Below are 57,671 nucleotides of genomic sequence, written 5' to 3'. Positions count from 1 at the left end.
TCTACTATATGAGGGTAAAAAAAAAACAAAAACTAGATAATTTGTAAATTATACATTAACAATTTATACATTATTAATTCGAAAAAAAAGTTGTAATTATCTGATTATAAGAAGTTTATTTTAAATCAAATTCAACCACAGGATACGAAGAGCCCACATCTGGGATACGGTTTCGATAATGAGCTAAGTTTGTTCAAAACGATAAAACGATGAAAAATTTAAGCTCAAAATTGAACAATTTCAGACAACATGAATTAACAAAAAATCAATTAGCAAAGATTTCCGGTGGAGATACTACACCTCCAGGTCCGGATGATGAAACAGATCCGATTAAAGGTGCAACGACTTCAGGCACAACCAATGGTTCTGGAAAAATGATCATTATTACCCCTCCTCCAGTTGTCGTTGGAACAACCGAACCTATTGTTGTTATTGTACCATAAAAAATCAATCATTAAATCTTTTAGCAAACTGAGTTGGAGTTACACCCGTTCTTTTGCTAAAAGATTTTGTAAACGATATAGCGCTCTTAAAGCCAACGCTTTCGGCAATTGCCTGAGTAGAGTATTTTCGATAGAGTGAATTATTAATCATTTCACTGATGACATAATTAATCTTAAGTTCATTCGAATAATCACTGAACGTTTTTCCAAATCGTTTATTCACAATGTACGACAAATACGTCGTATTGGTTTTTATTTTCTTTGCTACATTAGGTAGCGTAAAATCTTTACTTAAAAAGAACTGTTTTTCCTCCAATTTTCTTAAATCATGTAATATCTTAAGTTCTTTTTCTTCATCAATATTGAGAACAAACTTATCCGATGGAATTTCAATCATATCCATTCGATCATTCTTTTCCTGACTAAATTCATCAATCAGTTTTTTGATTTTCTCTTCAGCGCTTTTCTTTTGCCTGATATTCACGACCAGCCAAGACAATATCGAAATGAAGATCAACAAAGCCAAACCAAATGCGCCCCTACTAATAATGAACGATTGGTAATTTTCTACCTTGATTCTGTTCATTTCCTTCTTAAAGCTTTCAAATCCAATTTTGGATTTCACTTCCAACATTTCCGAATTAAGTTGCGCTTCATACTTGCTCAAAGTATCCAAATAAACGGTCGAACATTTGTATGCCTGTTCCGATTTCCCGTTTGAATTGAATATTTTAGCTTGCCAATATTTCGAATTGATAAATTCACTCGAACGTACTGGGTGAACTGCGTATAACGAATCTACCTTTTTAAAACAAACCAACGCTTTTTCCTCTCTTTTGGTTTTATAATATAAATAACCAAGATTATAATAAATGATATAGCGTTCTTTAGGATGATTAGCTGTCAACTGCAGTAATTCATGGTACATTTTTTCGGCTTTCAAATCCAAACCTTTGATTTGGTATATCCCAGCCAAACTCAACTCCGAGTTCAGTTTATTCAAAAACAAATCATCTGAAAAACTAACCGCTTCCTTGAAGTAAAACTCCGCAGAATCCAAATAAATTCGTCGCTGTACTTTTCGATTGTACAAATTGAAATAATGGTTGGCAATATTAAAACTCGTATTACTCTTATTCAGATAAAATTGATCTTTATCAAACAAGTACCCATATTTTCGCAGAAGAAGATAGGTTTCTTTGGACGTTTTAATTGCCGAATCGAATTCTTTTACATCAGAATAAATTAGCGAAATATTATTATTGAACTTAACAATTTGTTCGATATCATTGATTTGATTCGAAAGCGCTTTCCCTTCGGAATAATATTTTAACGCTTTACCCAGATTATTTTTCTTCCATTCAATGAGTCCGGCATAATTTAATAGGTACGAATGCAACTGAATTTTTGATTTTGAATGGGGCAACTGATTCAGCAACTGAAATGCTTTTTTTAATGTTTTTTTTGATTCTACAGTGTCCCCTTTCAATTGAAAAAGGTACGATTTGATCCCGTAAGCAAAGGTTTTATGGGAAGTTTTTTCTGACAATTCAATTTTTTTTGCAAAATAAAATGAACTATCTATATTGGAGTTGATATTCAACCTGGCTCTATGCTGAAGCTCTGTAAATTCGGCATCTGACAAAAAATCTTTCTTTTGTGCAAGCAGAACTGACGATAAAAAAAGCGTAAAAAGCCAGAAATTAAACTTCATTTAAAAATTAATTTCCCCAAAAATAAACTTAATGAAGTTATAAACAAAGTCATTAATGAAAACTTAGAAAAATAATCGCTTTAAAAATTATAACAATCCGTAATTGATTTGTTAAAAATCTTTACTTACTTTTGTGCCCTGAATGAATATATTGCATGGCTTGCAATAATTTAATTGTGAAATGAGTATAATGTGAATTATGCGAATTACATCTGACTAATTAAAAACTATAAAAAAAACACAGATGAAACCAGATTTATTTCAATCTCCGGATTATTACCTGTTAGACGATTTATTAACAGATGAACATAAATTAGTACGTGATGCAGCACGTGCATGGGTGAAACGTGATGTTTCTCCTATCATTGAGGAATATGCTCAAAAAGCTGAATTCCCAAAACAATTGATCAAAGGATTAGCAGAAATTGGTGGTTTCGGACCTTACATCCCGGTAGAATATGGCGGTGCAGGTTTGGATCAAATTTCGTACGGATTAATCATGCAGGAAATCGAGCGTGGTGACTCTGGTGTTCGTTCTACATCTTCTGTTCAATCTTCATTGGTGATGTATCCAATCTGGAAATATGGAAATGAGGAACAACGCATGAAATATTTACCAAAATTAGCTTCAGGTGAATTCATCGGTTGTTTTGGTTTAACAGAACCAGATCACGGTTCTAATCCAGGTGGAATGGTAACTAACTTCAAAGATATGGGCGACCACTACCTATTGAATGGTGCTAAGATGTGGATTTCCAATGCTCCTTTTGCTGACATTGCTGTAGTTTGGGCTAAAAATGAAGAAGGAAGAATCCATGGTTTAATTGTAGAGCGTGGAATGGAAGGTTTCACAACTCCTGAAACACACAACAAATGGTCTTTACGTGCTTCTGCTACTGGAGAATTAATTTTTGACAACGTAAAAGTTCCGAAAGAAAACTTATTACCTAACAAATCTGGTTTAGGCGCTCCTCTTGGATGTTTAGACTCAGCTCGTTACGGTATTGCTTGGGGTGCTATTGGTGCCGCTATGGACTGTTACGATACGGCTTTACGTTATTCAAAAGAAAGAATTCAATTTGACAAACCAATTGGTGCCACTCAATTACAACAAAAAAAATTAGCCGAAATGATCACTGAAATCACCAAAGCACAATTATTAACTTGGAGATTGGGTGTATTGAGAAACGAAGGAAGAGCAACTTCTGCACAAATCTCGATGGCTAAAAGAAACAACGTTAACATGGCTGTTGAAATCGCTCGCGAGGCACGCCAAATGTTAGGCGGAATGGGTATCACAGGTGAATATTCAATCATGAGACATATGATGAACTTAGAATCTGTTATTACTTACGAAGGAACTCACGACATCCACTTATTAATTACAGGTATGGATGTAACTGGTTTCTCTGCTTTCAAATAATAGTTTCAAAACCAATGCATAAAGAGCCTTTTTAAGGCTCTTTTTTTGTTTTAGGCCTGTGCATAAAAAAACACTAGAAGAACAAACTCCATAAATTTTCTAATTTCTTAGTTCTGCGCAAATCGACACAACATAAAGCTACCGTACAAATGTTGACTAACAATTTCGAATAAAATAGTATCCTAATACAGCCAAAATACCGCAATTTATAACAACATAAACAAAATCAATATGAAAAGCTTCGCTATTACAGGAAGCTTTTTTATTTTTGTAGCGAGAAAAACAAAAACCAATACCTACTGTTTTTCGTATATCATTTAAAATTTGCCCCATGAATATAGCCGCTGTAAATCAATCCATTGAACAACAAAAACAACAATTGTTGCACCATTCGTTGTACTCAAAAATAAAATCCATAGAAGACTTGCATTTCTTCTTGGAAAGCCATGTTTATGCCGTTTGGGATTTCATGTCACTTTTAAAAGCTTTACAGCAAAAGCTAACCTGCACGACTACTCCATGGTTTGCTACCGAAAACACCGAAACACGCTATTTAATCAACGAAATAGTGTTGGCAGAAGAATCGGATTTGACTATAGACGGCAAAAGACAAAGCCATTTCGAAATGTATCTTGAAGCAATGAAGGATTGTGGCGCGCCAACCTATGAAATCGAAGCGTTTTTGGAACATGTTCTGGAAACTAAAAATATATTTATTTCCATCAGAAATAGCAACCTACATCCTAATGTAAAAGCTTTTCTGGATTTTACGTTCCGAGTGATTGAAGAAGGGAAATCGCATAAAATTGCAGCCGCTTTTACCTTCGGAAGAGAAGATCTAATTCCAAATATGTTCACCGAAATCTTGCACAACTTCAGAACCAACTTCCCTGAAACCGATTTGTCCAAACTGATTTACTATTTCGAAAGACACATCGAATTGGACGCTGATGAACACGGACCGATGGCCATGCAGATGATTACCGAATTATGTGGTAACGATGCTCAAAAATGGAACGAAGTGGAAGAAGTTTCTATTGCCGCACTTGAAAAAAGAATCGGCTTATGGAATGCTATCGAAGAAGCCATTAATAAAAAAGAGGTATCTTTAGCATAAATTTTCCCTATGCTTTCATCGCAAGACAGATTAGATAGAGCCTATAAAAATGCCAAACGCATTTGGTTCAATAGCGACTCGAAGTTTATTCTGTTTAGTGACTGTCACCGTGGTGATGCGAGTTTTGCCGATGATTTTGCTAACAATCGCAACATCTACTATCACGCACTAACACATTATTACAATCATCATTTTACGTATATTGAATTAGGTGATGGTGATGAATTGTGGGAAAATTTATTTTTCAAAGACATCTTTGAGGCCAACAAAAATGTTTACCTACTCTTACAACGTTTTTTTAATGAAAACCGTTTGCACATGATTTTTGGAAATCATGATTTTGTGTTCCGAAATCCTAACGTAGTAAAACGCAATTTGTTCGACTATTTTGAACCGAAAACAGGAAAGAAACTACCACTTTTCCCCAATATCAAATACGAAGAAGCCATTGTCCTACAACATTGCGAAACCCAACAGGAATTATTTTTAACTCATGGACATCAGGCCGATTTTATGAATTATGTTGGATGGAAAATCAATCGATTTCTGGTTCGCGTTTTATGGAAACCTTTACAAGTTTGGGGAATCAAAGATCCTACAAGTCCTGCAAAAAACTACGTCGAACTCATTAAAGTAGAACGCCGTATCAAAAAATGGATCGCCAACAATCATAACAAAATTACCCTAACCGGCCATACCCACCGCCCTCGATTCCCAAAACCGGAGGACAACGCCCTGCATTATTTTAACGACGGAAGTTGCGTGCATCCCCGAAGCATAACCGGCATTGAAATCGAAAACAATAATATTGCGTTAATCAAATGGTTCATTGACACCAAAGAAGACGGCACTTTACAAATCAAAAAGGAATACTTAGAAGGTCCTGAAAAACTGGAAAATTACAGATAAGCCAAAATTTTAACGACTGTATACATCTTCCGACACGGCATATTGATTAATTTTACAACATGTATGCTTTAGTGGATTGCAATAATTTTTACGCGTCTTGTGAACGTGTTTTTCAACCCAAATTAATGGGCAAACCCATTGTGGTTTTATCCAACAACGACGGATGTATCATTTCCCGAAGCGATGAAGCCAAAGCACTAGGTATTCCTATGGGAGCACCCGAATTTAAAGTCCGCGAACTGCTAAAAGAGAAAAACATCACTGTTTTCTCATCCAACTACCCGCTCTATGGCGATTTAAGTAGCCGAGTTATGCAAATTTTAGGGCAATTCACGCCCAATATAGAAATTTACAGTATTGACGAAGCGTTTATGAACTTTGACGGCATGAACATTGTTGATTACCATACTTACGGATTACAGATAAAATCAAGAATCCAGCAATGGTTGGGCATACCTGTTTCGATTGGCTTTGCAGAAACCAAAGCATTATCCAAAGTGGCCAATAAAATTGCGCGCAAATTCCCGGAACGAACCAAAGGCTCCTACATCATCAATACAGAAGAAAGTCGCATCAAAGCATTAAAATGGACTAAAGTTAAAGACGTTTGGGGAATCGGATATCGCACAACAAAGAAAGCACAGCTTCGCAATATCAAAACCGCTTATGATTTTACGTTACCCGAACACGAAGGCTGGATTCGAAAAGAAATGGGCGTTATTGGGCTTCGCTTGAAACAAGAACTCGAAGGCAAGTCGGTTTTACCATTAGAACCCGTTTCGGAACAGAAAAAAAGCATTGCGGTTACTCGAAGTTTTCCAAAACAAATTGCCGATTTTGATTTACTCAAAGAGCGTGTATCGACCTTTGCAACAGTCTGTGCCGAAAAATTACGCAAACAGAAATCCTGTTGCCACACCATCATTGTCATGTTAGTGATTGACAAACATAAATATCCTTCGGACAAGTATTATTTTAACCAAGCGGTAACCTTACCATTTGCAACGAATTCGACATTAACAATTGCCAACGCAGCTATTGCCTTGTTACAACAAATGCTCGGTGGAAACAAAAGCATCCCTTTCAAAAAAGCCGGCGTAATAGTAACCAGTCTAATACCCGAAGACAGCAAACAATTCCATATGTTTGAAGATGAAAATCCGAAACATTTACAATTGATGGAAACCATCGACCATCTCAATGCGAAAATTGGCGGGCGTAAAATCAAATTAGGCAATCAGAACCTTGAAAAGACATGGGATATGAATCAAAACCATTTGTCCCAACGTTACACCACCAATTTTAAAGAAATTCTTGAAATCCAATGCCAATAAACAATTCCAACAAACTGACTTTTTTTACTCCTGATTTCGACAGCAACCAGCAGGTTCCTTATGAATCGGGCGGAGTTTCGGCAGGATTTCCTTCGCCTGCGGCAGACTTTGCCGAAACCAACATCGACTTAAACAAAGAGTTATCCAAAAACCAATTGGCCACTTTTTACATCAAAGTCAATGGAAACTCGATGATTGATGCCGGAATCAACGACAAAGATATTTTAGTCGTGGACCGGAGCATCGAACCGAAAGACAATAAAATAGCGGTGTGCCTGGTAGATGGAGAGTTTACCGTCAAACGCATCAAACTCGAAAAAGACTGCCTGTATTTACTTCCCGAAAACAAAGACTACCAACCTATAAAACTTACAGCAGAAAACCAAATTAGCATCTGGGGCATCGTAACGTATGTGATTAAGGCGGTTTGATTGCTGACTCCTTAGACTTCTTAGATCTTTAGACTATTAGATTTTCAGATTGTTCGATTGTTCGATTGTTCGATTGTACAACTGCGGAAAATTTTGTAGCAAATCCATTTTCAAAAACGAAATTGCCACAAAATAAAACCCCAATAACACAATCGCCAATTAAATTAAAAGAATGACTAAATGCATTTTAGTCAAAGGCATAAAAAAACCACAACTTCTTACGGTTGTGGTTTGTACTATTTACAATTATTATAAACTTTAATGATTATTGACAAGGCATTTCAATCATATAAGATCATTTTTTTTAAAATAGTTATTTTGTCACCTTCAACATAAATCAAAAATTGCCAATAAATCGAATCTGGAATAAAAAAAACTGATTTATCGAGATTAGCATTATTATTCCCAGAATACAAATAAGCATCAAAATTTAAATGTCTTATTTTTTTGCTGTATTGCTTTGGCTTATATTCATCCAAGACCACATCAACTATGTAGTAGTTTTCACTTAATTTCTTAAACTTAAAATGGAATTTATCTTCTTTATGACCGCGTTTGGTAATCTTGTCATTTTTTAAAATCTTACCAATTATTTCTTTTGCATAATTTTCAAATACATTATCTGATGCAAATAATGATTTTGCTGATTTAAAAGAAATCAGAGTGAACATTAGAAATAATATTACTATGTTTTTTTTCATATATCTTATTTTTTCTTTTCAGTCATTTGTTGAAAAGTTCTGATAGCACAGGTTTACAACCCGTGCACATCCCATCACAAATCTAATTCCAAAACTTTTAACACAATTTGGTTGTTAATAAAAAAACCACAACTGTAAAAAGCTGTGATTTTGTTTTCCTCTCTTTGCGGGCACGATTACACCTGGGCATAGCGAACTGACGAAATAAATCCGCGCTATCGGGTTATATCAAAAATAATAAATCAGAATTCTTTTCTAATAAAAAAGCTACAACATTTCTGCTATAGCTTTTTGTTTGTATATTTCTCCAAGACAGGAAATCGAAGATTCGACGTAATCAGACTTAGCGGAGCTTGGTTTTACAGCTAAAATAAAAATTTAAAAGTTTACATTTTTATAATATATTAATGTGCAAACGACCCCATCGGCTGCTTAATAGCTCCTTCCGACAATATAAATATCAAAGCTGCTTTTACTGTCTTCGAAGGAGTATAATATACATCACTACCTACTTTGGTATTTACTCCAACTTCTGAATGTATACCAAGTCCTTTTGACCCAATACTAATACCTGTTGCATAAGCACTTCCACCTACACCTGCAGCATTCATAAATTTTAGTTCTGTATTAGCACTGGAATATGTTATTCCTGCATTTGGTCCTAAATTCAAGCTGTATTCAATATCTTCAAGGTATCCTTCACTATCGTATTTCGCGTTAATATCAAATAATTTTTGAGTACCGGTAACTTGCTCTGCAAAATTTGTAACATCAACCCTTCCAAGACCAAAAGGAGAAAAAGCAATCTCACTTTCACCAATGTTATTAGTTTGAGTAAGTGATCTATAATCCGACCATTTAAAATCAAAAAAATTACTTTTACTACTAACACCAGATACAGCTACAGCCTCCGTGTAATTCTTACCAGCTTCCCAAGTAAATTCTCCGGTTGAATAACTATAAGAAGTAATACTCCCATACAAACTAGATCCATAACCCACTCCCGGGTAATTATATTCAGCACCTAACCATTCAAAACCATCTAATTTACCAGTCATATCTAACCACATTACTTCTCCGGTTGGTTTTCCATTTGCATCTAAACGTCTATAAAAATCACTTGTATGACCCCCATCAGGATCAATAAGGCTGATTGGATTATTTCCCATTCCTAAGTAAGGCGAAAAGAACTCTCCTTTTGGATCCGGATTCAACCAACGACCAATACGTCCATCCCATAGACGAAGTTGGAAAGCTTCCATACCGGTTTCGCCGTCCAGTTCCTGACCTTGGTAAGCATAACGGTACACTCCGCTAACGTTGTCCTTTGACGGTAATTTTTCCCCAAAAGGATAGTAATCGGCGGTAAAAATTGCTACTATCGGGCTTCCTACCGGTTTTTTCACAATCGCCCTTACATTTCCTAAATGATCAGTTATCTGATAGTTCATATAATCTGTACCTGCAGTTGTCGATCTTGTATACACTCCTAAACGCGATAAACCATAAATAGGCATTTCATTTTGAACGATTGGGTTTGCTCCCACTTTGGTATAAACCGCCATAGTATTACCACTGAAATCCAATGCGTAATAGGTGGTACTTTGTAAAGTACCCGCCAATGAGTAACTTTCCTTTTTAACTCTTTGTCCACGTTCGTTGTAAAAGAATTTAACTTTGGTTTGGCCACTTTGTTTAACTTCAGTGATCAGACCCTGTGTATTGTATAGGTAATCTATGTTCTCACTGTTGTTTTTTATTAATTGACCTACACTGTTGTACACATAATTACCCGGACTTTGCATATCAATGTCGTAGTTTACTCCCGGGTTCACACCATCAGTAACATGATTTAATTGGTTATTGTTATTATACTTATAAGCCAAATCATCGATAACAGTTCCCGCTTCGTTTGTACGCTGCAGTTTTTCAATGTTACCATTGGCGTCATAAGTCAGATTTTTTTCTGCAAATTTATTGTTCGGTGTAATCGCACCAGCGGTATTAAAACTTCCATACGTGGCACTTTCCATCCAACCGTTGCGGTTATAATTATACATGTAAGCTGCTTTGTCAACGGTTCCTGTCAAATTATTATTGCCCCAGCGTGCCGCTTTAATGTTACCGGTAAAATCCTGATTAGGACCCGTTATTGTTGGTGAAGATGCAATATTTGTATTGGCTCTCTGATAATCACCGTTGTGGTAATCCAAGATCAGACCAAAAACATCATTTGGATCATGTCCCGGGTCATCTGCCTGTGTCAGGTTGGGATGGTTAATACTTTTCAACTGGCCTCCTAGGGTATAAACATAATCGATTCCCTGTGCTCCCTGTGCAATATTCGTACGCTTTAACGCTCCAGTTGCATAATAACTGTACTCGGCATGGGTGACAGGCGCATCTGTTCCTTTGACTGTTTCCACCTTAATCAAAGCATTGTCGATGGTATTATAGGTATAAAGATGCATAAATTTTTCTCCCACCACATCCTTCTGGAAGATTACCTTGATTGGATTCCCTTTGTAATCATATTCATAATGAATGGTTTTGGTTCCTAGTCCGTCATTGTACTGCACCAACCATACAACACGTCCGTAAACATCATAATTGTACCAGGTTATGGCATTAAACAACGAACCTGATTTACTATAAGTCACCGCTACATTACCCGCCAGGTTTTCCTGTTTGTACGTTGATCCCACTAGCGTACCTAACTGCAAACTTGTAGGTATTTGATCTCCAGAGGTAATAGAGACATCGTAATTCAATGGATGATCATAAATTGTAAATATCTGCTCTGATTTTGAAAAGCCTATCACTAATGGTCCGTCTGTATCTGCTGAGGCTGCCGCCCAAATACCAAAGTTTCCTTTTATGATACCACTTTCAACAGGGCGTGCATACTCATCGTAATTCGTATAGGATACTTTTGAATCTGTTTGAAGGGCATTTTGTGAGTAGCGTATTTGCCCGTCACTACGATACGCAAATTTCGAAACTCCTTCATCCGGACTGCTTATTTCTTTGATTTGTCCCTGATTATTGTAGCTATACGTTGTAATATATGATATGGCTGCAGGTTGCATATGAAGTGGCACATCTTTTATGACCATATTAAACTCATATCCTTTTGGCTGCACCTTTTTAATTAATTGTCCTGTTTCGGTATATATGTTCAAGGTATAGTGATAATAGTTTACACTATAAGAAACTCCTAAAGCTCCTGCGTCATAAGTAATTGCTCCTCCACTTGGCGTTTGGTCGATATATATTTTAGGATCTGTAGTAGGAATAACATTAGATTCTATACGATATCCTTCTCCTGAAGGCAGACTGGAAGGAGTTGGAACAATTTGCATACCTGTCTTTAAGTTGAAAACTTTGTAATCGGAAACATTTCCAAGGAGTACTCCCGGAGGTGCATTCACAGGAATATGTACATCTATAAAACCTTGTGTACCAATAAGTGAATACACAGGGTAATTATTACTTTCTCCCGATCGAGCCGCTGCTAAGACTTTACCTTCCCCATCAGTAAAAACAACATTTTCCACACCGTTAGCATCTACACTTACCGATTTAAAAAATTTTGTTATGACTTCTTCCTTTCCACCAGTTATTGCCCCATTATAATAATTATAACCAAAAGCATAATACATTTCCTGAGCGGCTGGTACCGTATAACTGTACCCAGTTTTCCATTTTGGCTGACCTGAACCATCATCAATTTTGTTACCCCCTACTATATTGATCACATTCCCAGGATTCAGATCATCATCATAATTAATCTCAGAATAGGGTTGTTCAGCTGTAGCTTGATAGGCCTCAAGCATATTGTTGTTACTATAGAAAGGTTCCAAATATTGTGAACGTATTGCACTATCCGATAAATATTTTACATTATTAAGCCCCTTACAGGTAGTTGTTGGAAAAGATTGCTTCCAATTACGTCCAAAATTATCATAAACCGTTTCACTTCCCCAAGTCAGGTTGTTTTGAAAATCCTTGTTTATTGAAACATGGGGTTTACCCAAATCATCAAAGTAGGTCTTGGATTGCCCTATAACTGATCCTGTCTTAATATCATAGACAACGCTTTCGGTCTGATTGTCATCATTAGGAGTATAAGTTGCGGTCATGTAAGGATCAATGGGTGCTAATGTAACACTCACCTGAGGTGAAGAAGCAGGTGATGCAGTAGCTATTGCAAACTGAAATGATTTATTAGCATAATATCCTTCTACGTTTGAACGGTAAATAGCCTGTTTGAATTCGTCATGTTGTTCTTTGATAGGATCCCCGTTACCATCAACTACTACAATGCCATTCAAATCCAATTGATTCACTAAACCGATTGGCCCGTTAAAAATATGTCCATCACCATTATCGATATTTATCGAAGATATTTTTGTTAAGTCAGTAGTTTGCGGGCCAACTGACAAGCCACCGTCTATTTGTGAATATACTACCTGATCGACCACTGTTCCAGTTGGTGCTACTAAAGTAACTTTATCACCTTCATTACACAACACCATTCGGTCCTGTATGATAATATCATTAACAGTAAAATTAGGCAAACTGTTTAATTCAGGAAACATCTCTATGAATTTAGCAGTCATCCCGATATAACTCGATGCCCCTTGATCGAGATAACCCTGAACCGGAAGTGGCATCCTGAAAGCATAAAACCCACTATAGATAATTAACTTATACCCTCCAGGTGCAATAATCATATCTGAATTATTAAAATTCTGGTGTAAAGTAAATTGTGTATGATTATCTTTAATGACCCAACCTGTTAAATCAATCGGGGTATTCGATGAATTGTATAATTCAATATATTCACCATAATGATGGTACCTTCCTTCAATGTTTTCAGAATATCGAGTATCAAAATAAATTTCTGAAATAACCACTTTACCAAATTCCTCACATGATGTACCACTCGAAACAGAACTTGTTAATACTGTTTTCGCTTCAAACTCTATACCTGTTGTTGAATTGGCTTCAAAACCTTGCTTCAAAAATACAGAATTAGGGTCCTGCACCGATCGGGAAATTCTGACCGGGGTATTTAAAATTGTCTGGGAAGTTGCCGTGAAACTTACCAATACTAATGCAAAGGTGATTAACTTGTTTAATTTATCTATCATACTCAGATGAAAACTTTATGCAGTCTTTCAAAAAAGACACAAATGATGACTATTCTTTATCGTTGATATCTTCCCTGTATTTTTAAAACAGGCTTATTTTTGTTTTTCTTCCAATTTTGCTTCTAACTCTTTGATACGCTTGTTCTGATCGATAACGTACAAGGTTAATTCTTCAATTTTCTGTAACAGCTTAATCTGGAACTCCCCTACATCTACTCCTTCTTTTTCCATTTCTTTAGCAGAAGCGATTTCAGGTAAATGTTTTTTTGCTTTAATATGTTTTTCAACTTCCTCCAATTTCGGAAGACCATAATCTTCTTCAAAAACGAAATCGGCGGTTGGAGTTGCTGTAACTTTAACTATTTTGGCTTCTATTTTCGCATTTACTACCATATTGTCACTAAATGACGATTTCCCTCGTACATCTAATTTAGCCTGTGGTGCATTTGTTCCAACTCCAATATCGCCATTTCCAGCAATCCTGAATCGTTCCGAAATACTCGCCCCATCATTTGTATAAAATCGAACCGAATTATTAGCAATACTTGTCCTAGGTGAAACAATTAAATCTCCAGCTAATCCCATTGAGGAATCACCCCAAGCAATTTGCCCTGGGATTTGTGAACTAACTCCCGATATTCTATTTGAAAAAAGTATTCCGGCACCTGTGTTATCACCTACATGCAAGAGCCCAAGAGGTGATTCTGTACCAATACCGATGTTACCGCTGTTCTTTACGACTAACTTTGGAGATTGAAAATCCCCTTTAGAAACCATCCATTTGTCATCATTATAATTTCCAAAAAACCAGTTATCGGTTCCATTATTGAGTTTACTTTGAATACCTTGTATGTATCCTCCATCTGGTCTATCTCTCTTTAAAGTTAATACTGGAGAATAATCCTGAACGGTTGGTTTGATCATCTGGACTCCACCTACACCGGGACTGAAAGCCGGTAATACACTACATACAATCCACCACTGCGTTCCGGTACTTTTATAGATATCAAATTGCTCCTGACTTGTAACTACTGAACTATATGCCGTAAAGTTTGTGGTATCAAACCCCTGATTAAAGTAATTCCCTTTTATGGCACATTGTGCATGCCAGGAAGGATTGATCTGATTGGTTGCATTTTGCTCAAGAGTGTTTGTGCCATCCCATGGAATAACCATAACACTAAAATCAATGCCTGGATTTTTAGCTGCAATAATTGCATAACCGGTAGCTCTTGCATTTTGTTTCTGTATATCCGATACTGTTTGCGAATTTGCGTAAAAGCCCAAAAAAACACTAATTATTACTATTATCTTTTTCATCTTTATTTTTATATTTTCCTTTTTGTAACAAATTTATCCGAAGGATTAAACTGTCTGATTTCCCTTAAAATACGTGAAGACTCCTCGGTTTCCCCCAATTCATTGTGAATTTCGTAGAGTAAATGGTACAACGGCTTTTTCTGGTTGAAACCCTCTTTTTCTTTTCTTGAAGCCAATTGGTAAACTTTACTCAATGAAGGATCCTGATTCACTATTTTATGAATCCCGATGTTCAACACCTCTTTTGCTTTTTGGATTTGGCCGGCCGATTTTAAAGCCGAAGCATAGCGGTACAACAGCATATTGACTAAACATACAGAATTGTTTTCAAATTGGTTTATCAAAGCTTCCAACATCGTTATGGCATCTGCTGATTTACCCTGAAGAATATAAATCTTGGTCAGTTTATCAATTACTTCTACTGTTGTTTTTTCAGTCAGGCTGAAGTTGGACAGTACTAGACCGCAAATCGAAATGGCATTACTTAGGGCTTCAGGATTTGTTTGTCCTTTTTCATGCGCTGTTTCAATTGCATCCACCACACCTAAGTAAGCGTAAACTGAATCTTTCTTTTGCGCAAACTTTTGTCTTTGGCTTATCAAGTCAAAATAGTTTCCATTTGCATATAACGCTCTTTTCAGATGAAACAAAGACAATGAGTCGGTTGGATCCAGATCAAATATTTGCTGCGATCTCTTTAATACAGCTATCTTATTCGTTTTGTCTTTTTCATTTAATAACCGTAGTAACTTTTTCTTTTGTTTGGTGATATGAAATTGTTGTTGTTGTTTTTCTCTTCCAACAAACAAAACAGTTCTTGGTTTAGCGTCTATCTTTTTAACCATTCCTTCCAGATCCTGATTGGATTTGGCCAATAGTTCTTTTTTAATCTTCTTACGATTTTGCGTCTTACGTTCAATGATAAGTTTTTTCGACTCTTTTGCAGACATTTTTACTGCAGCTCCTCTTTTTTGCTTTGATTTTTCTAATCCGGAAAGACCTTCCTGCAAATACTTTTTATTCCCTTCCAGAGCAATTCCTTTTTTCCAAAGTTTTTCCGCTTCCTCAAGTAATGATTGGGATATCTTGTGGTTCTTTTTGTACTCCTTTGCTTGTTTTTTATTGCCTTTTTCCAAACGCACTAAAGCTTTAGCCAAGCGATCACAGAATACCGCCTTAGCTACGTTTTTCTTCATCCCGGCTTTAAAAAGTTCTACGCTTGCTAAATGATTACATCGTACACCATATACATTACTAAGTGAATCGTAAAACTGTATATAAGCAGGCGCCAGCTTAACACACTGTAAGTAAAGCTCTTCTGCTTTTGCAAATTCTTTTTTATAAAAATGCTCTTTTGCATTTTTAGCGATTAGTTGTGCCTTTTGCAAATCATTAGCTCCCTCAGGAATATTCAGGTTGAATAATCCATTTACGGCTTCTACCTGATGTACAGGTAAAACCGTCGCTAAAAATCCTAATGATGTTAATTTAATAAAATCTTTCCTTGTGAAGTGACTCATATAAGATTTAAAGATAAAGGAAAGAAAAGGAGAAGAGCTGTATATTTAAAAACAACCACAACAACATCCACTGTTACGCTTCACCATTCGGTTTGAAATCTCCTCCTTACGCTTCCAAAATTACTATTTCTTTTTATTTTTCAAAAACTATTTTACGTTTTATAAATATTTATATTTCATTTTATTTTCTTTGGTTAACTTAAAGCCACCCGTTAACATGTTTGCTGGATCATCGAACACTTCCATGTACGTTTTAACCAGGCGTCCTGCTGCATCGTATTCAAAGCGTGTTGCCAAACCATTGTTCCCTACTATATGGGACAGTTCATCCCACTGGTTATAAACATAACCTGCAATACTGGTAGCCAAAGGACGTAACATTACATCATCGTAAACTACCGTTGCACTAGACGCGGAAAGTAAATGAACTTTAATGTCAGCTACAGTAAGATCAAGATAATGTGTTTTTAAAATCCAATCACCTGCCTGTTTGGTCTCTCCGTTAAAATTATACGTTACCCCATCATAATTTATACGGGCTTCCTGTGCATTATTCTTATGAACCCAAACATTCAATTTATACTTACCCGCTTTATGCTGGTTCGCTTTTAAATATATAGTAAGCGCTGTTGCATCAGTTACACTCGCGCTGTATGACCCTGTGTGTGCCAAAACATTGGAACGCAAAGCTCCATTTGACTTGATTCCCGGGTCCAGCCACTGACTTCCGCTTTTCAAATTCTCCATACCGGAATAAAACAACTCATTGTACTTGGCATTACCTACAGTAGTGATTTTTGTATCGTTGTCACCCATTTTTGTTGCCGCATGGTTCTTGTTGATATCTTTCGCTTCTAACATCATAGAGTAATGATCATATTTGGTAACTTCTGATATTTGTTTCCATTTGGAAGACTGCGAGCCTACTCCAACTGTCCAATCAAAACCATCATCGGTAGCGCTATCAAAGTGCTGAAAAATCCCCCTGTCTCTTACACCATTCCAAACAAAAGTTTTGTGTTTACGCCATACTTTTTCTTTGTCTAACGTTGGCGTGTTTAAATTGCCCTCGATATCCTGATACGTCCATTCGTTGTTCCATGTCGTGATACCCACACCCGTTTCTTTCCAGGGTTTACTTGCATCTGCCGGATCATAAATATAAGAATACTCAGCAGCCTTTTGAGACAACATATTGCGATTATTAGGATTATCGACCTTGGATCTCATTGGACTATACTTCGAATATGCAGGAACAAACCTTTTCTTAAACACCTTTCCATCACTTGCCATTATTCTGGTTTCTGCCACTTCTCCTGTCAAGAAATCATATTTATCATAATAAACTGTATTAGTCGATCCAGGTAATGTCGTTGTAGAAGAAACTAGTCTACTCGGAAACTTTACTTTACTGATTGATGAAAACAGATACATTGGTCTCACTCGAACATATGAATATTGACCAGATACTAATTGATCTGTATCTTCCCGTATAATAGTTTTAAAAGTCTCTTGAGATATTCCATTATCAATTTCATTATTGGTAAATTCTTTATAATTATTCACGACACTTTTTAAAAGCTGATTTTTGTTATTATATGAATGTACCGAGATTAGATTTCCAATATTCGATAATCTGTCATACAAGGTAATCTTGTCATAACTGATTTGTCTACCATACTGTCCCGAAGTTGGAGGGATTCTATTTGAATCTTCATGAACTATTGCATAAGAATCACCTAAATAACTACTCAAATTTACGCTATAGTCTCGTAAATATAATCCATCTAAAGTTTTAAATTTGTAAATCGTTTTATTCAAAACTTCTGAACGATTTTTAACAGAAACCGAAACATATCCGTAAATAACGTTGGGTGACGGAATTTCTTCAATACCAAATATTTTCACTGACTCATAAGATGCATCAAAAGGTTCATAAGAAGTTATTCCTGATATTCGATTATTTTTAGGATTACGATAATCATATTCTGTCGTAATAATTTCCCCGATTTCATTAGTTGAAACAATTACTTTTTTCACTCTTATACCCCCTCCTTTTTTACCATTTAAACCAAAATTTTCCAAATGTGGTTTCCTTCTTTTGAAAATAGTAAAAGCCTTAACAACTTCGTTTGGTCCTCCATCAGGTATTACTATTGCACTACTACCCGACATCATCGACAATGTATATTGGGGACCATAAAAAGCTCTATTGTGGATACTTTGATCTGTTTTTGTATTAATTTTAAAAACAACTTTCTTATTTACATTATCAACTTCCTCTACGGTATAAGAATTATATTCGCTAAGTGGTTTAGCATAATAATATGGTGTTTTTTGAAAAAACCTAAATCCAAAAAAAGTTTCATCTCCAACTTCAAATATGTTATCTAAATTAGGTGTATATTCTTGATTATGTGCTGACCCGATTTTCACCGTTATATAATCACCGCTGATCGAAAATTGCGTATACTGTGGATATAAATTATTTCGGGCAAAATCACAACCAATAGTATACATAGAAGGTTGACGCAATGCTGCTTCTTCTATAAATGAATCAGCTTCATATTCAATATTTATTTTACCTCCTGTCGGTGTGATAATTTCACCAAGACTCCATGCATCAGGATTATCTTTTACATGACCCCAGACATCATAATTATTTGCATTATAAGGAGTAGTACTTTTTAAATAATTAAACTTATATGGAGGCAAAATTTTAATATTATTCTTGCCGTTTAATTCAACACTTCTCAATGCTAATCTCCCTGCACTTCCATTTGGAAGATTACTACCCAAACTATAGTCATAATTAAAATTAATCACTTTAGATGCTTTACCGGCTAAATCATATCCATTAGATTGATTTAACCTGGAAATATCCGCACTTTCTAGAACGTTCTGATCAGTATTTATGTTGGATTTCCTAACATCAAAAGGGTCTTTTCTCCATATTGAATAAGCAAATTGGGATGCACCGTCTTTAAATCCATAATCAAAATAGGTATACCCTGTTTTTTTACTCATCCCTTGATATAGATTTTTTTGAACTCCGTTTACATCCGTATTTTTTAATAATAAAATCCTATCTAGTTTTAATGAGTAATTTTCAGGCAAATTAACATATCTATAACTTTCATGCCTATAATCACCTTGCTCATTAAAACTTCTCCAATGTCCATTTACATCATTATCACCATTCACTCCATAATAAGAACCTATCTCATTTTTCTTGTATAGTTTATCCGCATATTTTTCTGTTATACTTCTAGGTATCGGTCCTGAACTATAACTCCCATTTCCCTTTTGAATAATAGAACTTTTATCATCATTTCTTATAGACTTTAAAAACAAAGCCGAATGGGTTCTCGTTTTAATTTTATCCAGATAATAAACTTCTTTACGCCCCCAATAATAAAAATAACCTATAGGAGCACTACCCAAATATTTAATATCAGCTTTACCTCCTACTTTGGGTGAACGCCAACCGTAACCATCAGACCATTTCCCATAATCAAACTGAACCCAATAACCATAATCACTTTCATCTACAGCATTATTATTATTAACATCAACATAATCAGGTCCGGTTATTGCGGTTAACAACCAATGAGTAGCGTAGGGATTTTTTTTAACTGCTTCAAAGAACTTTTCATTTTCGTCATTCGCATTTTTATAATTTTTCTGAACTTCTTCCATACTATAAACCGGTAGCGAATAATGATAAACTTTACCATCTAATCCCGTTACCCTATAAGCCCCTATACCATCAGGAGACATATTTTTATACGAATTCCTATCATATCCTTGAACTTCTAGAAAGTAACCATTAGTATTGCCATTTACTATTTCAGTATTTGTAAAAGCCTCAATAAAGTTGCCATCTCTTTTTCTCTCGTTTGTTTTTTTTAGATTTCCATCGTTATCATAAAGGGAAGAAAAATTAGTATCATTATCTGTTATAATTTTGCTAATTAAATTAGCCTCATTTCCAATAGGCATATAAATATTTGTGTCTACAGGGGCGCCATTATAAAAAGCATGCAAATCAATTGCACTATCTAGAGATTTAAAAGTTCCTTTTTGTGTTCTTAAGAAAGAGGAATTTACATTATCAAAATAAAAGAAGATTTTATTATTTAATTTATAATTGGAATCACTAGGGCTGGAAGGAGTTGTAAGGAAGCAAGAACGTCTATATTCATTTTCTCCGGATGAACTATACAACAAAATCTCATCAAATATCTTAGGAGAAAATACCCCACCTATTCCTTGTCCTGAAATTGAATAATTATCATAATTAGGCAAAGTCAAAGCTCTCTCTATAAAAGTTGGACTACCCATGTTCTCAGATTGACTTCCATCGAAAATGAATCTTTTAACATCCATATAATGTCTTCCATCTTGTGTATATCCATTTTCTTTTTTTGAATCAAACAAATTAAGTGTTCCTGAAACATATTCGTTATTAAGTTTAAACAATGAATATGTTACATTTGTGTGTTGGTAACTTACCCAAAAAAGACCTGCATTTAAGTTAAAACCATCGTTTGACACTTTGTAATAAAAATCTCCTTTCGAAAGATTCATCTGAGAGCTATTAATACTAGCAGGACCAACTCCTACACTGTTATTCTTTGAATCAAAAGATACACCCAAAGCGGAGAACTTATTTGCTTTTCCTGTTTCAGGATCGAAATCCATTGAGAAACCACCATAACTAGCCCCAATACTTTTTCCAGATTCAGTTTCTGTATATTTTAAACCAAACACAGTAAATCCTCCATTGCCCTCGGTATCCATATACATAGAAGCTCCGCCGGCACCTATACCAATTCCTACATAACCATCGGTATCAGCAGTCATAGTCATTCCCATATATCCAACTGTACCACCCCACGCCTGATGAGCTCCCCAAGACCTACTAATCCCTATAGTTATACCATTTGGCAAAGTACCTCCAATCCCAAAATTGTAGTAATCTAAAGTTTCTCCCCTGTCATATGCCAACTTACTTACTCTCGATTTACTCCAATCATCCGGAACTCCATTAACTGAACGATTTATCGCTCCTGGATTTAAAGACCATCCCAATCCAACCCATGAAGCCTCCTGATCCATAGCAATCCCAGCATGATACGACAACGCTAACGGATAACCACCTTCCGGACTTGGAACATTGATTAATGGCAACACGTAAGACATATCACCTGTTGCCAAATTAACCATATCCGTAGCGTCTACAGGCTCAAAACTAGTTGCCTCAGGTGCCGCTGGCCCATTATTATTTGCATACAAACTCTGCGGCACTAACGTGGGAAAGAATATCAATAAAAAGAACGTAGCTATGGCCCGTTGAAATCTTGAATTTGGTTTCATTTTATGGTATAATCGTAATGAGGTTCTTTATAATTTTGCTTATAGATAATTCAAATTAGCTCCAGTATTAAGACACAAAACCCAAATAGACAGTTTCAAACTATCTTTATTAGATAATTTACTTCTACTATTGGCATTGTAATAGAGTTACTAATATTAAATTTATTTTGTGGCGAAAATAACTGTTAAAGTTTTTTTTAACAAATTCTTTTGAAAATAATTTCAAAAAAAAACGACTTTCAATTTGCAGGAAATACTAATTATCATATTCCGTCAGAAATTTCATTATTACCCTTACTAATTCACATACTCCATGACACTAAAACTAAAATTGCTGAAGAGTTTAACTTTGTACCAATAAAATTTTCGCTGAAATTTTGCGACACTTGTATGATAAAACTATTTCCAGAAAATAACATTGGTAAGAAAATTACTGTTTTAAAATCAGCGTGAGGGATGGAAATGGCATCCTGTAGTAAGTACGACAGTACTTACTACAGATACAATGGACAGCCCGACCGATTGAGGAACGAATGAGGACACGCCCAAAAACAAAAAAACCTCTCATTCCTGAGAGGTTTAGTACCCGGAGTGGGAATCGAACCCACACACCTAAGTACACGAGTTTGAGTCGTGCGCGTCTACCAATTCCGCCATCCGGGCAAGGATGAAACTAAAACGAATTGTTGTTTCAGTATTGTGGGTGCAAATGTAAAAAAAAATTCTACAAATCATAAAAAAAATAGTTATAAATTATCTTTCCTAGTCCGATTTTATTCCTAAATTTGCACCGCGTATGACGCACACGACACATAACTAACTACACCCGAGGCGCTTATAACTTTAAACTTTTACCAACATAAAAGTTAAATTTTATACGTTTTGGGACATAAAAACAACATTTTAATGCCACACCTAGAACCCGAAGCAAAAATATTTGCCTGTTCACAAAGTGTTTACCTAGCTGAGAAAATCGCCGAAAAATACGGTGTACCACTAGGAAAAGTAACGTTCTCGCAATACAGTGATGGTGAATTTCAGCCGTCTTATGAAGAATCCATCCGCGGATTAAGAGTATTTATTGTTTGTTCAACATTCCCAAGTTCTGATAACTTGATGGAATTGTTACTAATGATAGATGCTGCCAAAAGAGCTTCTGCAAGACATATTACCGCTGTAATTCCTTATTTCGGATGGGCTCGTCAAGACAGAAAAGACAAGCCAAGAGTTCCGATTGGAGCCAAACTGGTTGCAAAATTATTGGAAAGCGCTGGTGCCACTCGCATCATGACGATGGATTTACACGCCGATCAAATCCAAGGGTTTTTCGAAAAACCGGTAGATCATTTGTTTGCATCAACTATTTTCCTTCCTTATGTTAAAAGTTTAGGTTTGGAAAACTTAACGATTGCATCTCCGGATATGGGTGGTTCTAAAAGAGCGTATGCCTATTCTAAATTCCTAGAATCTGACGTGGTGATTTGTTACAAACAGCGAAAAGCGGCCAACATTATCGAATCGATGGAATTAATCGGTGAAGTAACAGGAAAACATGTCATTCTGGTTGACGATATGATTGACACCGGAGGCACATTAGCCAAAGCTGCCGATTTGATGATTCAAAAAGGCGCATTGAGCGTACGTGCAATTTGTACTCATGCTATTTTATCGGGTAGTGCTTACGAAAAAATTGAAAACTCGCAATTGAGCGAATTGATTGTTACCGATTCTATTCCATTAAAGAAAGAATCCCACAAAATAAAAGTAGTGAGCTGTGCCCCATTATTTGCAGAGGTAATGCACATGGTTCACCATAATAATTCCATTAGTGGAAAATTTTTAATGTAAAGGCACTCAACTTAATAATAAGTTCGTACATTTGCCGGCTCATTACGCATAAAGTAAATAACTTCATGCGAAAACGAGTAAAATATTTAATAACTATATTTTTTTAAAATGAAATCGATTACAATTAAAGGATCAGAAAGAGAAAGCGTGGGCAAAGTTGCTACTAAAGCCTTACGTAATGCTGGAGCGGTTCCTTGCGTGTTATACGGAGGAGATCAACCAGTGCATTTCTCAGCAGAAGACAAAGCATTCAAAAACTTGGTTTACACTCCAAACGCACACACAGTTGTGATTGAGTTAGAGAACGGTAAATCTTTCAATGCTGTTTTACAAGACATTCAAGTACACCCTGTAACTGACAAAATTTTACACATTGACTTCTACCAATTGTTTGACAACAAAGAAGTTACTATGGAAATTCCAGTTAGAGTTGTAGGTACTTCTCCAGGTGTATTATTAGGAGGTGTTTTACGTTTAAACCAACGTAAATTGAAAGTTAAAGCTTTACCTGCTAACTTACCTGACTATATCGATGCTGACATTTCTTCTTTAGAAATGGGTAATAAATTATACATTACTAAATTAGTATCTGATAAATACAAATTTTTACACCCAGACAACACTGTAGTGTGTCAAGTGAGAATTTCACGTGCTGCGATGAAAGCTGCTCAAGAAGCTGCAAAAGCAGAAAAAGGTGGAAAAAAGAAAAAATAATTTTCTTACACTCTATACAAAAGCACCTCAAACGAGGTGCTTTTTTTATTTGATATAATTGGATTATTTTTGCCCGATGATGAATTGGTTTAAAAAGCTGTTCACAACACCAACAGCAGTAACAGACACAGACATGAAGAAATTTCTAATAGTAGGCTTAGGCAATATTGGTGCTGAATATGCCAACACAAGACACAATATCGGTTTTAAAGTTTTGGATTTTTTAGCCAAAAAAGAAGCATTAGACTTCCAAACAGTAAAATTAGGCGCATTGGCTGAATACAAAGTCAAAGGAAGAACACTCTTTCTTCTTAAACCCAATACCTATATGAATTTAAGCGGCAAAGCAGTTCAGTACTGGATGGAAAAGGAGAAAATTGCCAAAGAGAATATTTTAGTCATTACCGATGATCTCAATTTACCTTTTGGCACCATTCGAATTAAACCGAAAGGATCAGACGGTGGACATAACGGATTAAAAAGCATTCAGCAATTATTAAATTCTGCCGATTACCCCCGTTTCCGATTCGGTATCAGTGATGATTTCAAGAAAGGAAAACAGGTAGATTATGTTTTAGGAGAATGGGATGAGGAAGAAAAAACAAAACTTACCGAAAGACTAGAAGTTTCAACTCAAGTCATTGAATCATTTGCGTTGGCCGGATTAGGAAATACCATGAACACGTTCAACGGAAAATAAAAAAGGGAAGCATTAAGCTTCCCTTTTTTTATATCATTATTTTATATTATTCAATAACAATACGTTTTACTGTTCTCTTATCACCATTAGCAATAGTAATTAGATACACACCAGTCTGTGCTTTATCCAAGTTGATTTCCTGATTGAATGCTCCGTTGTTCACGTACGCTTTTTCAAAAATCTGTCTTCCTCTTAAATCATACACATTGATATTCACTTTATCATTAGTTTCAGGATTGAAACGTACCGTAAAGTTTCCTTTGTTTGGATTTGGATACAATGCAAAATTATCAAATTCAAAATCAGATGTATCTAACGTATTTTGAACACCGAAGTAGTAAACTCCTCCGATACCATTAGCTACATTTGCAGTTAAAGTAGTATTAGTACCAAAAGTTCCTGCAGTAGTTGACAATGCAGAAGCATCACCTTGTTTAATTACTCTTAATGCTGTTCTTGAATTCCCAGTAGCACTTTCCCAAGCTGCAATTTCTGCTTCAGAGAAATAGAATTTCAAAGTAGCATTACCAGTAGCATTATTCGTTGTTGGCGTAATCGTAAACGTTTTAGCCATTACTTTCAAATTGTTTGCTGTATTTGTACCATAGTTAACTGCAGCAGCACCTGCCGTAGCCTGATCTCTTGATACAAAAACATTAGTACAACCGTAGTTGAAATTTGAAGTATTATTAATATCAACCATCATTCTAGAGGTTGAACTGTCTTTCGCATAAGCAGTACCTGTTGATGACAAATTAGACTGGTATTGCGTTGCAGAGTTCACCGCTGTTTGAACGCTAGCTGAAGTAAAATTATTGATAGCAACATCATCTAAAACCAATACGTACATATCTGTCGTTGCATGATGTCTGAAGCTTAAATAGACTGTTTGACCTGCAAAAGAACTAACATTTACAGTTCTCACCGCAGTTACCCCACCTACAGTAAGTCTTTCATTAAAAATAGCCGGCTGTGCCACAATTGTATTAGGTACATTTGAAGTGGTCAAATAAACCGAATAGTTTTCCGCGAAGTAATCAGGATCAGCAGCACCAACTCTAAATGACAACTCAGTAGTTCCAGAAGGAATTACAATTGGAGTAGTGAATGTCATTAAATTATCTGGACTTAATGGTGTTCCATTTGGACTTGGTAAATTATCCCAAGACCTAGATCCTTGGAAGTTACCCGTAAGACCTATAGCAGCTGTATTAGCATTACCTGCAAATGAAAGCCATCTACGACCATCACCATCCCTATCTGTATTTGTGATAGAAGGAGGTGTTTCAAAATTTTGTGAAAATATATTTACAGCTTGAGTCGCCAAAGGCGCAGTATCATCATTCAAAATCGTAAGTGTCAATTTATTTCCTTCTGCATTAGCAAAAGCATCTCCACCATTTGCATTCACTGTGAAGTTAATGACAAGATTCTCATTAGGCTCAACTACTCCATCATTTAAAACTCTAAACACTAAATTTTTATCAGCAATTGAACCAGAATTAAATGTAACCGTAGGAGTCATTATAGTAATATCACTAGCGTTAGCCACTGAAGAACCATCAACAGCAAAAGTCACAACCGCATTAGCAGTAGGCGCTTTATTAATACTTAACGGCACAGTATATTCTGTGAAGCTACATCCGTTTCCTTCTGTAACATCCGCATTAATCAATCTTGTCTCACAAGCTGTTCTCTTGAACTGGATAGACGCTTGAGGAGCTGAACAAACTGTAGACACTAATAAATCATCTCTACGAGGAGAGTTCATTAATACCGCTAACATTCTGTCCTTTTGGTTTTGAGTAAAAATACTCATACATGCATCATCAGTATAATCCATATAGTTTTGTACCATTTCATTTCCTGTCGAATCACAATTTAGCACAGTAGGACAACCATAGTTTGCAGTATGAGCAGTCGGAGTATCAGCACAGTAGTCAGTACCACAATTAGTATCACCCCAGATATGTCGTAATCCGAACATGTGTCCAATTTCATGAGTAGCAGTTCTTCCTTTATCATAGCTGGTATCCATGTAATTACCCCCAGGATAAATAGCTCTTGATCCAAAAACATTATAAGCCATGATCAAACCATCTGTAGACGCTTCACCAGCAATACAATCTTCAGTTGGCATACCAGCCAGACCTGAACCTGTTGGGAATTGCGCATACCCCAATGTGCCATCTAAATCTCCACCGAAATTGGCCGTCCACATATTAAAATATTTGGTAGGATCCCAAATTGTATTTGGTTTCATATTCGTTTCAACCGCAGCTTCATTGAAGGAAGCCACTCCCAAATTCACTCTATGAATACCATTGGTTGGGTTACCGTTTGGATCTACTTGTGCCAAACAGAACTCAATAGAAGTATCTACCCCAGCACCAAAACCAGGCGTTCCCGATAATCTTCTAAAATCTTGATTTAAAACTGTAATTTGAGACAATACCTGAGCATCAGCAATATTTTCATTAGTTCCTACTGCATCACCGTTATGAATAACGTGAACAACTACAGGAATTCTAATTACTGACGGTAAAGCTCTGCCACTTTCGCGACGTTTTCTGATTTCTTCAACTTTTGGAGCAATCCATTGTTCAAATTGTTCATCAGATAAGATTTGCCCTTTCACTTGTCTTGCTTTGTGATGTTCTACAGAAGCACATCTTACAATTCCGTTAGGCGCTTGTCTTTTTGACTCTTCAATTGTACTTTGAAAAGTTTTGTTATTTCCAGTCTTTACCCTTAGCTCTTGAGAATGAGCTTGATAAAAACCAAAAAAACAGGTTAATAGTAATATTTTTTTCATAGTTTATAGATTAAGTCGGCAAATATATAACAATTGATTAATAATTTGTTAAAGAATATATGTTAAAATTAACACTTTAATTGCACTTATTGTAAAAATAAAAAAAGCGCAGGCTAAACCTGCGCTTCCATTTCAAATAAAAACACTACGTTATTCAACAACTATTCTTTTCGTAATTTTTTTATCACCATCCGTAATATTAACAAGGTAAATTCCAGATTGAACATCTTCCAAATTAACCTCTTGACTAAATGCGCCGTTAGCTACATAAGATGAATCGAAAATCTGTCTTCCTCTCACATCATAAACCTTCACCTCAACATTTTTTCCAGAAAGAGACGGGAATTCGATAGTAAATCTTCCCTTATTTGGATTCGGATAAATTTTCAATGAAGCCAACTCATTCTCTGAATTAGACAATGCAGCTTGAATATTACAAATATTCAAAGACCAACTATTCAATGAACCTCCATCACCACTATCATTATCTTTTACTGTTAATGTCCAAGTGCCTGTAGAAGATGTATTATTAAAAACAGAAAGTGCATTCAACGGAATCACAGCTCCACTAATTGCTGGATTTGAACCACACGCCAAAGCATTTCCAGAATCATCAAAAGTTGCATTAAGATTTGTACCACCTAAACACGATTGATCCAATACTCTAGAAGAAGCTCCTGTTGGCCCTGTTAACGTAATTATCAGATCACTCACATCAGAATGTGTACAGTTAACAGTTAAATTTAAATCATTAATTGTTACTCCAGATGGAATTGCAATAGTTGATGTTACTGTTGGCTTTCCGTTAGCAGCAATTGCCTGCACTGTATTATTACTCACAGTACTACAATTTATAATACCTGTGGTAAACTTGAATGACGAAGTAAACGCACCATTACAACTAGCATTTCTCGGTAAAACTCTCCAAAAATAATCTGTTGCCTGATTTAAACCGGTTACAATATAATTGGTAGATGCAGTTGTTCCCGAAGCAACAATAGAAGTAAAACCAGAATCACTTGCCACTTGTACATCATACAATGTTGCACTTGTTGCCGCAGACCATGTTAAATTTAAAGTGGTGTTTTGAGCAGTTGCGTTATTAGTTGGTCCAGACAAATTAGACACCCCAAATGTAGAATTCAGAATTTCTAAATAGAAAGGCACCGTTTTAGTCGTTGCACCCGAAGTCGCATTTACTATAACATTATGAAGACCAACCGGAGTAGACCCAGAAGTCGTAAGCGTCATAACCACATCACCATCTGTTGATCTTGAAACAGGAGAAAAACTTGCTGTAACTCCAGCAGGCAAACCAGTTGCACTGAATGTAGTAGTCGCATTGAATGACCCCATTGCGTCGTATCTAAATGTATAGGTTAAATTTGTTGAAGCATTTTGACATTTGCTTTTGTTTTGTTCTCCTGCCACACCATTAAAACTTGCTGCAAACGTATTTCCTCCAACAGTAGTTGTAATATTCGCATTTGAGATATCAAAGAAGATGTTGTTATTTGCTTTCACCATAATTCTACCTAAAGAATTGGCTCTTCCACTATCCACAGAAACAGGAATAGTTACCACTTCACTACCATCATTAGGCACTCTGCTTGCTAATAAAATAGGATAAGTAAATCCTCCATCATTCGAATAATAAATATCAACATAGCTCTCATTAATTCCATTCGCATTAGTTCCAGCCACATTCCAAGTCACAGTTTGATTAGAACCTTCTAGTAACGAAACTGCAGTATTAGGCGAAGTTATTACGAAAGGAGCTCCAGTATTTACTACAGTCACTCTCATATCATCGTAGTTCGTTTGTCCCACACTTGGTGTTGCAAGAGAAAAAGGAATATTATCTCTGACAGTAAGTCTAAAATTCAAAGTTCTAGCCACAGAGCTCAACGCCTCTATATTAATTATTTCATTTCCTGTCCCAGCTGTAGTTGCAGAATTTGCCACAACAGAATTAATGTTTGGCATAAATCTAAACGGAACTGTTACTGGCGAATAACTTACCCAGTTTGGCCCAGAAGTTTTACCAGCACTTGCCGGACTGCTGGCACCGGTTTGACCGGCACCTTCATCCATTTGCTCCCAGCAATATGTCAATGGATTCCCATTAGGGTCGGTTGCAGATCCGTTCAACAAGAATGGCGTACTTGTTGGTATCGTATAATCTGAACCAGCTGAAACTACAGGAGCCTGATTAGCAATAGCAATTTTAACCGGACAACTTTTACCTTCCAAATTGGTTTGGATTTGCTCGATAGAAGCTGCATGAAAAATATCGATAGAATGTCTAGCAACATCATAAGAAGTAATTCCCGCGTAACCCATAACGGTGATACCCGAACCTACTTCCATGTTTACACCCGTATTTTCGTTACTCATTGAAAAGGTATGATTCCCTCCCAATTGATGTCCCACCTCGTGAGCCACATAATCTATATCAAAATTATCTCCTGATGGAACTGCGTCGGCTGGAGATGTATAACCACTACCTTTTCCGTTATTACATACACAACCAATACAACCTGCATTTCCACCACCTCCTGTAGCGCCAAACAAGTGCCCAATATCATAATTGGCATCTCCTATAACACTAGTTAAGGTATTTTGCAATTCATTATTCCAGTTATTCATTTGACCCGCCGGCGAATAAGGATCCGTAGTTGCGTTATAATAAATAACACTGTCAGTATTTGCAATTAAATTCAAATGTAAAGCAAGGTCTTTTTCGTACACACCATTACATCTAGTTAACGTGTTATTAAAAGCTGCCAATACTAAATTCACTTGTGCAGAAGAAGTAGCTCCAAAATAATTAGAATATTCTGCAGTACAAGATTGAGCTAATCGCATAGTTCTCAAAAACTGCCCACTTGAACGCAATTGTTTTCTTTCGATTTGACCACTCAAATCCTCCATTACATTCTTATCTTCAGTAGTACAACTCCATGCTAACTTCCCTTTATTTCTTTGAGAATTGTAAACAGCATATACTTTACCATCTTCAGAATAAGGCTCCATGAATTCATTTTCTTTATCGGATCTAAAAACCATCGTTTGCACTCCAAGTGGAGAAACACTCAATTTAAGTGTAGCGGTCTTATCTGTAATTCCAACTCCAGAAAAAGCTCTGATTTCTGGAAATCTAGCTTGTAATTCTGGATCAAAATTAGACGCTTCATAAATAGCAAATTCTTCTAGTTTACCACTTGAATTGGGCAAAGTGATAATATTCGTCTTTCGGCTTTTTGAAGAAACCGAGGCGTACAGCATTTGTTTAAATGCATCCGAATTCAGATTGAACAATTTAAACTCTTCGGGGAAAGACTGCCTTTTCACAGTTTTGTTCGCAGACAACTCCATTTTGCCTGCTGGATTTTGCGACCAATACTTATCCTCTTGGGAGTGTGCCCCAACAGAAATTAATACGGCAAACGCAATAATTTGTAGTTTTTTTCTCATAAACAAACTTTTTGGTTAATTTATATGGTATTTTAACAAATATATAGTAAAATTTAAAACGTAAATGTTAAAAAACAAAAAAAACAAAAAGACGAACAAAGGTTCGTCTTTTTTGTAAATATATACCTATTTACTCTACAACAATTCGTTTTACCGTTTTTTTTCCACTATCTAAAACAGACAACAAATAAACACCAGCCTGAGCGTTTTCCAAACCAATATCCTGGCTAAAAACACCTGTATTCCGATAGGTTTTATCAAAAATTTGTCTTCCCCGCAAATCAAAAACATTAACCTTAATGTCGTTACCAGTATTCGAAACAAACTTCAAAGTAAAACTTCCATTACTTGGATTGGGAAATAACTCAAAAGCTTCCAATTCAAAATCATCATTTGCTAAAGTATACTGTTTAGAACAAATTGTCAACGTATAACTATTGATTGTTCCTACATCTAAAGCCTCCTCATCGATAACACCAAAAAGCCATGAACCATTAGGATTTTGATCATTTAAAACAAAAAGAGATTGTGCAGGCACAATATTTCCAGTAATAGTTGTTGCACAAACAATAGCCGAACCTTGATCATCAAAAGTTGCATTAATATTATCATTGCTCGTACAGGAACCACTAAACAAAGTAAGTTGAGTCCCTTGAGGACTTAACATAGCCAATGTGATATCAGAAATATAAGTATGTGTCAGATTCACCCCAAGATTTACATCAGAAATAGGTGCTGTCGTTGGCACATTTACTGAATGCACCAAAAAATCTGTTCCATTATCAGGAATTGCTGCATTAGGATTGATCGTGTAATTATTACAAACCGAAGCTACCGAATAACCTATTGCGATATCTTTGGAATTCACAGCAAAAAAAACATTAGCCGTTGGCTTCACCATCACCCTACATCGTTGTCCCGAAACATTTGGCACAGTAATCAACTGATTACCATCATTAGCGGTATTAGCAACAAGCACAGTTGGATAAGTCAATCCACCATCAGTAGACAATAAAATATTAACATTAGTAGCCCCAGTAATCGTATTGGTATTATTCACAGCCCACGTAATGGTTTGACTACTGCCGGGCAACCATGATTGATTTTCCACATTTTGAGAAGAAACAATCAACGGTCCTTTGGTTCCATCGACAGAAATGATCGCATTTGCAAAACCCGTTTGACCAACTTTCACCGGCACCGAAGAACTATAAGGTACATTATCTCTTACAGTTAACCTAAAATTAAGTGTTCTTGTAACCGAACTCAAGGCTTCAACCACTATTTCAGACCCCGAAGTAGTAGTCGCCCCATTGAGAAAAGTTTCCAGTCTTGGAAAATACCGAGAAGGCGAACTACTCGCATCATATGATCTCCAATTCGGCCCTGAAGCTTTGGTAGCGCTCGCCGAACTACTTGCACCACTCTGACCTGCAGAAGCATTGTCCACCTGCTCCCATTGATAAGTCAATACATCTCCCGAATTTGCATCTGTTGCAGATCCAGTCAAAATGAATGGTGTATTGATTGGTATCGTAAAATTTCCACCAGCATTTACAACCGGCGCCACATTGTTGGTAGTAATACTCGTTGTAACAGGACAGGATTTTGTTCCTAGATTTGTTTGAATCTGATTTATAGAAACCGCATGAAATTTATCTATCGAATGTGGAGCAACATCATAATCTGTGATACCTGCATATCCCATAATACTAACACCCGAACCAGGCTCAACATTAACCCCATTACCCTCAAGACTCATAGAAAATGTATGATTCGCCCCCAATTGATGGCCCACTTCATGAACCACAAAATCGATATCAAAATTATCACCAACCGGCGCGGTACTAGTAGTAAATCCGCTTCCTTTATTCAAATCACAAACACATCCAATACACCCTGCATTCCCATTATTTCCGATTGCCGAAAATAAATGTCCAATATCATAATTAGCAGATCCCACTCCACCAACGGCATCTAAAGCAGTTTGCAATTCCGAATTGTAATTATCATCAGTATCACTGTAAGGATCGGTTACCGAATTGGTATAAATAACATTGGTTGAGCTAGCTACCAAATTGAGATGAAGTCCTAAATCCTTTTCATACACTCCATTACAACGTGTTAATGTCGCATTGATTGCAGCTAATGATATAGCCACTGTTGGGGTTGTCCCCACCGCAATAGCATTGGCATGAAAAAACGAATACTCCCCCGTACAGGATTGCGCCAAACGCATTGTCTTCAATTCACCGGTATTAGAGCGCTGAACCGATCTAATTTTTCCCGACAAATCATCCATCATCTTTTCATCTTGAGTAGTACAATGAATACTGAATTTCCCTTTTCCTGCTTCAGAACGATATACCGCATAGGTTTTTCTATCCTGTGAATACGGTTCCATAAACTCGGTATTACTTCCAACTCTAGAAACCATGGTTTGCACACCTTGTGGAGCAATACTCATTTTCAAAGTAGCATATTTATCTGTAATCCCTTTACCCGAAAAAGCTCTGATATCGGGATATCTAGCCTGTAATTCATCATCAAAATTTGAAGCTTCGAACAACTCAAATTGTTCAATTTTTCCATCTGCATTCGGTAATTCAATCAAAATTGAACCCGTCCTCTTAGCAACTACCCCTTCTAATTTCTGCTTCAGCAACTGAAAATTCAAATCAAACAATACAAATTCTTTAGGAAAATTTCCTCTAGCTGCAGCTTTATTAACTGCCAGCTCAGCTTTAGATCCATTATGAGATGACCAATACCCACCAGTTTGTGCAGTGGCAAGACTCAAAGAAAATAAAACGAATAACGTTAGTAATTGTGTTTTCATGTTTTAATTTATTTGATTTTTAACAAATTTATGAAATAATTTTAAAAATATTTATTAAAAAAGTGAAGTATTGAAAATGTAACTCCCTCATACTAAGCAAAACAAATCCTATATTTACCAAAATTTTTATAGTGAAAGTATTCCACTCAATTTTTGACTTTAGTACACCCGTCAAAACAATTGTAACGTTAGGAACTTTTGACGGGGTTCATTTAGGGCATAAAAAAATCATTGCCAAACTTTTGAAGAGCGCCAAAATGGACAATTTGGAAACCGTTGTTGTTACTTTTGCACAGCATCCACGCAACGTTTTACACAAAAAAGAAACAATCGGTCTCCTAAATACAACCCCAGAAAAAACCATCTTGTTAGAAAATTCAGGAATCAACAATTTGATCATTTTGAATTTTGACAGCAATCTATCGGAATTAACCGGAGAGGAGTTTGTGAAAACCATTTTAGTAGAAAAATTAAACCTCCAAAAAATAATCATAGGTTACGACCACCGATTTGGAAAAAACAGAGGATCAGACATTCATGATTTAATCAATTTTGGCAAGAAATACCATTTTGATGTAGAACAGATTTCAGCAGAAGAAATTGATGAAATCACCATTAGCTCAACTAAAATTCGAAATGCAATTACGCAGGGAGAGATCAACTTGGCCAATCAATATCTAGGCTACAATTATTTTTTCACAGGTAAAGTGGTAAAAGGAAAACAATTAGGACGCACCATAGATTTCCCAACTGCCAATATACAAGTTGAAGATCAACAAAAAATTATCCCAAAAAAAGGAGTTTATATTGTTACCGGTACATGGGAAGGAAAAACGCATCAGGGTATGATGAACATTGGTACACGACCAACCGTTAATGGAGAGAATCTTTCTATCGAAGTTCATTTCTTTGATCTTAATGAAGATTTGTACGAAAAACAGATTACAATATCAGTACTAGAACACTTAAGAGAAGAGCAGAAATTCGAATCTGTAGATGCATTAAAAAAACAGCTCCAAATGGACAAAAATGAATCTTTAACCTATTTCTCCTAGACATTGAAGCTATTTATTTGTTAAACATTTGGAAATCAATATTATAATCAATAACTTTGAGAACAAGTCCTAATCAATTACTGATTGTTTAACTAAAAAAATAAGCCATGAACATTTCAAGAGAAGTACATAACGGCATTATGATTTTCATAGCTATTGGTATTTATTTCCTAACTATGGAGTTATTAGGTTTATCAGACATTTTCCTTCTACGATTGCTAAACATTTTCATTGTAGTGTATTTTATTAACAAAACAATAAAATCAAATTACGCCGAAGGAAAAACAGCCTATCTAGACAATATCATTTCCGGCAGTTTGACTTCACTTACCGGTGTAGCCTTAAGTGTTGCAGCTCTGCTTGCTTACATCTCAATGAAAGGGGGCGACGCATATCTTGCCAAACTGTCTCAAAATTTCCTCTTTGGAGGCGGAGAACCTTCTATGTACCAATACTGTATTGGATTATTATTTGAAGGCATCGCCTCTTCTATCATTATTACTTTCACGTTAATGCAATATTGGAAAGACAGAAGAGTTAAAAGTTTTTAGAATCAATTATATTGAGAGAAAATGTTTCCAACGCAATTGTTGGGAACATTTTTTTGTTTACTAAGGTTTTTCAAGCTGAAATCCTTATTTTTGACGCATACAAAAAAGGAGTTATGAGTATAACAAGAAACAATTGGACTAGAGAAGAAATCATTGCAATATACAACAAACCTCTAATGGACTTGCTTTATGAAGCTGCAAGCATACATAGAGAACACCATAATCCCAATGTAGTTCAAGTATCTACATTACTATCTATTAAGACCGGAGGGTGCCCTGAAGATTGTGGTTACTGCCCTCAGGCAGCAAGATACCACACAGACGTTGAAGGAAACGACCTAATGGGCGTACAACAAGTAAAGGCACAAGCACTAAGAGCTAAAGCCTCAGGCTCTTCAAGAGTATGTATGGGCGCAGCATGGAGAAACGTTAAAGACGGACCAGAATTTGACCAAGTTTTAGAAATGGTACGTACTATAAACAAACTGGACATGGAAGTTTGTTGTACATTAGGAATGTTAACTGAAAATCAAGCGCAACGTTTAGCTGAAGCCGGACTATATGCCTACAATCATAACTTAGACACTTCCGAAGAATATTATAAAGAAGTGATTTCAACACGTGGTTTTGAAGACCGTATCGAAACTATTCAAAATGTACGCAAGACCAATGTTACTGTATGTAGTGGTGGAATAATCGGTATGGGAGAAAGCATTGAAGATAGAGCAGGTATGCTAGTTGCCTTATCCACTTTAAACCCTCAACCAGAATCAGTGCCAATTAATGCATTAGTAGCTGTTGAAGGTACTCCAATGGAAGATGAAAAACCAGTAGAAATTTGGGAAATGATACGAATGGTGGCTACAACAAGAATTGTAATGCCAGAAACCCAAGTGCGTTTATCAGCAGGAAGAACCAATATGTCCCGTGAGGGTCAAGCGATGTGTTTCTTTGCAGGAGCAAATTCAATTTTTGCTGGAGACAAATTATTGACAACACCAAATCCTGATGTGAATGAAGATATGAAAATGTTTGAAATGTTGGGCCTACAACCCCAAAAACCATTCATTAAGAAAATGCAACCTGAAACTGTAGAAGCATGCAATTCTAAGTTCGAATCATTGGGAGAAAAACCAAAATGGACTAGACCAGGACATACTATTGAAAGAAATCTTGAAGCTTCTGGCAAAGGGAAATAAGTAGTAAAAAAAATAAAAAAGCTCCAAATAGGAGCTTTTTTTTATTGTATCAACTTTCTGGAGCCAACTCAACAGCCAATCCATCGAGTTCTTCTGTAATATGAATTTGACAGCCTAAGCGACTATTTTCCTTAACATTAAAAGCTTCCCACAGCATCGCTTCTTCATCTTGTCCCATTTCAGGTAAAGCCACATCATTCAACACATAACATTGACAGGAAGCACACATTGCCATACCACCGCAAATACCAATTGTACCTTCCGGTGCTAATTCATACGCTCGTATTAACTCCATAATATTCATATTCATGTCAGTTGGAGCTTTAACTTCGTGGGTAACACCTTCTCGGTCGGTAATTTTAATGGTAACGTCCATACTATTTTTTTAGCAAAAGTACCAATTATTGTGCAAAAAGAGTATATTTGGAAAACTTTTTGGGGGATTAGCTCATTTGGCTAGAGCGCTACGCTGGCAGCGTAGAGGCGACCGGTTCGAATCCGGTATTCTCCACTAAAGCCACACTACCTTTTAAAAGCAAAAAGCAACAAAAACACCTTAATTTGTTAATTTCATTGCTGATTCATTGAATTTTGAATAAAAATGGTATATTTGGCTTCAATCAGGGGGATTAGCTCAGCTGGCTAGAGCGCCTGCCTTGCACGCAGGAGGTCATCGGTTCGACTCCGATATTCTCCACAGATTAACCAAAAACCAAAAACCAAGAAAAACGCCTCTCGCATTGCAGAGGCGTTTTTTAATAGCCCAAATTAAAGATTTCAATGAAACCGAAAGTTATTTTCCCAGTTGTACTTCTGGCATTTACTACACTTACTTCACTAGCTCAAGACAAAATAACAACGAAGCTACCCGATTCCACTACCTATTGGAAAAAACACAATAAAGTAGGTTTTGACATTAGCGAAACTGCATTCATGAACTGGAATGCAGGAGGTAACAATTCAATTTCCGGCTTACTTAAATTAAACTTCATCAGAAAATACGAATATGAGAATTTAAAATGGCATAACGAGTTAATTGTTCGGTATGGCGTAAACAAACAAGACGGAACTAGTCTAAGAAAAACTGATGACGCTTTGCAATTCAATTCGACCTTTGGATTCAGAAGAGACACTATTTCGAATTGGTTTTATTCTGCCAAATTAAACTTCAACACTCAATTTACCAATGGCTATTCTTACCCAGATACTGAGACAGCCATTTCACGATTTTTCGCACCAGCCTATATATTTCTGGGAGTAGGTACCGAATACATCAGCAAAGAAGACCATTTAAAATTATACCTTTCTCCATTAACGCAGAAAACGACTTTAGTTTTGAATCAACGTCTGGCTAATGAGGGAGCATTCGGTGTAAAAAAAGCAGTATATGATGAATTTGGCAATTTAGTCTCAGAAGGTCACAAATCGAGAACGGAAGTTGGTGTATTGCTTACGGGACAACACAAAGATGAAATTTTTAAAAATATATATTTAGAAAACCGAGTTGCATTGTATTCGGACTATCTCAATAATTTTGGCAATATTGATGTCAATTGGCAATTACAATTGGACCTAATTGTAAACGAATACGTAAGCGCAAATATTGGCACTCATTTAATTTACGATGATGACATCAAAGCAAAAGAAGAAGAAAATGGCGAACAAATAACTGTTGGTCCAAAGATTCAGTTGAAACAAGTATTAGGTATTGGCTTAACCTATACCTTTTAAAATGAAAACGCCCCAAATTGGGGCGTTTCTTCTATTCTGCATTAGCCGCTTTACGCGCTAAACTTTTTTCTCGTAGTTTATATTTGGTGCGTTTTACCAAATAGAACATCACAGGCACAATAACCAAGGTCAACACGGTCGCATAGGTCAATCCAAAAATAATTGTCCATGCCAATGGTCCCCAGAAGATCACATTATCACCTCCCATATACAAGTGCGGGTTGAAATCTGTAATCAATCCAAAGAAGTCGAAATTCAAACCAATTGCCAATGGAATTAATCCCAATACCGCAGTCAAGGCCGTTAACAATACCGGACGCAAACGTGATTTTCCAGATTCGATAATTACTTCTTTAATTTGGTCTAACGTTAAATCGTCATGACTTTTCAAACCATTATCGGCTACTTTCTTATCCATTAGCAACACGAAGAAGTCCATCAATACGATACCGTTTTTCACCACAACCCCGGCTAATGAGATAATTCCCATCATAGTCATTAAGACAATAAAGTCCATTTGTGCAATTACGTAGCCATAGAAAACACCACTAAAACTCAACAACACCGTAAACATAATTACAATTGTTTTCGAAACTGAGTTGAACTGCAACACAATAATTGTTGTAATACCTGCCAACGCCAAGAACAAAGCGAAGAATAAGAAACTTTGGTTTTTTCCTTGCTCTTCTTGAACTCCTGAAAAACCATAGGTAATATCACCAGCAAGCTTATAATTTTCCAACTCTTTTGCAATACTCTTTGTGATCTCATCCCCGTTATATCCCGTTAAAATATTGGAATACACTGTCATGATACGTTTGTAATTTTTACGTTTAATCTGATTGTAAGTAGTCGTTTTTTCTGTATTAGACACAGCCGAAATTGGCACCTGCATAATTTGACCATTATTCGGATTACGGTACGTTAAAGGCTGATTGAACAAAACGCTTTCATTTTTACGCTGATCGTCTTGTAAACGCATTACAATATTATAATCGTCATCTCCTTCTTTATATGTAGATATTTCCTGACCATACACAGCGCGTCGTAATGTAAAACCAGTCATTCCTGTAGAAGCACCTAAGCTACCTGCATTTACACGATCGATTTTCACTGACAACTCGGGACTTTCTTTATTGATGTCTACTTTCAGTTTTTCAATTCCTGGAATATTTTTCGAATTCAAGAAAGCAATCATTTTATCTGCTTCTTTCAACATCAAATCATAATTGGTACCTGTTAATTCGATACTGATTGGATAACCTGCCGGTGGACCAGCCGCATCTTTTTCTACCGTTACCGAAGCACCCGGAATTGCTTTAATTTTAGCACGAACTTCTTCCATAACATCGGCAGTATTTACACCACGACGGAATTTGAATTCGGCAAAATTTACCGTTACCTTACCTTTATGAGGTGTTTCCGATTGTGAACCCAAATCAACTTGTGGATTAGTCGCACCCACTCCCACTTGAGCAACAATAGACTCTGCTAAAAAGTTCTCAGTGGTTTTAGGATCAACATATTTACTTAAGACATTAATAACTTGTTTTTCAACAAACTCAGTAGCTTTGTTCGTTTTTGAAATGTCTGTTCCTTGAGGATATTCAATGTAAGCAATTACTTGATTTGGAATATTATCTGGGAAAAACAATACTTTTCTTGGGAAAATTCCAAGCAAAATAAAAGAGAAAAACAACATTGCTACAATCAATCCAAAAGCTCTCCAGGCCGCTTTTCCTTCCAAAATTCGAGCCAACACAGCTTTATACTTGTCTTCCATACGTGGAAAAAAGCTATGTTGAAAATCTTGCGTCCATTGGTATAGTTTTTTGTAGTACAACCACATTAATGCTACCGAAATTAAAGACAAATGCCCTACAGCTCTACCTAATTTGGAATCGATTACGTTGCCCAAAATCACAAACACTATTCCAACAGCCAAGAAAATGATTGTATTTCTTTTTAAAACTCTTGGAGAAATATTTCTATCCTCAATATCCATCGAACCACCAGTCATGGCTGCATTAACAACCATAGCTACAAACAATGAAGCTCCCAGTGTTACAGATAAAGTTAACGGGAAATACATCATAAATTTACCCATAGTACCTGGCCATAATGCAAATGGTAAAAACGCCATTAATGTAGTTGCCGTTGAGGAAATAACGGGCCATGCTATTTCTCCAATACCAATTTTAGAAGCCTCGATACGCGGCATCCCTTTTTTCATATTGGCAAAAACATTATCAACGACCACAATACCATCATCCACCAACATACCAAGTCCCATTACCAATCCGAATAATACCATAGTATTCATAGTAACTCCGATAGCTTGTAACAAAGTAAAAGCAATAAATATGGACAAAGGAATAGCAGCTCCAACGAATAACGAGTTGCGCAATCCCATAGTAAACATCAATACAATCATTACCAGAACCACACCGAAAATGATATGATTCGACAATTCATCCACTTGATGCTCTACTCGCGAAGATTGGTCGTTTGTTAATGTTACTTCTAAATTTTTAGGTAAAACTGTTTCCTGTGCTTTTTTCACAACTTCTTTCACCTGATCAATAGCTGAAATCATATTTTGACCCGAACGTTTTTTTACGTTCAACATCACTACTTCTTCATTTTTCTCACGTGCGAATGTCGTACGTTCTTTCTCCTTAAAAGAAATCTTTGCAATATCCTTAAGATAAACAGAACCTCCATACGATTTAACAATCACATTTTCCAATTCGGCAGGATCTTCTATTTCTCCAATAATTCTAATATTATTTCTTGCGCCTTGAGAAATTAAATTACCTCCTGACAACGTCATATTTTCATACTTCACAGCACTTGCAATGTCATCGAAGCTTACTTTTGCAGCGTTCATTTTGTAAACATCAATTGCAATTTCAACTTCTTTTTCATCGACACCTAAAATATCAACTGCTTTTACTTCTGAGATATCTTCAATTTCATCTTCAAGATATTCGCCGTATTTTTTCAATTGCTGTGCCGTATAATCTCCTTTCAAGTTGATATTAAGAATTGGCACCTCTTCAGCAATGTTGATACTAAAAACACTAGGTTCCACTTTACTACCGTTATCAAGAGTCGGCCAGTCGGTGTCAGCTTTAGAAACATCCACTTTGTCTTTAATCAAAATTTTGGCCTGATCCACTGTGATATCATCATCAAATTCGGCCACAATCATACCGTAATCTTGGAACGAACTTGAAGTTACTTTGTTAACACCACTGATGTTTTTAATATTATCCTCTAGAGGTTTGGTTACTAATTTCTCTACATCTTCAGCCGAGTTCCCGGGAAAAATGGAAGAAACGTAAATTTTGTTTTCAATGATTTCTGGGAAATCTTCACGCGGCATTGTTATATAGGCATAAACACCTGTTATCACCACGATAAATGTAAGTATGTATACCGTCACGCGATTATCAACCGCCCAACTGGATATCCCGAATTCTTTACTTTGATGGCTCATATTTGTTTGATTTAGTTGATAAAGAAAAAGGTTAGTCTTTTATATGTTCAAGATTTGGGACCAACAAAATTCTTAGAAACAAGAACTAACCCTTTCTTTTCTTTCTCCTTAAAATGTTAATTTCATTCCTTCAGAAACTGTGTTTGCTCCTTCCGAAACAATTACATCTCCTTTATTCAATCCTGATTTAATTTCTGTAGTGTTATTAGACGATTGACCGACTTTCACTATTGCTTTCTTCGCAGTTCCTGATTTATCCGTAGCATTATTCACCACGTATACAAATTTATTCCCTTGTGCATCTTGTTGGATTACATCTGCAGGCACAACAATAGCCGATCTGTTAGTGTAATCGATGATTTTTAGTTTTGCTACCTGATTCGGTCGTAATAAACCTTCTGGATTTGGCACACTTACTTCGATTCCGAAACTTCTGTTGGCTGGGTTAATACTCTTACCTACTTGTCTAACTTTGCCTTGGTACGTTTTTCCAACGGAAGTAATATCTGCCTCAACTACAGTTCCTACCTGAAGTTTTCCAACATAGGTTTCCGGAACCTGAGTGCTCACATACATATTACTTAAGTTCACGATACGCATTAAACCTTGTGGATTAGCTGAAACGATTTCGCCTCTTTCGACAAATACTTCATCAATCACACCCGTAAATGGCGCTTTTATTACTGTTTTCTCCAATTGCGCTTTCATTTGCGCAACTGATTTTTGCAAGCTAACCATTTGAGTTTTGGCTTGTAAATATTGTATTTCAGAACCAATTTTTTGATCCCATAATCTTTTTTGACGTTCGAAAGTGGTTTTGGCCAATTCGTATTGTGTTTGAATACTCGCTAATTGCTGACTCATACCCGAATCATCCACTCGTCCTAAAACTTGACCTTTTCCAACTCTTTGACCCGCTTTAACATTCAAAGCGATTAAAGCACCTGGCATTTCAGGCTGAATCAGGATATTTTCTTTCGTATCTACATTTCCTTGAATTTCAAGATAATGATTGAATACAGTATCTTTCACCGTGATTACCTCAACCAACGCCTCTTCCGATTTCTTTTCCAAATTGGCTAATGCTTGATCGATTTTAGTCAAATCCGCTTGTAAAACGGTTCTTTTGTTCTTTAATTCTTGTACGTTTTTAGTTTCGATAAGTTGATCTATCGAGGTTCCATTATCTTTGCTCCCACAAGCAAAAAGGAATATAGCAACTAAAGAAAGTAGGATTACTTTTTTCATTTTTAATATGTTAAGTTAGTTTTTATTGATAATTTTTTCCAAAGCAGCTCTTTTGTTGATGATATCCACCATGGCCTGAAGATAACTTTGTTGTGCCGTATACAATTGACGTTGCGCTTCTGTAAATTCAAAACTGGTTGATAAACCTTCTTTAAATTTAATTTGTTGCTTATTTTCAATTCGCTCTGATAAATTCAACGTGCTTTTTGCTGAATTGTATTGTGCCACACTGTACTCATAATCACTTCTTGCTTTTTGATACTGTAGTTGTAATGTTTGTTCTGTTTCTAAAACTTTAGTCTTAGCCTGTTCAAAAGCAATTTTAGCTTGTTCTGTTCTTGAATTACGACCAAAAGAACTAAATATCGGCACATTCAAACCAACACCAAAGTTTGAAAAATTATACCATTTTTGGTCGCTATTAAACATTGTAAAACTATCATTGAAAGTATTATATCCGAAATTCACCTGCGCTCCCAAAGAAGGCAGAGCTTTACTTCTTTCCAATTTCAGCAATAGTCTTTTCGATTCTTCCACATTTTTCTCAATTTGGTAATCGATATTATTTTCCACTTTAAACGTTTCGCTTAACAATGCCATATCGATATTTTGGGTGGTCAGAATATCTAGTTTATCTGTCAAAACAATATCTTCATTCAATTCGATTCCCATCATCAATTTCAACATATTGGAAGCAATCACTTTCATACGAGTAGCATAATCCAATGTACTGTTAACCGAAGCCAACGTGATCTGAATACGCTCTACCGCTTCTTCTTCAAGAAAACCATTCTTATACGTTTCGCTCGTTTCTTTCAATGTTTTCTCCAATATGGCTTTGTTCCGTTCTACAATTTTGATGCTTTCCTCAGCCAACAATACATTCCCATAGGCATTCGTTGTTAGCTCGGTAACTTCCTGATTGGTTTTCTTTTGTGCATTTTGTGAAATTTTCAAATAGGTTTTAGCTGATTCTAAGCCAACCAAATAAGAACCATCAAAAATCAACTGGTTTAAAGTAAGTGTACCTACCATATTATGTTTCAATCCGAAACCAACAGGTATAATCAAACCAGCAGGCGCATTAGCATCAAAATTATTGGCATAAACCCCTTGTTTTTGTGCCTCAAAAATGCTCTGATAACTAACGTTACCTGTTATTTGCGGTAGTCCCATTGTTGTGGTTTCCCATTTTTTTTGTTTTGCAGCTTCAATTTCCCTGCTGGCATTGATCGAATTGTAGTTGTTTTTAACTGCATGATCAATGGCCTCACGCAATGAAAAAGAAAGCTTCTTACTGTCCTGTGCAAAAAGTTGCACCTGTATTATCATGACTAAGAACAAAATGCTTTTTCTCATGGTTTGGTTTTTATAATTTGTGTATTAATAATTGTTTTTCAAGTTCTTCAATTCCTTTTGCTGTGGCGATTGCGCGGGTATGGTATTCCAACGCTTTTAGCTCCAAAGCCTGACTGTCTTTTTCCAGTGCTGTGGTTTCATTAATATTCAATATGAGTGTATAATAAAAACGAATGCTTGATTCCACATCCAATTCTGCTCTATAATACCCTTCTTTAATCCCTTTTTCAATATTCATACGGAATAAGTGATCACAAGATTCATTTTCCTTGCAGATTACTTTTTCATAAATCTCCGGGTAATGCTTTTTCAATTGAAAAAGTGGTGTAGAATCTGCTGAACTAAAAAGTTCATCAAACATTCTTCGTATTGCAAAATTTTCTTCAACGGCATTCAAATTTTTCTCTATAATACCTTCAATAACCTCATGTATTTTATTATGAGTCAAACCAGTAGCTTCCTCAACAAGCATTTCCTTGTTGGCATAATACTTATAGATTGTTTTTTTGGAAATGCCCATTTGGTTTGCAATGTCATCCATAGTAATGCTTTTAAAACCATATTTTAAAAACATTTCAGTTGCCTTTTCGATTATCTTACATTTCATATTCAACTATTTTTGGAAACTATGAGTTCAAAGTCCAAATTCGATGCAAATATAGAATGGAAACTTTTAACACCAAAATAGTTTCCTTGGTTTTTACAATTATTTAACATTTAAACAAAAGCGTTTTACTTCTCATTTGAGTAGTTGCCATAAAAAGAGTATTTTTGTGCTATCAACTTATAAGTTTCTACAAGCAAAATGCATTCTATATCACACTATCAGGAAGTTATTTCCAATCACTTTTCAGCCTTGGCCATTGATAAAGAACCCAACAATTTATATGAACCTATACGCTATATTTTATCATTAGGAGGGAAAAGAATGCGTCCGGTTTTAACTTTGATGGCAGCAGAGATTTTCAATGTAGATTGTAAAGATGCCTTACCAGCAGCAACGGCAGTGGAAGTGTTTCATAATTTTTCATTGATTCATGATGATATTATGGATGATGCACCATTACGAAGAGGAAACGAAACGGTTCACGAGAAGTGGAACATTAACACCGGAATTTTATCAGGAGATGCCATGTTAATCTTGGCCTATCAATATTTCGAGCAATACGAACCAGAAATCTTTAGGGATTTGGCCAGATTGTTTAGCAAAACTGCTTTGGAAGTGTGTGAAGGACAACAATATGATGTCGACTTTGAAACCCGAGATGATGTTACTATTCCGGAATATTTGAAAATGATTGAATATAAAACAGCTGTATTGGTTGGAGCTGCAATGAAAATGGGTGCGATTGTAGCTAAAACTTCGGAAGAAAATGCGAATTGTATTTATGATTTTGGACTGAACTTAGGCATCGCTTTTCAGTTGCAAGATGATTACTTGGATGCTTTTGGTGATCCGGAAACTTTTGGCAAGCAAGTGGGTGGTGATATCATAGAAAACAAAAAAACCTATTTGTATCTTAAGGCCAATGAATTCGCTGAAACTAACAGTAGAGCACAATTATTACATTTGTTTTCAATACAACCTGCAGATAATACTGACAAAATTAATTCAGTAAAAGAAATTTTCAACTCAACTGGCGCTAGCGAAGCAACGCAGGAAGCCATCAAAAATTATACTTTCAAGGCATTTGAAACTTTAGAAAGAATGGATATTGAGCAAAACAAAAAAGAGCTATTGAAAGCTTTTGGTGAAAATTTAATGCGTCGAAAAGTATAACCAATATGTTTGTTGCACCTTTAAATACCGATTTATTACTTTCTGAAGCACAGAAAGAACAATTGTACATTAAATTGATTGAACAACTTAATAAAGATTTTACGTTTGCTAACGAAAGTCTTGATTTTCCAACCACTTTATCTCCAATAGATTTAAAGATTCAATTGCACGAAAAAATATACAAGTTAATCCAACATAAATTTGCCGAATACCTTAATCTTCTTTACATCATCGATGTACCGGAAGATCAGGTAAAAAAATTGGACGGTTCCGACCTACTTGAACTTGCCGAACAAGTTTCCTATTTAATTTTAAGAAGAGAATGGCAAAAAGTTTGGTTTAGAAACCGCTTTTAATTCTTTTTTGCGACGTCTTTACTTGCCAACACTAGAGCTGATTTGAATCTTAAATCTGGTGTTTTCTTCAAATCACTTTCGATAAAGAGCGAGAACGGATCCAATTCATTTTTTTCCAAAAAGAATTCTTCTCTGTTATAATTTTCAACAACCGCTGCAGTTGCATAAGAGTTTTCGCTTATAAAATTGGTTCCACATTTATTAAAAAGGACATTCTCAAATTTATACGGTTGTAATTGCACGATGTTGCCTTTAATTTGCCCATCGAATAAAACGCCCTGTTTAAATCCAGAGATCACACTATTCTTGAAAGTCAGATTCGCTCTTTCTTTCACATAAATCGCTTCATTAGTAACCCCTTCCACTTCATTATTATCATTTATCAAAGTCAAGTAATTCGATTCAACATTGGTTAGTTTTTTACTAAAATCTGCATTGGAAGCTACATCATACGATTCAACTTCAAGACTTCTCGAGCCTTCCGGACTGGAAACAAATGAATTACGTACTGCAACACTATTCTCTATAACACATTGCACGCCTTCCGTAAAATCAAAGTCATCATCTAGCGCTCTAAAAGACACCAACTTATCTACAAAAACATTTCCACCGTAAAACTCAAAAGAATCATCACCGGAAAAACTGACTTGAATATTGCTTAACAAAGTATTTCTTCCAACACCTGCCAAAGACAATCCGTTAGGACATTTTTTATGTTTCCCTTTTTTTCCTGCAAATTCGATTCGTACATATTTCATGACACCCGAATCACTAGTTAAATTCTCTCCTCCATAGCTATTATAATTAGCTTCCATTGTGAAATCAAGTTGTTTTGAAAACTTATTTGTAGGCGCATCTCCCATGACAATTATACCTCCCCAATCACCTGCTTTTCTTTCAGATTGTGGCTTATTCGAAGTAAAAACTATGGGATTAGCCTCATCTCCTATAGCAACAATTTTAGATCCTTTGGTAATAACTAACAATCCATCGGTTTCGAAATCACCACGAATCACAGTCCCAGGTTCGATAAACAATGTTGCTCCTTTGGTAACATACACCACGCCGGTCAAAAGATAAATCTGATTGTTTTGTAGGACCGTATTTTGAGAAATTATACCTGTGAGCAATGTTGTGGTCTCTCTATATTCTGAGGTTTTGGGTTTAAAATTTGTCCAAGTTCTCAACCAATTTGATTCACCATAAATTCCTTTCAGGTCTTGAGCCGAAAGTGCGGCTCCTGTTAATAAAAGCAGAAGTAGAATAGTTTTTCTCATATGTTTCGAAGTTTATGTATTTAGGGCAGTAATAATTCTCGAAATCTGTATATAAAGATACTTTAACACGTAAGAAAAATTTTATGGTTAAACCATAAAAAAAGTTAAACTTATGAAAACCAGCATATAACAAACACAAAAGGGGGTAACCACACCCCCTTTTAACCAAAAAACTACCAAATTATGTATATTAATATTGGAATACTACTTTACCGAATTTATCATTCGAAAGATTATATGATTTCGAGATAAAATCTGCAATTTTATCTTCTTCAGTAAACACGGAATCAATACAAGCCTTATTTACCTTGTAATTCTGTAGACCGTTTACTAAATCTTCTGTTGATCCGAGACAATTTCCAATAAAACTCACATTACGCATCATCATATTTGCAATGAGTAATGACAGGTTTGCGGGTTTAACCCCTTTCATTTTTCCTGAAGACTGATTGAAAATTCCACAGGTCAAGTATCTTGAATTAACATTCATTTTATTCACCAAATACTCCAAATAAGTATCCGAAAAGGCATCAAAAACTACATCAAAGAAAAGTTCTTGAGGAATATTGTTCTCTTTAATGGAATAAATTTCTTTAATAAAAGGAAAATGATTTTTTATCTTTTCCGTATTTTTCCCGGAGAAAGAAAGTCCGTACACATTACATCCTTTTTCCCAAAGTGCATTTAAAATAAAGAACGAAGTATTCGACGTAACAGATGTAACTAAGACATTATCCCCCTTTTTTATATCGGCTTTACGAATCATTGAATTCGATGTTTGCACACCGATACTCAAACCACCCGCTTCTGTTTCCGAAATAAATTCGGGTACTTTAACCAATTTCGCATAATGGTATATTTCATATTCTTTACTTGCGTGATTGGATGGAATACCTGGTACAGCTCCATTTTCGAAATTGGGATAAAATCCATTCCCGATAACCAAATCCCCTTTCGAGAAATTGGTAATGTTTTTCCCAACCGCTTCAACATACCCTGCAAAATCGGAACCAATTGGATAAAAAGAGTCCCCTTCAACTGACTCTAACTTACGCCATGCATTTTCAATGATTCCTAAATCCCTATAATTTAGTGAAAAGCTACTTTTACGTACCAATACCAAATTTGCATATTCGTCACTTTCGGGATCGAATTCAGGCTTAACACCTTCAATTAAAGCTAATGGAATTCTAAGATCGTCAATTTCAATTAGGTGTCTCTTATTCTCTTCTACTTTCTCAAAAAGCGAGTGAGTTACTACAGATAATGCTCTCATAATTAATTGATCAGTTCTAATGTGTTTTTTTCTACCTCTTTAGTATCAGCATTCATGTGAAGTTTTTTACTGTAATATTTGTACAGATAATCGTATACTACCATTTCATGAATTCTGTGTTTGGTCAAGAAAATCCTGTTACATACCATATGAATATAACTCAAGATTATTTGAAACAAAGGAGCTGGAAGTCTATTTTCTGCTTCTAATTTTTTTATAGCTTGAATAGTTTCAGCGTTTGCCAAAGAACGTTCCTTCATAATTTCCCAAAGCGGTTCATACATTTCTTCAATGGCATTTGCATCAAGAAAACAATCAATTTCATATTCACTTTTTGCAAAATTTTCATTGATTTGTTTGTTCAATCTTCCGGCACGGTTAAATTCTTTTCCGAAACCGGTTTTTGCCACGTTCATCATTTTACATTTGTCTTGAAGAGAAATTCCAAAATCATTCAGCAAATGATCCATTGACAATAGTGCAAATAACCAGCGAATTTTTTCACCCGAGTCACCTTCAATCATATCGGCAAATTTCATTGTACATTCGCTATCATTGAAAAACAAAGATTCAGTACTTTCAATAGCATCATAACCATAACGTTGTAATTCTCTCAAATAGCTATCTGTTTGAGTCTTCCATACCACTCTAGTATCTTCAAAAGGTTTAATATGCGCCTTAATTGTTTTTAAAGTATCATTATAATTTGATAAATCTTTTAATAAAACCCTAAAACGAATGTGGTGACCAAGTGCATCGTAATAACGAATGAAGAACCATTTTTCTATCAAACCTTTTTCTTTTAACTCGGCAACAATTGGATTAATTCCTTTATTTAAAAGTTCTTCTCCAGCTCTTTCTCCACAATAAAACTTATAATACAACCACTTTTCACCCATTGAAAAAGACTCTTGAACACCCTCTTTCTTCTCATTTGGAATAAATGCAACGGTATTTTTTTCTTCTGTTTTTTCAACATTACGATGTGCTGAAACCACTATTTCATTACAATAAGTATTAGTAACAGTATCTTCAGTGAAGAAAAATTCTTTTAATTGTAAGAAACGTTCTCCTTTAAGCATGAAATAGAACACCATACAACTCAATTCATTTTCGAAATTGATCAACACTTCGTTATCACCTTGAGTAATATAAACAATGTTTGGAATTTCTCTTGCTTCCTGGAAAGCTCTCACAACATTAACCGCATCTTTTTCATCATTAGAAAGTAGCGTATCAATATCATTTTTAGTAATATTCCAAGTTGCTCTACTTAAAACCGCATCCTTGTATGTTAATCTTGGCAAATAACTAAAATCGTTTTGCAATGCTCCCCAGCTAAAACCAAATCCCATAGAATTTTGGTTTTGCAAATCACACAAGAAATGATAAATAGGTAAAGCGTTTGAACTATAATTGTGTGCATTACTTAATCTTGGTATAATTTCTTTACCGAGACGTTTAGAGCGTAAAACAATTTGACCTCCTCTTACGGACACATACAAGTCTTCAATTAGAATTTGGTTTTCCAATGGCACAGAAGACATTCCTAAATAAGGAATTTCATAGTCTCTCTGGAAGTTTCTGTACAAAATATTCCCAGTTCTTGCTTGAGGCAAATGCACGATTTCTGCAATGATTTTATCAGGGTTTAATTGTTTTTCCACATCAGAAATCTCGTTACATAAGCTCAAAATTTGTTCATCAAGGTGGCTAAAACGTCCAATCAATCCGTTGGCTGAAGGCCCTGATATCGATTTAAGATTTATTTTTTCGCTTCCGTTCTCATGGAAAATATTAACAAAAGCAGAGAAAGTTTCTGGATATAAAGTTTCATCCTCTTCAAATTTATTAATTTCTTCATCTTGCAAATCGACAATTTTTAGATTGTTTGCTGTAGCATGAATCAACTTTTTCAATAAAAAGCTCTTTTTCGCATCTAGATTCACTTGTTTTTCGTTGGCATATCTTGGAGCAATAGCCAATTCATCTACTAAAGGTGCTTTTGCGCCAGATTGTTTACCGTAGCCAATTCCAATATCAGGATCCAAAACATTTACTAGAGGCTGTTCATACTCTTCATAACGTTCTTGGAATTTCTTCTTAAAATCTTTTAAATTTTGATTTTCACCATTAGAACTTAATTTATTTAATGCAGATATTGCAGGACGGAGTGCTTTAAGTGTTTTGAAACTCAAGGTTCCTTCTTTAATTTTTCTGCTGGCATCAACCTGAAATAACTTCGTGATGTCAACATTCCCAATTTGCTCATTAACTAACTCAAAAATTGAGTTATATATCGCAGGATCATTAATACCATTTCTATCAAGATCATTGATTTTAGTTTTTAAGTTTGTAATTAAATCTTTTATCACTTGTGCTTCATAGAAATTGAAACGTTCTTCTGAAAACACCTTCATTATTTTTTCAAAATAATCTTCACCCGTCACCGTAAATTCTAATTCACTGATGATAAATTGACTTTCAATTAGCGTGTCAATAAAGCCTAATGCATCTTCTCTTGAAATATCATCTCCAACTAAAGCATTTGCTAAATCCTCAATTAATGCTCCTTTTCTTCCTTTATCAAAAATCAATTCAAGGTATTCGCTAAATTCAACTTCAGATATTTTATGAAACCTTACGTTGTCTTTGAAATAATATTCCACATAACGAAACTTATCAAACACTTTATACATTGAGTTGTTAGAGAAGTACTTTAGTGCTTTTTTGATAGAATCGTTTTTAATGATTATTGGAATTAGCTGTCCTAAGAAATACATATCGTATTTTGTAAATCTTCCTAAATCACTGTTTTTTACATCCAGATTAGTTGTAGCACTCATAGTAATTGGCGCAACTGTGGCAAACATACCAAAAGGAGTACTTCTGTTTGATAATCTTGATGCATATTTATACAATGATCCCTTAAGGTTTTTTAAGTCAGCTTCTTCCTGGAACATTTCCCCATTTTCCCAGGCTACGAGCGCTTTATAAATATTAGGTGATCCTAAGAATAATGCTTCGCGGTTTTCTTCTTTTGAAAAGATTTCCTGGATTTTTTCCCATGTTAAATCAATTTGCTTCTCCTCGATTGGAGTTCTTACGATAGCAGTCTTTGTAAAAGAGTAGTTTTTCATTTGTTAAATTTTTTTATTAAACAGCTATATTATTCCACATTTTATAGTAATAGTTTTTGTTTTGCATCAAAGTTTCGTGTGTACCACTTTCTACGACTTCACCTTTTTTGAAAGCATAAATCACGTCTGCATTTTTAATGGATTGGAGTTTGTGAGCAATTACAATAATCGTTTTACCTTCTTTTGATAAATCCTCCACTAACTTTTTGATGACCATTTCAGATTCTGAATCCAATGCTGAAGTAGCTTCATCTAAAATCAAAACATCAGGATTTTTATATAAAGCTCTTGCAAAGGCGATACGCTGTCTTTCTCCTCCAGAAAGATTTGCTCCAAATTCCCCTAAATATGTACTGAATCCATTTGGCAAAGCTTCGATAAAATCATATGCTCCAACTCTTTTACTTGCATCTATAATCCTAGCCATATCAGGCTCAGCTTCACCAATGGCAATATTAAAAGCAATTGTTCCATCAAATAGTTCAACGTTTTGAGGAACTGTTGTAATCAAATTGTTGATACTTTCTTTACTAATGTACCTCAAATCATAATCCCCAATCAATATTTTACCTTCGGAAGGATAATAAATATTTTGAATTAAAGAGGCAATTGTACTTTTACCACTTCCACTTTCCCCAACGAATGCAGTAAAACTTCCTTTTTTGATTTCAAGATTCAAATCTTTAAAAATATACCTTCCTAATTCATACGAGAAATCAATATCTTTAAATTGAATGTCGCCCAAAGAATTTGACGTCAAGTTTATTTTTGATTCCATTTCTTCACGATCCAAATCCATAACTCCAAATAATCTGTCAGCTGCAATCATAGCATTCTGAATCGCTTGGTTTGTTCCGATAAGTTGAGATGCTGGTCCAGTAAAATACCCAATAATAGAGTAAAAAGAGAACAATTCTCCAGGTGTGATTTCACCATCAATAGCATAATAGGTTCCAGCCCAAAGCAAGATAATGGTAAACAACCTTGACACAAAATCAGTCGAAGTTCTGGAAAAAATACCATTAATACCTGATTTATAAACACTTCCCAACAAATCAATAAACTTCAATTCGGTTTTAGTCTTCGAAAAATCTTCAAGTGACAATCGTTTTACCGTACCGATATTTTTAATGGATTCTACTAATTGAGATTCCAACAAGGCATTTTTTTCCATTATTTCCCTTTCCACTTTTTTGTTTAGTTTATTCACAATAAAGTAAATTGCCAAATAAAAAGGAATAATCAAGGATACTATCAATGCCAGTTTCCAATAATAGGTAAACATTAGAATAAATGAAAAAATCACAATAAGAATATTTACAGAAACACTCAAAGCCGTTTCGTTGATTAAGGTTCTGATTTTAACGGCATCACCAATTCTTGACATGATTTCACCAATTCGCATCGTGTCAAAAAACTTCTGAGGCATGGTAAATAAATGTTTATAATATCCCAAAATAAGTCGGGAATCTATTTGTTGACTTGTTCTTAGAATAAAAACATCTTTTAACACACTATATACGACTTGCAAGATCAAACACCCAATAACAATGATACTCATTAGGTTGAGCAAACTCTTATTACCACTTACCAAAACAAAATCTGTAATTTTACCTACGTATATTGACACAGAGAATCCTAAAACAGTATATAAGACAGCACCTATAATAGCTTGAACCAAAATATATTTATGCGGTTTCAGCAAAAATGAAATTCTTTTAAAATTGGAGAATTTTTCATTCTTTTCCACGAAAATATCTTCATTAGGAATCAAAATCAAAGCATATCCTGTAAAAATTTTTTCAAAATCGGCTAATTTCTTTTTTTCCAATTTCCCAATTGCAGGATCCATGATTTTAACATAGGTATCGGTCACTTTGTACACCACCACATAATGCGGAAATTCATGTCCGTCTTTAATAATCATTACGTGTGCAATAGCAGGTAACGGTAAATCTTTAATTCCTTCCATTGACAATTTAATACCCTTAGCCAAGAAACCTAATTTAACCGAAGCTTCTCTCAAACCTAGTAAGGTTGTCCCCTTCTGATTTGTATTACCATATTGTCTGATTCTTGAAATTGGCAAACTCAAGTTATAGTATTCAGATATCGATGCCAAACATGTTGCTCCGCAATCTGAAAAATCATGTTGTTTAATAGCTATTTTACTCATTTTTATTATTATATGGATTAAACCAATCTTCTACCTCATCAAATAACAGTTGGAATGCTGAACGTTTTGTTAAGAAAAATCGACTTGTGAGTGTCATTCCTTTTTTTAGTTTCCCCATTGAACCGTTTTTTAGCATTAGTTTATCTTTGTCTAATGAACTCTTAACTTTATAAAAAGGCATGTTATTCATCATCAGGATATCTTTACTAATTTCAATAATCTCTCCTGTTCCGAAACCCCATTGATTGGAATTAAATGCATCAATCTGATAAATTGCTTTCCCTTTCTCTTTAATAAAACCAATATCCGATGGATTGACATAAGTTTCAACAATTACATTCTTGTCTGGTGAGATTTCAACCACTAGATTTCCAGGTGCTATTATACTCCCTTTATGAAATCCTTGCATATTCACTAGTTCACCATCAATAGGAGACTTAATTACATAATCGTTTTCTTCCTCTTGAAGTTGTTTTTGACTCGAACGAATTCTATGATCAGTATTGACCAATTCAGCATATTCTTTTTGCCATGCTAGTTCTGCTTGTTTAACTAAATTTACTCTGTCATTTTTGATTTTATTCAGTTCCAACAAAGCCTTTTCATATTCGGCTTTTGCCACAACATCTTTTTTGTAGAGTTGTTCAGTTCTATCAAAATCTGTTTGGGTCTTTTTGATAATTACATCCAAATTATATAACTCTTGCTGATGCTTTAACAACTCTTTTTGAAAAAGATCTGATTTAACAGCTGAATAATTTTTATTGATAATATTGGACAAATCAATCATATAGGAGGAATTTTCAGAACTCTGTATCGAATTAAGATTTTCCTTTTCTTTTAAGACATTGTGTTCGATAATTAATAGAGTATCTCCTTTTTTTATTTTTCTATTCTCTTCGATATTAAAATAAGCAATACGACCACTTACTGGCGCATAGATGTTCAATTTTTTGTCCTGTGGAATAATTGTACCTCTACTTGTAGTGTAAATATCAATTTTAATAAATGGCAATGACACAAAAGCTATTGCAACCGCAATAAAAGTAATAAGGAAAAGTAACGATGTCCTTTTACTGTGTTTTACGATATGGTTCTCCACAGTATTGTTTAAAATTTCTTCTGGAAAAATGTTCTTATCTGTCATATCAATTTTTTGAATTATTAACAGGGCAAATGAACTTAATATTTAATGAACAGAAAAACGGGATTAACCTAATTTTATAAAAAAAGCAGTCTTTAATTGGTTTTAAAATACTGAATATTAGTAAGATAAAATCAAAAATCAATAAAAAAGGGTTGCATATATGCAACCCTTGATATCTCAAAAAAATAGGCAAAAAACGAGGATAACCAATTAAAAAACCGATTTAGATACGTCAAAAAAGTCGTAATAAAACTTCAGTTTACCTTTATTTGGCTAAAAAATTGAAATTGATATTATCTCAAAAATGATTAAGAATTCAAATCCTTCATCATTTTTGCTCCAAAAGCAATTATAAAAAATCCAATTATCGGTATAATACTCGATAAATTATTTTTAAAACAATAATAATAAACCACCAGCACTAATCCGAAAATAAGTAAGAGAGCTGCTATTGATATTTTTAACGTATTTCCCATTTTTATTAATTTTTTATTTTTTATTAAGAATATATAGGCTACAAAAAGTAGCCTATAATATAATCAGTCTAATACTAGTCTAATGCCCAAGCTACTAACGATCCTATGATCGCACTTGCAACTGCAGCACATGTAGTTGAAGAAGCAACAGCTAAAGCTATTGGAGTTGCTCCACCATTAATATCATACAACTGGCTGTCATTTAATTCCACAATAGCTACTTTATTGAAAGCTAATTTTGCGTTTACGTTTTGATTTTTCATCTTAATTAGTCTTTTAATAATTCTTTAGTAGCTAAATACAATCCAACAGAAAGTGCAAAACCTTCTACTGCAGCCCAAGAAACTGCAAGTACAGGTGTAGCACCACCATTAACATCATACATTTGAACATCATTTAACTCTGTAATAGCTGCCTTGTTGAAAGCCAACTTGTTGTTTACATTTTGTTTTTTCATTTTCTTATTTTTAGTGTTTAAAATTTATATGACAGAATTCCATTTCTGTTTGAACTTTAAAAATTAAATCTTTTTCTATATAAATAATTGCATATTATTTTATGTATAACCTAAGCGGTTTGAGCATGAATATTTACCTCTAAAAATTTAATTCAAAACCGGTAGACTTTATTTCTACCGGGGTTGTTTTTTACCAAACGTCTTTAGTAATCGCGTAGCTTAATGCGATAGAAGCTACGAATGCACATGGAGGTGTACTTCCTCCGTTGATATCAACTAAAGATTGATCGTTTAACTCAGCGATAGCTGCCTTATTGAAAGACAATGCGTTGTTTGAATTGTTGTTTTTCATGATATAGTTTGTTAATTATTTTACTAAATAAGCGATTGATGCTCCGATTAAGGCTCCAGCTCCAGCTAAACACCATGTAGAAGAAGTAACTGTTGGAGATGTTCCACCATTTACATCATACATTTGCACTTCGTTTAATTCAGTTACAGAAGCTTTATTGAAAGCTAACTTGCTGTTTACATTTTGTTTTTTCATTTTCTTTAATTTTTAGTTTCCACTTTGTTTACATATTCCACTCTGGAATTTTTAAGACTGGCAGAGAATAATTCCCTGCCAGAATAATTTTTTACCAAACGTCTTTAGTAATCGCGTAGCTTAATGCGATTGAAGCTACGAATGCACATGGAGGCGTACTTCCTCCGTTGATATCAACTAAAGATTGATCGTTTAACTCAGCAATAGCTGCCTTATTGAAAGACAATGCGATGTTTGAATTGTTGTTTTTCATGATATAGTTTGTTAATTAGTCTACGAAATAAGCGATTGATGCTCCGATTAAAGCTCCAGCTCCAGCTAAACACCATGTAGAAGAAGTAACTGTTGGAGATGTTCCACCATTTACATCATACATTTGCACTTCATTTAATTCAGTTACTACAGCTTTATTGAAAGCCAACTTGTTGTTTACATTTTGTTTTTTCATTTTCTTTAATTTTTTAGTTTTCCACTTTGTTTATGTATTCCACTCTGGAATTTTTAAGACTGGCAGAGAATAATTCCCTGCCAGAATAATTTTTTACCAAACGTCT

At 35.3% G+C, this 57,671-nt stretch carries 40 protein-coding genes and 3 tRNA genes; 17 read left to right on the top strand and 26 right to left on the bottom strand.

The features are described from left to right. Positions 1 to 209: 209 nt before the first annotated feature. Positions 210 to 443: a bacteriocin gene (locus ACFO7M_RS01190; RefSeq protein WP_379733593.1), complete on the top strand. Its 234-nt coding sequence runs from the start codon at positions 210 to 212 to the stop codon at positions 441 to 443. 4 nt (positions 444 to 447) lie between these two features. Here ACFO7M_RS01190 and ACFO7M_RS01185 read toward each other — a convergent pair whose 3' ends face one another. Then, entirely contained in the window at positions 448 to 2,157 is a 1,710-nt protein-coding gene (locus tag ACFO7M_RS01185) for a helix-turn-helix domain-containing protein (RefSeq protein WP_379733592.1), read from the bottom strand. 244 nt (positions 2,158 to 2,401) lie between these two features. Between ACFO7M_RS01185 and ACFO7M_RS01180 the strand changes: the two genes are divergently transcribed. The 5 genes from ACFO7M_RS01180 to ACFO7M_RS01160 all read left to right on the top strand — a co-directional run bounded on the left by ACFO7M_RS01180 (position 2,402) and on the right by ACFO7M_RS01160 (position 7,371). After that, the gene (locus ACFO7M_RS01180; RefSeq protein ID WP_379717083.1) at positions 2,402 to 3,580 is read left to right on the top strand and encodes an acyl-CoA dehydrogenase family protein; all 1,179 of its coding nucleotides are present in this window, start codon (positions 2,402 to 2,404) and stop codon (positions 3,578 to 3,580) included. 331 nt (positions 3,581 to 3,911) lie between these two features. Then, positions 3,912 to 4,697 (top strand): DUF3050 domain-containing protein, encoded by a 786-nt coding sequence (locus ACFO7M_RS01175; protein ID WP_379733589.1) that lies wholly within the window; start codon positions 3,912 to 3,914, stop codon positions 4,695 to 4,697. Positions 4,698 to 4,706: 9 nt separating this feature from the next. Next, positions 4,707 to 5,606, top strand: coding sequence for a metallophosphoesterase (locus ACFO7M_RS01170; RefSeq protein WP_379733587.1), 900 nt, complete (start codon positions 4,707 to 4,709; stop codon positions 5,604 to 5,606). Between the two features lie 59 nt (positions 5,607 to 5,665). Continuing rightward, entirely contained in the window at positions 5,666 to 6,940 is a 1,275-nt protein-coding gene (locus tag ACFO7M_RS01165) for a Y-family DNA polymerase (RefSeq protein WP_379733585.1), read from the top strand. Beyond that, positions 6,931 to 7,371, top strand: coding sequence for a LexA family protein (locus tag ACFO7M_RS01160; RefSeq protein ID WP_379733583.1), 441 nt, complete (start codon positions 6,931 to 6,933; stop codon positions 7,369 to 7,371). Before ACFO7M_RS01165 ends, ACFO7M_RS01160 begins: the two co-directional genes overlap by 10 nt. Before the next feature lie 281 nt (positions 7,372 to 7,652). On the opposite strand, the gene ACFO7M_RS01155 is transcribed toward ACFO7M_RS01160, so the two are convergent. From ACFO7M_RS01155 to ACFO7M_RS01130, 6 genes are all read right to left on the bottom strand, one after another. Next, positions 7,653 to 8,072 carry a hypothetical protein gene (locus tag ACFO7M_RS01155; protein WP_379717102.1) on the bottom strand — a complete coding sequence of 140 codons (420 nt, stop codon included), beginning with the start codon at positions 8,070 to 8,072 and terminating at the stop codon, positions 7,653 to 7,655. A gap of 404 nt (positions 8,073 to 8,476) precedes the next feature. Beyond that, a complete protein-coding gene (locus ACFO7M_RS01150; protein ID WP_379733581.1) occupies positions 8,477 to 13,228 on the bottom strand; it encodes a lamin tail domain-containing protein in 4,752 nt (1,583 codons plus the stop codon). A gap of 93 nt (positions 13,229 to 13,321) precedes the next feature. Then, a complete protein-coding gene (locus tag ACFO7M_RS01145) occupies positions 13,322 to 14,548 on the bottom strand; it encodes a hypothetical protein (RefSeq protein WP_379733579.1) in 1,227 nt (408 codons plus the stop codon). An 8-nt stretch (positions 14,549 to 14,556) separates the two neighbouring features. Continuing rightward, entirely contained in the window at positions 14,557 to 16,068 is a 1,512-nt protein-coding gene (locus ACFO7M_RS01140) for a hypothetical protein (RefSeq protein ID WP_379733577.1), read from the bottom strand. A gap of 159 nt (positions 16,069 to 16,227) precedes the next feature. Beyond that, the gene (locus ACFO7M_RS01135) at positions 16,228 to 21,447 is read right to left on the bottom strand and encodes a hypothetical protein (RefSeq protein WP_379733575.1); all 5,220 of its coding nucleotides are present in this window, start codon (positions 21,445 to 21,447) and stop codon (positions 16,228 to 16,230) included. 583 nt (positions 21,448 to 22,030) lie between these two features. Next, positions 22,031 to 22,110, bottom strand: a tRNA-Leu gene (locus ACFO7M_RS01130). Between the two features lie 243 nt (positions 22,111 to 22,353). On the opposite strand from ACFO7M_RS01130, the gene ACFO7M_RS01125 reads away from it, so the two are divergent. From ACFO7M_RS01125 to pth, 3 genes are all read left to right on the top strand, one after another. Continuing rightward, positions 22,354 to 23,295 (top strand): ribose-phosphate pyrophosphokinase, encoded by a 942-nt coding sequence (locus ACFO7M_RS01125; RefSeq protein ID WP_379717122.1) that lies wholly within the window; start codon positions 22,354 to 22,356, stop codon positions 23,293 to 23,295. Positions 23,296 to 23,403: 108 nt separating this feature from the next. Next, entirely contained in the window at positions 23,404 to 24,009 is a 606-nt protein-coding gene (locus ACFO7M_RS01120; protein WP_379717125.1) for a 50S ribosomal protein L25/general stress protein Ctc, read from the top strand. Positions 24,010 to 24,085: 76 nt separating this feature from the next. After that, positions 24,086 to 24,709: an aminoacyl-tRNA hydrolase gene (pth, locus tag ACFO7M_RS01115; RefSeq protein WP_379717128.1), complete on the top strand. Its 624-nt coding sequence runs from the start codon at positions 24,086 to 24,088 to the stop codon at positions 24,707 to 24,709. 46 nt (positions 24,710 to 24,755) lie between these two features. Here pth and ACFO7M_RS01110 read toward each other — a convergent pair whose 3' ends face one another. The 3 genes from ACFO7M_RS01110 to ACFO7M_RS01100 all read right to left on the bottom strand — a co-directional run bounded on the left by ACFO7M_RS01110 (position 24,756) and on the right by ACFO7M_RS01100 (position 33,840). After that, positions 24,756 to 27,524 (bottom strand): T9SS type A sorting domain-containing protein, encoded by a 2,769-nt coding sequence (locus ACFO7M_RS01110; protein ID WP_379733573.1) that lies wholly within the window; start codon positions 27,522 to 27,524, stop codon positions 24,756 to 24,758. A 150-nt stretch (positions 27,525 to 27,674) separates the two neighbouring features. Beyond that, positions 27,675 to 31,001, bottom strand: a complete 3,327-nt coding sequence (locus ACFO7M_RS01105; protein ID WP_379733571.1) for a reprolysin-like metallopeptidase — start codon at positions 30,999 to 31,001, stop codon at positions 27,675 to 27,677. Between the two features lie 130 nt (positions 31,002 to 31,131). Beyond that, positions 31,132 to 33,840, bottom strand: a complete 2,709-nt coding sequence (locus ACFO7M_RS01100) for a reprolysin-like metallopeptidase (RefSeq protein WP_379733569.1) — start codon at positions 33,838 to 33,840, stop codon at positions 31,132 to 31,134. A 131-nt stretch (positions 33,841 to 33,971) separates the two neighbouring features. On the opposite strand from ACFO7M_RS01100, the gene ACFO7M_RS01095 reads away from it, so the two are divergent. From ACFO7M_RS01095 to bioB, 3 genes are all read left to right on the top strand, one after another. Next, a complete protein-coding gene (locus ACFO7M_RS01095) occupies positions 33,972 to 34,895 on the top strand; it encodes a bifunctional riboflavin kinase/FAD synthetase (RefSeq protein WP_379733568.1) in 924 nt (307 codons plus the stop codon). Between the two features lie 107 nt (positions 34,896 to 35,002). Then, positions 35,003 to 35,446: a hypothetical protein gene (locus ACFO7M_RS01090; protein ID WP_379717144.1), complete on the top strand. Its 444-nt coding sequence runs from the start codon at positions 35,003 to 35,005 to the stop codon at positions 35,444 to 35,446. A gap of 113 nt (positions 35,447 to 35,559) precedes the next feature. Then, complete coding sequence (gene bioB, locus ACFO7M_RS01085) at positions 35,560 to 36,645, top strand: biotin synthase BioB (protein WP_379733566.1); 1,086 nt, start codon at positions 35,560 to 35,562, stop codon at positions 36,643 to 36,645. Positions 36,646 to 36,694: 49 nt separating this feature from the next. Here bioB and ACFO7M_RS01080 read toward each other — a convergent pair whose 3' ends face one another. Continuing rightward, a complete protein-coding gene (locus ACFO7M_RS01080; protein ID WP_379717150.1) occupies positions 36,695 to 37,021 on the bottom strand; it encodes a ferredoxin in 327 nt (108 codons plus the stop codon). 61 nt (positions 37,022 to 37,082) lie between these two features. Here ACFO7M_RS01080 and ACFO7M_RS01075 point away from each other — a divergent pair. From ACFO7M_RS01075 to ACFO7M_RS01065, 3 genes are all read left to right on the top strand, one after another. After that, a tRNA-Ala gene (locus ACFO7M_RS01075) sits at positions 37,083 to 37,156 on the top strand. Positions 37,157 to 37,268: 112 nt separating this feature from the next. Next, positions 37,269 to 37,342, top strand: a tRNA-Ala gene (locus ACFO7M_RS01070). 83 nt (positions 37,343 to 37,425) lie between these two features. Then, positions 37,426 to 38,376, top strand: coding sequence for a DUF3078 domain-containing protein (locus ACFO7M_RS01065; RefSeq protein ID WP_379733564.1), 951 nt, complete (start codon positions 37,426 to 37,428; stop codon positions 38,374 to 38,376). A 31-nt stretch (positions 38,377 to 38,407) separates the two neighbouring features. Here ACFO7M_RS01065 and ACFO7M_RS01060 read toward each other — a convergent pair whose 3' ends face one another. The 4 genes from ACFO7M_RS01060 to ACFO7M_RS01045 all read right to left on the bottom strand — a co-directional run bounded on the left by ACFO7M_RS01060 (position 38,408) and on the right by ACFO7M_RS01045 (position 45,092). After that, positions 38,408 to 41,878, bottom strand: coding sequence for an efflux RND transporter permease subunit (locus tag ACFO7M_RS01060; RefSeq protein ID WP_379717156.1), 3,471 nt, complete (start codon positions 41,876 to 41,878; stop codon positions 38,408 to 38,410). Positions 41,879 to 41,986: 108 nt separating this feature from the next. Continuing rightward, on the bottom strand, positions 41,987 to 43,126 hold the full coding sequence (locus ACFO7M_RS01055) for an efflux RND transporter periplasmic adaptor subunit (protein WP_379717159.1): 1,140 nt from the start codon (positions 43,124 to 43,126) through the stop codon (positions 41,987 to 41,989). Positions 43,127 to 43,141: 15 nt separating this feature from the next. Next, positions 43,142 to 44,485 carry a TolC family protein gene (locus ACFO7M_RS01050; protein WP_379733563.1) on the bottom strand — a complete coding sequence of 448 codons (1,344 nt, stop codon included), beginning with the start codon at positions 44,483 to 44,485 and terminating at the stop codon, positions 43,142 to 43,144. Positions 44,486 to 44,495: 10 nt separating this feature from the next. After that, positions 44,496 to 45,092, bottom strand: a complete 597-nt coding sequence (locus tag ACFO7M_RS01045; protein ID WP_379717165.1) for a TetR/AcrR family transcriptional regulator — start codon at positions 45,090 to 45,092, stop codon at positions 44,496 to 44,498. A 198-nt stretch (positions 45,093 to 45,290) separates the two neighbouring features. On the opposite strand from ACFO7M_RS01045, the gene ACFO7M_RS01040 reads away from it, so the two are divergent. Further along, positions 45,291 to 46,265, top strand: a complete 975-nt coding sequence (locus ACFO7M_RS01040; RefSeq protein ID WP_379717168.1) for a polyprenyl synthetase family protein — start codon at positions 45,291 to 45,293, stop codon at positions 46,263 to 46,265. Between the two features lie 5 nt (positions 46,266 to 46,270). Continuing rightward, positions 46,271 to 46,621 carry a hypothetical protein gene (locus ACFO7M_RS01035; RefSeq protein WP_379717171.1) on the top strand — a complete coding sequence of 117 codons (351 nt, stop codon included), beginning with the start codon at positions 46,271 to 46,273 and terminating at the stop codon, positions 46,619 to 46,621. Here ACFO7M_RS01035 and ACFO7M_RS01030 read toward each other — a convergent pair. The 11 genes from ACFO7M_RS01030 to ACFO7M_RS00980 form a co-directional block, all read right to left on the bottom strand. Beyond that, complete coding sequence (locus ACFO7M_RS01030) at positions 46,618 to 47,898, bottom strand: hypothetical protein (protein ID WP_379733562.1); 1,281 nt, start codon at positions 47,896 to 47,898, stop codon at positions 46,618 to 46,620. The genes ACFO7M_RS01035 and ACFO7M_RS01030 overlap by 4 nt on opposite strands. 190 nt (positions 47,899 to 48,088) lie before the next feature. Continuing rightward, a complete protein-coding gene (locus ACFO7M_RS01025) occupies positions 48,089 to 49,174 on the bottom strand; it encodes an alcohol dehydrogenase catalytic domain-containing protein (RefSeq protein WP_379717177.1) in 1,086 nt (361 codons plus the stop codon). 2 nt (positions 49,175 to 49,176) lie between these two features. Continuing rightward, on the bottom strand, positions 49,177 to 52,314 hold the full coding sequence (locus ACFO7M_RS01020) for a lantibiotic dehydratase (RefSeq protein WP_379733560.1): 3,138 nt from the start codon (positions 52,312 to 52,314) through the stop codon (positions 49,177 to 49,179). Between the two features lie 16 nt (positions 52,315 to 52,330). Beyond that, positions 52,331 to 54,490, bottom strand: a complete 2,160-nt coding sequence (locus ACFO7M_RS01015; protein WP_379717182.1) for a peptidase domain-containing ABC transporter — start codon at positions 54,488 to 54,490, stop codon at positions 52,331 to 52,333. After that, a complete protein-coding gene (locus tag ACFO7M_RS01010; protein WP_379717184.1) occupies positions 54,483 to 55,637 on the bottom strand; it encodes an HlyD family secretion protein in 1,155 nt (384 codons plus the stop codon). Before ACFO7M_RS01010 ends, ACFO7M_RS01015 begins: the two co-directional genes overlap by 8 nt. A 550-nt stretch (positions 55,638 to 56,187) precedes the next feature. Then, positions 56,188 to 56,376: a class IIb bacteriocin, lactobin A/cerein 7B family gene (locus tag ACFO7M_RS01005; protein ID WP_379717186.1), complete on the bottom strand. Its 189-nt coding sequence runs from the start codon at positions 56,374 to 56,376 to the stop codon at positions 56,188 to 56,190. A 5-nt stretch (positions 56,377 to 56,381) separates the two neighbouring features. Beyond that, complete coding sequence (locus ACFO7M_RS01000) at positions 56,382 to 56,570, bottom strand: class I lanthipeptide (protein WP_379717188.1); 189 nt, start codon at positions 56,568 to 56,570, stop codon at positions 56,382 to 56,384. 190 nt (positions 56,571 to 56,760) lie between these two features. Beyond that, positions 56,761 to 56,922: a class I lanthipeptide gene (locus ACFO7M_RS00995; RefSeq protein WP_379717194.1), complete on the bottom strand. Its 162-nt coding sequence runs from the start codon at positions 56,920 to 56,922 to the stop codon at positions 56,761 to 56,763. A gap of 15 nt (positions 56,923 to 56,937) precedes the next feature. Further along, a complete protein-coding gene (locus ACFO7M_RS00990) occupies positions 56,938 to 57,117 on the bottom strand; it encodes a class I lanthipeptide (RefSeq protein WP_379717192.1) in 180 nt (59 codons plus the stop codon). 91 nt (positions 57,118 to 57,208) lie between these two features. Next, positions 57,209 to 57,370 (bottom strand): class I lanthipeptide, encoded by a 162-nt coding sequence (locus tag ACFO7M_RS00985; protein ID WP_379719007.1) that lies wholly within the window; start codon positions 57,368 to 57,370, stop codon positions 57,209 to 57,211. A 15-nt stretch (positions 57,371 to 57,385) separates the two neighbouring features. Beyond that, positions 57,386 to 57,565 carry a class I lanthipeptide gene (locus tag ACFO7M_RS00980; RefSeq protein ID WP_379717196.1) on the bottom strand — a complete coding sequence of 60 codons (180 nt, stop codon included), beginning with the start codon at positions 57,563 to 57,565 and terminating at the stop codon, positions 57,386 to 57,388. Positions 57,566 to 57,671: the final 106 nt, after the last annotated feature.

Source organism: Flavobacterium sp. GCM10023249, assembly GCF_042653365.1.
Classification (GTDB): Bacteria; Bacteroidota; Bacteroidia; order Flavobacteriales; family Flavobacteriaceae; genus Flavobacterium.
Note: the sequence above shows the minus strand (reverse complement) of the source record. Positions and strands in the feature narration are given on the sequence as shown.

Coding starts and splice junctions, on each gene's coding strand:
- ACFO7M_RS01190 (WP_379733593.1), top strand. CDS start 210: ATGAAAAATTTAAGCTCAAAATTGAACAATTTCAGACAACATGAATTA.
- ACFO7M_RS01185 (WP_379733592.1), bottom strand. CDS start 2,157: ATGAAGTTTAATTTCTGGCTTTTTACGCTTTTTTTATCGTCAGTTCTG.
- ACFO7M_RS01180 (WP_379717083.1), top strand. CDS start 2,402: ATGAAACCAGATTTATTTCAATCTCCGGATTATTACCTGTTAGACGAT.
- ACFO7M_RS01175 (WP_379733589.1), top strand. CDS start 3,912: ATGAATATAGCCGCTGTAAATCAATCCATTGAACAACAAAAACAACAA.
- ACFO7M_RS01170 (WP_379733587.1), top strand. CDS start 4,707: ATGCTTTCATCGCAAGACAGATTAGATAGAGCCTATAAAAATGCCAAA.
- ACFO7M_RS01165 (WP_379733585.1), top strand. CDS start 5,666: ATGTATGCTTTAGTGGATTGCAATAATTTTTACGCGTCTTGTGAACGT.
- ACFO7M_RS01160 (WP_379733583.1), top strand. CDS start 6,931: ATGCCAATAAACAATTCCAACAAACTGACTTTTTTTACTCCTGATTTC.
- ACFO7M_RS01155 (WP_379717102.1), bottom strand. CDS start 8,072: ATGAAAAAAAACATAGTAATATTATTTCTAATGTTCACTCTGATTTCT.
- ACFO7M_RS01150 (WP_379733581.1), bottom strand. CDS start 13,228: ATGATAGATAAATTAAACAAGTTAATCACCTTTGCATTAGTATTGGTA.
- ACFO7M_RS01145 (WP_379733579.1), bottom strand. CDS start 14,548: ATGAAAAAGATAATAGTAATAATTAGTGTTTTTTTGGGCTTTTACGCA.
- ACFO7M_RS01140 (WP_379733577.1), bottom strand. CDS start 16,068: ATGAGTCACTTCACAAGGAAAGATTTTATTAAATTAACATCATTAGGA.
- ACFO7M_RS01135 (WP_379733575.1), bottom strand. CDS start 21,447: ATGAAACCAAATTCAAGATTTCAACGGGCCATAGCTACGTTCTTTTTA.
- ACFO7M_RS01125 (WP_379717122.1), top strand. CDS start 22,354: ATGCCACACCTAGAACCCGAAGCAAAAATATTTGCCTGTTCACAAAGT.
- ACFO7M_RS01120 (WP_379717125.1), top strand. CDS start 23,404: ATGAAATCGATTACAATTAAAGGATCAGAAAGAGAAAGCGTGGGCAAA.
- pth (WP_379717128.1), top strand. CDS start 24,086: ATGATGAATTGGTTTAAAAAGCTGTTCACAACACCAACAGCAGTAACA.
- ACFO7M_RS01110 (WP_379733573.1), bottom strand. CDS start 27,524: ATGAAAAAAATATTACTATTAACCTGTTTTTTTGGTTTTTATCAAGCT.
- ACFO7M_RS01105 (WP_379733571.1), bottom strand. CDS start 31,001: ATGAGAAAAAAACTACAAATTATTGCGTTTGCCGTATTAATTTCTGTT.
- ACFO7M_RS01100 (WP_379733569.1), bottom strand. CDS start 33,840: ATGAAAACACAATTACTAACGTTATTCGTTTTATTTTCTTTGAGTCTT.
- ACFO7M_RS01090 (WP_379717144.1), top strand. CDS start 35,003: ATGAACATTTCAAGAGAAGTACATAACGGCATTATGATTTTCATAGCT.
- bioB (WP_379733566.1), top strand. CDS start 35,560: ATGAGTATAACAAGAAACAATTGGACTAGAGAAGAAATCATTGCAATA.
- ACFO7M_RS01080 (WP_379717150.1), bottom strand. CDS start 37,021: ATGGACGTTACCATTAAAATTACCGACCGAGAAGGTGTTACCCACGAA.
- ACFO7M_RS01065 (WP_379733564.1), top strand. CDS start 37,426: ATGAAACCGAAAGTTATTTTCCCAGTTGTACTTCTGGCATTTACTACA.
- ACFO7M_RS01060 (WP_379717156.1), bottom strand. CDS start 41,878: ATGAGCCATCAAAGTAAAGAATTCGGGATATCCAGTTGGGCGGTTGAT.
- ACFO7M_RS01055 (WP_379717159.1), bottom strand. CDS start 43,126: ATGAAAAAAGTAATCCTACTTTCTTTAGTTGCTATATTCCTTTTTGCT.
- ACFO7M_RS01050 (WP_379733563.1), bottom strand. CDS start 44,485: ATGAGAAAAAGCATTTTGTTCTTAGTCATGATAATACAGGTGCAACTT.
- ACFO7M_RS01045 (WP_379717165.1), bottom strand. CDS start 45,092: ATGAAATGTAAGATAATCGAAAAGGCAACTGAAATGTTTTTAAAATAT.
- ACFO7M_RS01040 (WP_379717168.1), top strand. CDS start 45,291: ATGCATTCTATATCACACTATCAGGAAGTTATTTCCAATCACTTTTCA.
- ACFO7M_RS01035 (WP_379717171.1), top strand. CDS start 46,271: ATGTTTGTTGCACCTTTAAATACCGATTTATTACTTTCTGAAGCACAG.
- ACFO7M_RS01030 (WP_379733562.1), bottom strand. CDS start 47,898: ATGAGAAAAACTATTCTACTTCTGCTTTTATTAACAGGAGCCGCACTT.
- ACFO7M_RS01025 (WP_379717177.1), bottom strand. CDS start 49,174: ATGAGAGCATTATCTGTAGTAACTCACTCGCTTTTTGAGAAAGTAGAA.
- ACFO7M_RS01020 (WP_379733560.1), bottom strand. CDS start 52,314: ATGAAAAACTACTCTTTTACAAAGACTGCTATCGTAAGAACTCCAATC.
- ACFO7M_RS01015 (WP_379717182.1), bottom strand. CDS start 54,490: ATGAGTAAAATAGCTATTAAACAACATGATTTTTCAGATTGCGGAGCA.
- ACFO7M_RS01010 (WP_379717184.1), bottom strand. CDS start 55,637: ATGACAGATAAGAACATTTTTCCAGAAGAAATTTTAAACAATACTGTG.
- ACFO7M_RS01005 (WP_379717186.1), bottom strand. CDS start 56,376: ATGAAAAATCAAAACGTAAACGCAAAATTAGCTTTCAATAAAGTAGCT.
- ACFO7M_RS01000 (WP_379717188.1), bottom strand. CDS start 56,570: ATGAAAAAACAAAATGTAAACAACAAGTTGGCTTTCAACAAGGCAGCT.
- ACFO7M_RS00995 (WP_379717194.1), bottom strand. CDS start 56,922: ATGAAAAACAACAATTCAAACAACGCATTGTCTTTCAATAAGGCAGCT.
- ACFO7M_RS00990 (WP_379717192.1), bottom strand. CDS start 57,117: ATGAAAAAACAAAATGTAAACAGCAAGTTAGCTTTCAATAAAGCTTCT.
- ACFO7M_RS00985 (WP_379719007.1), bottom strand. CDS start 57,370: ATGAAAAACAACAATTCAAACATCGCATTGTCTTTCAATAAGGCAGCT.
- ACFO7M_RS00980 (WP_379717196.1), bottom strand. CDS start 57,565: ATGAAAAAACAAAATGTAAACAACAAGTTGGCTTTCAATAAAGCTGTA.